Annotated in this window: 46 protein-coding genes (1 of these 46 running past the window's edge); 22 read left to right on the top strand and 24 right to left on the bottom strand. The window is 65.1% G+C overall.

The features are described 5' to 3' along the window. The 4 genes from parE to QM712_RS07080 form a co-directional block, all read left to right on the top strand. A protein-coding gene (parE, locus tag QM712_RS07095; RefSeq protein WP_415022362.1) for a DNA topoisomerase IV subunit B crosses the window boundary here: on the top strand, positions 1-1,982 show its 3' portion. 64 nt of this gene lie to the left of the window's left edge; only the last 1,982 of its 2,046 coding nucleotides appear in the window; its start codon lies off the left edge, out of view; its stop codon occupies positions 1,980-1,982. Positions 1,983-2,577: 595 nt separating this feature from the next. Next, positions 2,578-3,366, top strand: a complete 789-nt coding sequence (locus QM712_RS07090) for an outer membrane protein (protein ID WP_415022361.1) — start codon at positions 2,578-2,580, stop codon at positions 3,364-3,366. Between the two features lie 240 nt (positions 3,367-3,606). Beyond that, positions 3,607-3,792 carry a hypothetical protein gene (locus tag QM712_RS07085; RefSeq protein WP_007609848.1) on the top strand — a complete coding sequence of 62 codons (186 nt, stop codon included), beginning with the start codon at positions 3,607-3,609 and terminating at the stop codon, positions 3,790-3,792. A 31-nt stretch (positions 3,793-3,823) separates the two neighbouring features. Beyond that, positions 3,824-4,594 carry an SDR family NAD(P)-dependent oxidoreductase gene (locus QM712_RS07080; RefSeq protein ID WP_415022360.1) on the top strand — a complete coding sequence of 257 codons (771 nt, stop codon included), beginning with the start codon at positions 3,824-3,826 and terminating at the stop codon, positions 4,592-4,594. Positions 4,595-4,668: 74 nt separating this feature from the next. On the opposite strand, the gene QM712_RS07075 is transcribed toward QM712_RS07080, so the two are convergent. The 4 genes from QM712_RS07075 to QM712_RS07060 form a co-directional block, all read right to left on the bottom strand. Continuing rightward, a complete protein-coding gene (locus QM712_RS07075; protein WP_415022359.1) occupies positions 4,669-5,421 on the bottom strand; it encodes an outer membrane protein in 753 nt (250 codons plus the stop codon). A 366-nt stretch (positions 5,422-5,787) separates the two neighbouring features. Then, a complete protein-coding gene (locus QM712_RS07070; protein ID WP_415022358.1) occupies positions 5,788-6,561 on the bottom strand; it encodes an outer membrane protein in 774 nt (257 codons plus the stop codon). 198 nt (positions 6,562-6,759) lie between these two features. Further along, the gene (locus QM712_RS07065) at positions 6,760-7,968 is read right to left on the bottom strand and encodes an FAD-dependent oxidoreductase (RefSeq protein ID WP_415022357.1); all 1,209 of its coding nucleotides are present in this window, start codon (positions 7,966-7,968) and stop codon (positions 6,760-6,762) included. A gap of 79 nt (positions 7,969-8,047) precedes the next feature. Continuing rightward, a complete protein-coding gene (locus QM712_RS07060; RefSeq protein ID WP_415022356.1) occupies positions 8,048-9,556 on the bottom strand; it encodes a caspase family protein in 1,509 nt (502 codons plus the stop codon). 197 nt (positions 9,557-9,753) lie between these two features. On the opposite strand from QM712_RS07060, the gene QM712_RS07055 reads away from it, so the two are divergent. The 4 genes from QM712_RS07055 to fabA all read left to right on the top strand — a co-directional run bounded on the left by QM712_RS07055 (position 9,754) and on the right by fabA (position 14,301). Beyond that, positions 9,754-10,719, top strand: a complete 966-nt coding sequence (locus QM712_RS07055) for a helix-turn-helix domain-containing protein (protein ID WP_415022355.1) — start codon at positions 9,754-9,756, stop codon at positions 10,717-10,719. A 300-nt stretch (positions 10,720-11,019) separates the two neighbouring features. Next, the gene (locus QM712_RS07050; protein WP_415022354.1) at positions 11,020-12,501 is read left to right on the top strand and encodes a DEAD/DEAH box helicase; all 1,482 of its coding nucleotides are present in this window, start codon (positions 11,020-11,022) and stop codon (positions 12,499-12,501) included. 103 nt (positions 12,502-12,604) lie between these two features. After that, positions 12,605-13,672, top strand: coding sequence for a GGDEF domain-containing protein (locus QM712_RS07045; RefSeq protein ID WP_415022353.1), 1,068 nt, complete (start codon positions 12,605-12,607; stop codon positions 13,670-13,672). 98 nt (positions 13,673-13,770) lie between these two features. After that, positions 13,771-14,301, top strand: coding sequence for a bifunctional 3-hydroxydecanoyl-ACP dehydratase/trans-2-decenoyl-ACP isomerase (gene fabA, locus QM712_RS07040; RefSeq protein ID WP_415022352.1), 531 nt, complete (start codon positions 13,771-13,773; stop codon positions 14,299-14,301). A 3-nt stretch (positions 14,302-14,304) separates the two neighbouring features. Here the strand turns inward: fabA and QM712_RS07035 are convergent, their stop codons facing one another. From QM712_RS07035 to QM712_RS06995, 9 genes are all read right to left on the bottom strand, one after another. After that, the gene (locus tag QM712_RS07035) at positions 14,305-14,748 is read right to left on the bottom strand and encodes a TfoX/Sxy family protein (RefSeq protein ID WP_415022351.1); all 444 of its coding nucleotides are present in this window, start codon (positions 14,746-14,748) and stop codon (positions 14,305-14,307) included. A 175-nt stretch (positions 14,749-14,923) separates the two neighbouring features. Continuing rightward, positions 14,924-15,322: a HesB/IscA family protein gene (locus tag QM712_RS07030; RefSeq protein ID WP_415022350.1), complete on the bottom strand. Its 399-nt coding sequence runs from the start codon at positions 15,320-15,322 to the stop codon at positions 14,924-14,926. 62 nt (positions 15,323-15,384) lie between these two features. Further along, positions 15,385-15,756: an SUF system Fe-S cluster assembly protein gene (locus QM712_RS07025; RefSeq protein WP_415022349.1), complete on the bottom strand. Its 372-nt coding sequence runs from the start codon at positions 15,754-15,756 to the stop codon at positions 15,385-15,387. Beyond that, positions 15,753-17,000, bottom strand: a complete 1,248-nt coding sequence (locus QM712_RS07020; RefSeq protein WP_415022348.1) for a cysteine desulfurase — start codon at positions 16,998-17,000, stop codon at positions 15,753-15,755. The genes QM712_RS07025 and QM712_RS07020 overlap by 4 nt, the downstream gene beginning before the upstream one ends. Then, entirely contained in the window at positions 16,997-18,301 is a 1,305-nt protein-coding gene (gene sufD, locus QM712_RS07015) for a Fe-S cluster assembly protein SufD (protein WP_415022347.1), read from the bottom strand. The genes QM712_RS07020 and sufD overlap by 4 nt, the downstream gene beginning before the upstream one ends. A gap of 12 nt (positions 18,302-18,313) precedes the next feature. Continuing rightward, positions 18,314-19,066 (bottom strand): Fe-S cluster assembly ATPase SufC, encoded by a 753-nt coding sequence (sufC, locus tag QM712_RS07010; RefSeq protein ID WP_415022346.1) that lies wholly within the window; start codon positions 19,064-19,066, stop codon positions 18,314-18,316. Between the two features lie 132 nt (positions 19,067-19,198). Continuing rightward, entirely contained in the window at positions 19,199-20,695 is a 1,497-nt protein-coding gene (gene sufB / locus QM712_RS07005; protein ID WP_415022345.1) for a Fe-S cluster assembly protein SufB, read from the bottom strand. 125 nt (positions 20,696-20,820) lie between these two features. Beyond that, complete coding sequence (locus tag QM712_RS07000) at positions 20,821-21,960, bottom strand: cysteine desulfurase family protein (RefSeq protein ID WP_415022344.1); 1,140 nt, start codon at positions 21,958-21,960, stop codon at positions 20,821-20,823. Between the two features lie 54 nt (positions 21,961-22,014). Next, positions 22,015-23,205: an acyltransferase family protein gene (locus QM712_RS06995; RefSeq protein WP_415022343.1), complete on the bottom strand. Its 1,191-nt coding sequence runs from the start codon at positions 23,203-23,205 to the stop codon at positions 22,015-22,017. A gap of 44 nt (positions 23,206-23,249) precedes the next feature. Here QM712_RS06995 and QM712_RS06990 point away from each other — a divergent pair, with 44 nt between their 5' ends. Both QM712_RS06990 and QM712_RS06985 read left to right on the top strand, forming a co-directional pair. Beyond that, on the top strand, positions 23,250-24,206 hold the full coding sequence (locus QM712_RS06990) for a LytTR family DNA-binding domain-containing protein (protein WP_415022342.1): 957 nt from the start codon (positions 23,250-23,252) through the stop codon (positions 24,204-24,206). Positions 24,207-24,532: 326 nt separating this feature from the next. Beyond that, positions 24,533-25,180 (top strand): alpha/beta hydrolase, encoded by a 648-nt coding sequence (locus tag QM712_RS06985; RefSeq protein WP_008143006.1) that lies wholly within the window; start codon positions 24,533-24,535, stop codon positions 25,178-25,180. 71 nt (positions 25,181-25,251) lie between these two features. Here QM712_RS06985 and QM712_RS06980 read toward each other — a convergent pair whose 3' ends face one another. After that, positions 25,252-25,929, bottom strand: coding sequence for a glutathione S-transferase family protein (locus QM712_RS06980; protein ID WP_415022341.1), 678 nt, complete (start codon positions 25,927-25,929; stop codon positions 25,252-25,254). Between the two features lie 97 nt (positions 25,930-26,026). Then, positions 26,027-27,130: an anhydro-N-acetylmuramic acid kinase gene (locus QM712_RS06975; RefSeq protein WP_415022340.1), complete on the bottom strand. Its 1,104-nt coding sequence runs from the start codon at positions 27,128-27,130 to the stop codon at positions 26,027-26,029. A 160-nt stretch (positions 27,131-27,290) separates the two neighbouring features. Between QM712_RS06975 and tyrS the strand changes: the two genes are divergently transcribed. From tyrS to QM712_RS06955, 4 genes are all read left to right on the top strand, one after another. Then, positions 27,291-28,544, top strand: a complete 1,254-nt coding sequence (gene tyrS / locus QM712_RS06970; RefSeq protein ID WP_415022339.1) for a tyrosine--tRNA ligase — start codon at positions 27,291-27,293, stop codon at positions 28,542-28,544. Between the two features lie 56 nt (positions 28,545-28,600). Next, positions 28,601-29,848: an MFS transporter gene (locus tag QM712_RS06965; RefSeq protein ID WP_415022338.1), complete on the top strand. Its 1,248-nt coding sequence runs from the start codon at positions 28,601-28,603 to the stop codon at positions 29,846-29,848. A 221-nt stretch (positions 29,849-30,069) separates the two neighbouring features. Further along, positions 30,070-30,507, top strand: coding sequence for a DoxX family protein (locus QM712_RS06960; protein WP_415022337.1), 438 nt, complete (start codon positions 30,070-30,072; stop codon positions 30,505-30,507). Between the two features lie 374 nt (positions 30,508-30,881). Continuing rightward, complete coding sequence (locus QM712_RS06955; protein ID WP_415022336.1) at positions 30,882-32,573, top strand: methyl-accepting chemotaxis protein; 1,692 nt, start codon at positions 30,882-30,884, stop codon at positions 32,571-32,573. A gap of 127 nt (positions 32,574-32,700) precedes the next feature. On the opposite strand, the gene QM712_RS06950 is transcribed toward QM712_RS06955, so the two are convergent. Then, a complete protein-coding gene (locus QM712_RS06950) occupies positions 32,701-36,516 on the bottom strand; it encodes a DUF3971 domain-containing protein (protein ID WP_415022335.1) in 3,816 nt (1,271 codons plus the stop codon). 195 nt (positions 36,517-36,711) lie between these two features. On the opposite strand from QM712_RS06950, the gene QM712_RS06945 reads away from it, so the two are divergent. Next, positions 36,712-37,404 carry a peroxiredoxin gene (locus QM712_RS06945; protein ID WP_415022562.1) on the top strand — a complete coding sequence of 231 codons (693 nt, stop codon included), beginning with the start codon at positions 36,712-36,714 and terminating at the stop codon, positions 37,402-37,404. A 112-nt stretch (positions 37,405-37,516) separates the two neighbouring features. Further along, on the top strand, positions 37,517-38,881 hold the full coding sequence (locus QM712_RS06940; protein ID WP_415022334.1) for a peptidoglycan DD-metalloendopeptidase family protein: 1,365 nt from the start codon (positions 37,517-37,519) through the stop codon (positions 38,879-38,881). Between the two features lie 33 nt (positions 38,882-38,914). Here the strand turns inward: QM712_RS06940 and QM712_RS06935 are convergent, their stop codons facing one another. Further along, positions 38,915-40,096 (bottom strand): DUF5666 domain-containing protein, encoded by a 1,182-nt coding sequence (locus tag QM712_RS06935; protein ID WP_415022333.1) that lies wholly within the window; start codon positions 40,094-40,096, stop codon positions 38,915-38,917. Then, a complete protein-coding gene (locus QM712_RS06930) occupies positions 40,093-40,974 on the bottom strand; it encodes a DUF6502 family protein (RefSeq protein WP_415022332.1) in 882 nt (293 codons plus the stop codon). Before QM712_RS06930 ends, QM712_RS06935 begins: the two co-directional genes overlap by 4 nt. 127 nt (positions 40,975-41,101) lie before the next feature. Here QM712_RS06930 and QM712_RS06925 point away from each other — a divergent pair, with 127 nt between their 5' ends. From QM712_RS06925 to QM712_RS06905, 5 genes are read left to right on the top strand one after another with little or no spacing between them, the layout of a single operon-like run. Then, positions 41,102-41,266 carry a hypothetical protein gene (locus tag QM712_RS06925; RefSeq protein WP_415022331.1) on the top strand — a complete coding sequence of 55 codons (165 nt, stop codon included), beginning with the start codon at positions 41,102-41,104 and terminating at the stop codon, positions 41,264-41,266. Between the two features lie 8 nt (positions 41,267-41,274). Beyond that, complete coding sequence (locus QM712_RS06920; RefSeq protein WP_415022330.1) at positions 41,275-43,206, top strand: glycosyltransferase; 1,932 nt, start codon at positions 41,275-41,277, stop codon at positions 43,204-43,206. A gap of 3 nt (positions 43,207-43,209) precedes the next feature. Beyond that, positions 43,210-43,950: an ABC transporter ATP-binding protein gene (locus QM712_RS06915; protein WP_415022329.1), complete on the top strand. Its 741-nt coding sequence runs from the start codon at positions 43,210-43,212 to the stop codon at positions 43,948-43,950. Next, complete coding sequence (locus QM712_RS06910) at positions 43,947-45,326, top strand: glycosyltransferase family 4 protein (protein WP_415022328.1); 1,380 nt, start codon at positions 43,947-43,949, stop codon at positions 45,324-45,326. Before QM712_RS06915 ends, QM712_RS06910 begins: the two co-directional genes overlap by 4 nt. 8 nt (positions 45,327-45,334) lie before the next feature. Next, the gene (locus QM712_RS06905) at positions 45,335-46,627 is read left to right on the top strand and encodes an O-antigen ligase family protein (RefSeq protein ID WP_415022327.1); all 1,293 of its coding nucleotides are present in this window, start codon (positions 45,335-45,337) and stop codon (positions 46,625-46,627) included. On the opposite strand, the gene QM712_RS06900 is transcribed toward QM712_RS06905, so the two are convergent. From QM712_RS06900 to QM712_RS06875, 6 genes are all read right to left on the bottom strand, one after another. Then, positions 46,628-47,863 carry an ABC transporter substrate-binding protein gene (locus tag QM712_RS06900; protein ID WP_415022326.1) on the bottom strand — a complete coding sequence of 412 codons (1,236 nt, stop codon included), beginning with the start codon at positions 47,861-47,863 and terminating at the stop codon, positions 46,628-46,630. 108 nt (positions 47,864-47,971) lie between these two features. Beyond that, entirely contained in the window at positions 47,972-48,880 is a 909-nt protein-coding gene (locus QM712_RS06895; protein WP_415022325.1) for a DMT family transporter, read from the bottom strand. 130 nt (positions 48,881-49,010) lie between these two features. Further along, positions 49,011-49,892 carry an NAD(P)-dependent oxidoreductase gene (locus QM712_RS06890; RefSeq protein ID WP_415022324.1) on the bottom strand — a complete coding sequence of 294 codons (882 nt, stop codon included), beginning with the start codon at positions 49,890-49,892 and terminating at the stop codon, positions 49,011-49,013. 2 nt (positions 49,893-49,894) lie between these two features. Next, a protein-coding gene (gene prfB, locus QM712_RS06885; protein ID WP_415022323.1) for a peptide chain release factor 2 occupies positions 49,895-51,026 on the bottom strand; the annotation gives its coding sequence in 2 pieces (ribosomal slippage) (positions 49,895-50,956 and positions 50,958-51,026; 1,131 coding nt in all). A gap of 109 nt (positions 51,027-51,135) precedes the next feature. Then, a complete protein-coding gene (locus tag QM712_RS06880) occupies positions 51,136-53,631 on the bottom strand; it encodes a penicillin-binding protein 1A (protein WP_415022322.1) in 2,496 nt (831 codons plus the stop codon). Positions 53,632-53,852: 221 nt separating this feature from the next. After that, positions 53,853-55,151, bottom strand: coding sequence for an N-acetylmuramoyl-L-alanine amidase (locus tag QM712_RS06875; protein ID WP_415022321.1), 1,299 nt, complete (start codon positions 55,149-55,151; stop codon positions 53,853-53,855). 708 nt (positions 55,152-55,859) lie between these two features. Between QM712_RS06875 and QM712_RS06870 the strand changes: the two genes are divergently transcribed. Then, positions 55,860-57,671 (top strand): Rne/Rng family ribonuclease (locus QM712_RS06870; RefSeq protein ID WP_415022320.1); only part of this gene is annotated, 1,812 nt, incomplete at its 3' end.

Genomic DNA, 57,671 nt, shown 5'->3' with positions numbered 1-57,671 from the left:
GGGCGCCCGCGAAGGCGGCGGCACGTCCGAGCGGCGCGGAAGCGGACTACACCGCGGCCGACATCGAGGTGCTCGAAGGGCTCGAACCCGTCCGCCGCCGGCCCGGCATGTATATCGGTGGCACCGACGAAAAGGCGCTGCATCACCTCTTCGCCGAAGTCATCGACAACTCGATGGACGAGGCGCTGGCGGGCCACGCGACCTTCATCGGGGTCGAACTCAGCGCTGACGGCTTTCTGACCGTCACTGACAACGGCCGCGGCATCCCGATCGATCCGCATCCGAAATTCCCGAAGAAGAGTGCGCTCGAAGTCATCATGTGCACGCTGCATTCGGGCGGAAAGTTCGACTCCAAGGTCTACGAGACCTCCGGCGGTCTGCACGGCGTCGGCATCTCCGTGGTGAACGCCCTCTCCTCGCTTCTCGAGGTCGAGGTCGCGCGCAGCCAGAAACTCTACCGCATGACATTCGAGCGCGGTCACCCCAAGGGCAAGCTCGAGGATCTCGGCAAGATCAACAATCGCCGCGGCACCCGCGTGCGCTTCAAGCCCGACACCGACATCTTCGGGGCCAAGGCCGCGTTCAAGCCGCAGCGCCTGTTCAAGATGACGCGGTCGAAGGCCTATCTGTTCGGCGGCGTCGAGATCCGCTGGAACTGCGCGCCCGAACTGCTCAAGGGCATCGAGGACGTGCCGCCGGAAGCGACGTTCCACTTCCCCGGCGGCCTGAAGGACTATCTGGCGGCGGCGATCCACGCCGACACGCTGGTGCATCCCGACATCTTCTCAGGCAAGTCGGGCCGCAACGGCGCGCACGGCGCCTGCGAATGGGCCGTGGCCTGGACTGCGGACGCCGACGGTTTCCTGTCGTCTTACACCAACACCGTGCCGACGCCGGACGGCGGTACGCATGAGTCCGGCCTGCGCAGCGCACTGCTGCGCGGCCTGAAGGATCACGCCGAGCGCGTCGGCCAGGGCAAGCGCGCAGCGTCCGTCACCTCGGAAGACGTCATGGTCGGCGCGGCCGTGATGCTCTCGGTGTTCGTGCGCGAACCCGAATTCCAGGGTCAGACCAAGGATCGCCTCGCAACGGCCGAAGCGCAGCGCATCGTCGAACAGGCGATGAAGGATCCGTTCGACCACTGGCTGTCGGGCAATCCGAACATGGCCAACCGGCTGCTCGATTTCGTGATCGATCGCGCCGAGGAACGGCTGCGCCGCCGCCAGGAAAAAGAGACGGCGCGCAAGACCGCCGGCAAGAAACTGAGGCTGCCGGGCAAGCTCGCCGACTGCACCGATGCCGGCACCGAAGGCTCCGAGCTCTTCATCGTCGAGGGCGACTCGGCCGGCGGCAGCGCCAAGCAGGCCCGCGATCGCAAGACCCAGGCGGTGCTGCCGCTGCGCGGCAAGATCCTCAACGTCGCCTCGGCGGGCAAGGACAAGCTGACGGCGAATGCCCAGCTCTCCGATCTCGTGCAGGCGATCGGCTCCGGCACGCTCGCGCAATATCGCGAGGAGGATCTGCGCTATCAGCGCATCATCATCATGACCGACGCCGACGTCGACGGCGCCCATATCGCATCGCTGCTGATCACCTTCTTCTACCGCCAGATGCCGCGGCTGATCGACGAAGGCCACCTCTTCCTCGCGGTGCCGCCGCTCTACAAGCTGACTCATGGCACGAAGTCGGTCTATGCGCGCGACGACAAGCACAAGGAAGAGCTGATCAAGAGCACGTTCAACGCCAACGCCAAGGTCGAGGTGAACCGCTTCAAAGGCCTCGGCGAAATGATGCCGGCGCAGCTCAAGGAAACCACCATGGATCCGAGCAAGCGGACCTTGCTGAAGGTGGTGCTGCTTGCCGACGACCGTGACACGACGGCGGATTCGGTCGAGCGCCTGATGGGCACCAAGGCCGAAGCGCGTTTCGCGTTCATCTCGGACAAGGCCGAGTTCGCCAACGAAGAACTGTTGGACGTCTGAAGAACCGCGCGGCGCATGAGCCGCGCGGTAGCGTCCTGTGCGGCTCACATGCCCCGACTTCAGGACCACCAGCACCGAAGAATGCCGGTTTCTCCCGGATATATCGAGGCGGCGGCCGCCTCGCTTGCTGGAAACCAGGTTCAACCGCCGCAGAGGTTGCAGGATCGCCCATCGAAGCCCCGGCTTACCACCGGGGCTTTCGTTTGCCGGGACCGCTTTTTCCCGACCATCCCTGGCGGACGCCCTGCGACGCCTGGTTGATCAAACGGGACTGGACACCCCGCCCCGCGACTCGGCCAACGACTCACCGGCGCCACGGCTGATGCAGGATTGCCTCGATCTCCGGCAAGGCCGAATTTGCTAACGAGAAGTTACCCAATCCGCAAATCAATAAAATGACGCAAGGCACTGAAATCGCTTAATTTATTTCGCTCTTGCGGAAGGCCTCCGAAATCCTTCCGAGACCGCGTTTTCCCGCGACTGTGCCTGCCCGGCAACAGCATTTCGGTGCGAAACGTCTATAGTCCAGCCATCAGACGAAACGAACTCCAGTGCGCTCGCGCCTGCCACGCAGACCAAGGTTGGGGATTTTAAGATGAAGAAGTTTTTGCTCGCGCTGACCGCTGCGGTGGCGATGACCGGTACGGCCTCGGCTGCTGACCTCGCAGCCCGTCCCTACGTGAAGGCCCCGGCTCCCACGCCGGTTGCCAACTGGACCGGCTTCTACATCTTCGGCGGCGGCGGCGGCGGTCTCTCGAATGCCGACCAGCACGTTCAGGACACGCTCACCGGCACCCCGCTGACGATCGACCAGCGCCAGGGCGGCTCGGGCTGGTTCGGCACCGTCGGCCTCGGCTACGACTGGCAGTTCAACACCACCTGGGTCGCCGGCGTGTTCGCCGACGGTCAGTTCGGCAGCATCCGCGCCACCATTCAGGATCCGATCGCTGCGGGCGGCCTCACCGGCAGCCAGAAGCTCGAAGACTCCTGGGCCGCTGGTATCCGCCTCGGCTGGCTGGTTGCTCCGAACGTTCTCTCCTACGTCAACGGCGGTTACTCGGGCGCTCATTTCGGCAGCACGAACTTCTCGAACCTGGCTGGCGTTCCCGCCGGTATCCACCTCAACGGCTACAACCGCAACGGCTGGTTCGTCGGCGGCGGTGTCGAGAACAGCCTGAACTTCTTCGGCATCACCTCGCCCGGCTGGTTCATGAAGACCGAATATCGTTCGGCCTTCTACAACGCCAAGACCTCGAACGAGCTCTTCGACGGCACCAACGTCGCCGTCGGTCGCGACATCCGTGCCAACAGCTGGAACCAGACGATTTCCACTTCGCTGGTCTACCGCTTCAACTGGACCGGCCCGGTCGTCGCCAAGTACTGATCCGGCCCCTACGGCCAAACGTCAAAGCCCCGGCATCGTCCGGGGCTTTTTCGTTGTGTGCATGACAAAGCGATTCCCGCGGCGTGGTTCGCGTGAACATCGGCTCCTTCTGCCATCCCGCTATCGCAGCCCATTGTATCCGAACCGAAGCTGCGGCTAGTCTGGCACCATGCTCTCGTGTCCCGAGGTGATCGTTCACACCGCGCGACGCGACAGAAGCGGACCAATGGGGAGGAATGCATGCGCAGATTTCTGCTGATCGCAGGCCTGTTTGCTCTCGCCGTCGGTCTGCTTTGGATCGGACAAGGCACGGGCACCGTCGCCTGGCCGCGATCGAGCTTCATGGTCAATCAGTTGCAATGGGCCGGCTACGGCGCAGCGATGGCGGGCTTCGGACTGGTGCTGATCTGGCAGAGCAACCAATAAGAGAATCCAAAGCAGCAAGGGGTACCGAAGCATGACATCCAGCCGGTTCGATCTCCGCGGCAAGGTCGCGGTCGTGACGGGAGGCAATGGCGGCATCGGGCTCGGCATGGCCCATGGTCTTGCCGATGCCGGCGCCGACATCGCGGTGGTCGGGCGCAACGAAGCCAAATCGGCCGCCGCCGTTGCCGACCTGAAGCAGCGCGGTGTGAAGGCGATCGCGGTCACGACAGACGTGACCGACAAGGCAGCGGTCAACGCCATGGTGGAGCGCGTCGTCAAGGATCTCGGCCGCCTCGACATCCTCATCAACAATGCTGGCATGAGCATCCGCAAGCCGCCGCACGAGCTCGAGCTCGACGAATGGAACAAGGTGATCGACACCAACCTCACCAGCGCCTTCGTGTGCTCGAAGGCCGCGTATCCGGCGCTGAAGGCATCGGGCCATGGCAAGGTGATCAACATCGGCTCGATGATGTCGATCTTCGGGGCGAGCTTCGCGACGGCCTATGCGGCGAGCAAGGGCGGCATCGTTCAGTTCACGCGCGCCTGCGCCAATGCCTGGGCGCCGGACAACATCCAGGTCAACGCCATCCTGCCGGGCTGGATCGACACTGATCTGACCCGCGGCGCGCGGCAGCAGGTGTCGGGGTTGCACGAGCGGGTGCTGGCGCGCACGCCGGCTGCACGTTGGGGCGACATCGACGATTTCGCCGGCATCGCGGTGTTCCTCGCCTCACCCGCATCGGACTTCGTCACGGGCACCGCGATTCCCGTCGATGGCGGCTTCTCGGTCATGGCCTGAGCTGAGACGAAAAAAGCCCCGGCTGGAAGCCGGGGCCATTGCTGGTGGTCAGGAAGGATTACGCGATACTGAACTCAGTATTTGGCAACGACCGCCCCGCCGGTCGTGAACTTGTAGTTCACACCGATCCGAACCATGTCGTACTGATGCTGGAAGCGGTAGACGAGGAAGTCGGCCGGGAAGACGACGGTCGTATTCGAGCTGCCGAGATCGACGTGAAGGTATTCACCCTTGAGCGTCCAGTTCGGCGTGAAGGCCCATTCGACGCCGGCGCCGGCGGTCCAGCCCACGCGAGTCGCCCCATTCGATCCGAAGCCTGCCGGCGGAGGCGGAACGGTCGCGCTCGACGCGCTGTCCGACACGCCGCCATACGCTAGGCCGCCCGTGGCGTAGAGAAGGACGGTATTCCAGGCATAGCCGATCCGGCCACGCACGGTGCCGAACCAGTCAAGCTCGCTCGAGCCGGTGCTGAACGTGGGCAACAACCCGACGACCGCAGCGCGCGAGATCCCAACCGATTGCTTGATCCCGGCGCCCTGAATGTCGGCCTCGAGACCGAACACGACCTGATTATATTGCCAGTTGTACCCGATCTGGGCGCCGCCGAGCCAACCCTCCGGGCGAACTCCCAACGCGGTCGGAATGGTGCCACCGGCAATCGCCGCCGGGATCGCGATGCCCCCGGAATTCCCGACGAGATTGCCGGTGCTGCTGCCCCAGCCGTACCCACCGTTCAAGCCACCGTAAAAGCCGGTCCAGTTGTAGACCGTTGCGATCGGAGCCGGCGGCGCCTTGGTGTAGGGACGCGCGGCAAGGTCAGCTGCCATCACCTGTCCCGACGCACCGACAGAAACAATCGACGCAACCAGCCACCCAAAATGCCTGTTCATAGCCACCCCTTGAAATCCAGAAACAATCGATCCGGATTATGGACAGCGGTTCACGCGCGACTAGTCCAAAATGTCGCACCCCTGAGTTCCCTGCCGCTTTCTCCCGTGAATGTTGCGCGACTGCCACGGAAATGTGCGTCCGGCACATATCTTCTGCACAGATATGCACGTTGCCGGTCATATTACGGAGAAGCTTCCTCCGAACGGCCGACTCGTCCGGCAGCCAATGTGCTCTCCCGGCCAATACGAAGAAGCCCCGGGGGGCATCCCGGGGCTTCCGCGCATCACGTCTGGTCGAAAGGCTCAGTAGCGGGCGATGACCGGCGCGTCGAACTTGTAGCTCGCGCGCACGACGGCCCACTGGAGATCGCGCGGCTTGGCATCGAAGGAGTAATTCCCCGACGTGCCGCCGAGCTGGTAGGTCTGGCTGCCGAAGGCCGCGTAATTGTATTCGAGGCCAATGATCCAGTTGCGGGTGATGCCGTATTCCCAGCCCGCGCCGACGGTCCAGCCGTTGGCCCAATGGGTCTGGCCACCGGAGCCCGTGGCCGGGTTCGGGATGGTGTCGCTCACAGACAGGCGGTTGTTCACGCCGGCGTAGCCGCCCTTGATGTAGAACAGGTTGTTCTGAACGGCGAAGCCGGCGCGACCGACGATGGTCGCGAGCACGTTCGCACGCCAGGAGAACACGTCGTCGGCGTTGCCGAACAGCGTGTTGGCAACCGTGCCCTTGTTGTCGAGCCCGGAGATCGTGCCCTCCATGCCGAACACGTAGTTGTTGGCCTGCCAGTTGTAGCCGATCTGCGCGCCGCCCATGATGCCGGAGCCACGCTGACGATATCCCTGCCCCGGCGCCAGATCGCCGAAGGTGCTCGTGTTGGCGCTGTTGACGAACTGCTCGTTGGTCCAGGCGCCACCGATGTGGCCGCCGACATAGAAACCGGTCCAGTTGAACAGCGGCTCGACATAGGCCGGCGCCTTCGTGTAGGGCCGCGCGGCGAGGTCGGCAGCGGAAGCCGCGCCAGTGGAGACCAGAGCCGTCGTGCAGGCGAAGGCAGCAATCAATTTGTTACGCATGGTACACACCCCTTGTCTTTGATGGGCGCACGCTCACAGACAGTTCTTACTAAAATTGGAATCACGCGATCGCGCGCATCGGGATTCGCATTCGCGTGTCTCGAATCCGTTTGGGCTGTTGCAGCGGCGCAACGCGCGGCACCGAATTTAACGCGTCGTTATCCCTACGCTGCCGGGCACGCGCGCGCAGGCCTGCCTCTAGGCGGCTTTCGAATGCACGTGCTCAGGCCGCACGCCGATTGCAAGCAGGCGCGCCGGAATGCCCTGCAGCCACGGCAGCGCGGTGATGAGGCGCAGGACCAGCGGCACCTTCAACGGCTGCCCACTTGCCCTGAGCGCGCCGCTGATGATGTGGTTCTGCACTACCACCTGCATCGCCTGCGTCATCTTCACCGGAAACTCGCGGCGACGTCGGACGGCATCCAGTTCGTGCTCTGACGGGCACCCCTGCCGCAACTTGTCGGCCAGCAGGTTCGCCGTCGCCACGGCATCCTGGACGGCGAGATTGACGCCTACGCCTCCGACCGGCGACATCGCATGCGCGGCATCACCGATGCAGAGCAGCCCCGGCCGTGTCCAGCGCGGCAGGCGATTGATCGCCACGGTCAGAAGCTTGACATCGTCGAAGCTCTTCACGTCGGCAATTCCGGATTTCAGGATCGGCGCCATCCGCACGACGTCGTCGAGGAGCGCCTGCAATCCCCTCTCCTTCACCACCTCGTACTGTCCCTTGGCGATGACATAGGCGCATTGCCAATAGTCGCCCCGGTTGAACGTGACCATCATGCTGCCCGGCTCGACGCGCGCGAACAGATCCTCGGTTTCGTCCGCGCGGCGGCCCACGCGGAACCACAGCACGTCCATGGGCGCGCCGAATTCCTTCACGGCAAGGTCTGCGCGCTCGCGCACCGTCGAGTGGCGGCCGTCGCAGGCGATGGTGAGGTCGGCTTCGATGTCGATGGGGCCGTCGGGAGTCGTCGCGCGCACGCCGGCGACGGTGTCGCCGCGGCGGATCAGGTCGACGCCCTCCGTGTTCATCAGCACCTTGAGCGATGGGAAGCGCCGGCCGGCCTCACGCAGGAAATTCAGGAAGTCCCATTGCGGCATGAACGCGATGAAGGGATATTTCGTGTGCAGGCGGCCGAGATCCGCGATCCGCACCAGCGTTCCGCCGAACAGCCCGTCCATCTTCTGCAAGCGCTGATGCGGCAGCTTCAGGAACCCGTCGATCAGGCCGAGTTCGTCCATGACCTCGAGCGTCGAGGGATGCACGGTGTCACCGCGAAAGTCGCGAAAGAAGTCCGCGTGCTTCTCCAGCACGGCGACGTCGATGCCGGCGCGCCCGAGGAGGTAACCCAGCATCATCCCCGCGGGGCCGCCGCCGACGATGCAGCACCGAACTTTCAAGGCGCGAGCTTCCACGATCCGACCTCCGGGACTTTCGATCCAGGCGACCGATTGTAGCGCAGGGAGAGCCTAGCCGCTGTCAATTGTTGCTGCGGTTCCCCGTGCGGAAGCTCTTGATCTCCGACACGCTGCCGTCGCGATAGGTCAATTCGACCGAGACGACCTGCGTCGATGGTGCGAGCTTCATGTACAGCGGCATGCCGGCGGTGATCGTGCTCGGGTCGCGGATGTCGCAGGGCGGCATCTTCAACACCTGGTTGGGGACGGCAGTGTCGATGCCGATGCGCACCTCGCGGATGGCGCATCGGTAGGACACCAGATGGGTGTAGTAGACGAGCAGCCCGTTGAACTCGCGGAACGACAGCCAACTCGTGGCCGTCATGTCGAGGATCTTGCGCTGATCCCGGATCAGTGCAGCCTCGGGGTCGAACCGGATCGGGAACGGGCCCTGCATGTCGCCGGATTGATCGACGTAGCGGACTTCGATCGTGCCGGCCTGCGCGTCTGCGGGCAACTCGATCGAAGGACTCGGCATTCGCTTGCGCGTGCGCGGATCGAGCGTGTCCATGAAGCCGGTTTCGCGGAAATCGCCGTTGCCGGCCATGCGCCAGGAAATACCGAGAGTCGGATCGGCGAAGGAGAACACCACGGTCCAGCCGCCATTGTGCCGCGAGAAGCTTGCGATCGGGGCGTTGGTGGTCTCCTCCTTCGGCACGCGGGGCACCGACACCGGCGGCAGCGCCGCGACCTTCTGGGGCGGATCGGCCGGACGGGCGGCGGCATCCTTCGCCACGCCGCTGAGGAAGACGTCGTCGACCATCTGGTCGAAATAGACCGGCACCTGCTTGTGCTTGACGCTCTCGGCCATTTCGCTGACCAGCCGCCGGGTCCGCTGCGCCACCTGGACGAGGTTCTCGCCGGGCTGGAGCAACTCCCTGGCGAACGTGCGCGTGAACACCGAATTGGGATTGGCGTCGTCGTTGGACAGGCGGTCGAGCGCGGTCTGGCGCGGGCCCGCCGAGAACACCGAGAACACGCCTTCGGGCAGCTGCGTCATCGGCGCCAGGCCGCCGCCGCCGGCCACCGCGCGCGTGCCGGAGCGCTCGAACGGATTGTTACGGCAGGCGTCGAACACAAGGATGGACGTACGCGCCTTCTTGTTCTGGAGACGCTCGACGACACGGTCGGCCAGGATGGAGGCATCGCGCACCAGTTCCTCCTGCCCCTCGGCCGCCGCCGGCACGTCGGTCGGGAGCAGATAGTTCTGGCCCGCGATCTCGAAGCCATGGCCGGCGTAGAAGAAGAACGCGGTGTCGCCGGGCTCGATCGCCCTGTCGAAGGCCAGCAGCGTCTCGGAGAACTGCTGCCGGTTCTGGTTTTCGGCCACCATGACCGAGAAGCCGAGTTGCTTCAGCGTATCGCCCATGGTGCGGGCGTCGTTGACCGCCTTGAGCAGTTTCGGGACGTTCTTGTAGTCATTGTTGCCGACGACGAGCGCCACGCGCTTTTCGGCATGCGCGGATGTCGCGATGCCGAGGCCTGCCGCGAGGCTGAGTGCCGCCAGAATTCCAAGAAGCCGTCGCGCCATCGAAAGTCCCCGTTACAGGCGTCCCAAGCAGGCGCCCTCGAATAGGTCGGGAACCTCCGCCGTTGATGTCATAGTCGGCCCAGCGATGACAGGGGTTCAACCGGCGCACGCGACGGGTTCCATCGGCATGGCCTAGCAGAATGGGCCGGAATCTGTTCTTTTCCAAAGCGCAATTCTGTCCGAGACGGGGGGCCACCGTGTATCGCTGGTGCACCAACGAAGTCGAGCCAGGCGACCGCTTCGATTATTGGCGCGAGGTACGCGCCAGGGGATTGTTCGGCGTCACGGCGGAACTCGATCGCGAACGACGCAGCGACTTCTTCGGCGAGTTCTCGCTGCGCCAGTTCGGGGGAGCCGGTTTCGTCGAGCTGAGAGCTTCGCACTACACTGTCGAGCGCACCAGGGCCGACATCGCCTACGCGCCGGGTGACAGCATTTGCGTCTATCAGCAACTCGGCGGCGGCGGCAGGTTCGACGCCATGCGCACGGGCGATTTCGCGATCGCCAATGGCAGCTTCGCCACCAGCCACACCGACCAGCCCTATCGCACGGTGCCGCTGGGCGCCGGGGGTTTCCATTTGCGCATCCTGAAGATCCCCGTGAGCGGTCTGCCGACGCAGGACAAGCGCGTGCGTGAGCTTGCCCCCAAGGTATTCGACGATGCCGCCATCGCGCCGCTGCTCGCGACTTGTTTTGCCGATCTCTGCGAGGCTCCCGCGAACGACGGCGGCCCGTCGGATGCGGCGCCGCTTGTCCAGGCCCTGGCCCATCTGGCGCTGATCGAGCGCGGCGTCGTGCAGCCCGGCAGCCGGCGCGGACAAGCCGCGCTGCGGGTCGCCCGCCTCTCGCAGGCGCGGCGGCTGATCGTGCACCATCTGCGTGATCCCGATCTGGCGCCGGCGATGGTGGCGGACCTGCTCGGCATTTCCGTGCGTCATCTGCACATGCTGTTCGAAACGGTGGAGAAGAGCTTCTCGCAGACCGTAACCGATGAGCGCCTGAAGCAGAGCCGCCGCCTGATGCGCGAGGCGCCCGAACGGCTGATCGCCGACATCGCGACCGCCTGCGGATTCGAGAGCCTCGCCACCTACTATCGGGTCTTCAACGCAGCCTACGGCATGGCGCCCGGTGATTTCCGGGCCCAGGCGTCGGAAGCCCATTGATGGCGGCCCAGGCCGCCTCTACCTCGGCCAGAAGTCGGGCGGAAAACCCCAGCCGCGCCCGCTATTTGGACGAAAACCTCAGGTTTTTTAGGGTCTTCCCGCGCCTGCTCCATTGACTTTGGCCGATTCCGCCCTATGTTCCGGGGCGACGCAGCTCAGATCGGGTCACGATTCCTGAGCTTGGCGCTTTGTTCGCGTAAGTCAGCACCCCCAGCTTCTTTGAGAGCGCGCCGTTTCGGGGTGGAACGCGACCAGCCTTTTTACCCTCGATTCCGAACGGCGGTTTCGACCAGAGGCTCAATGTCCTTTTCAAATCTCGGACTGTCCGAAAAAGTCCTCGCCGCAGTGGCGGCCACGGGTTACACCAACCCCACTCCCATTCAGGAACAAGCGATCCCCCACGTCCTCGCACGCAAGGATGTGCTCGGCATCGCCCAGACCGGCACCGGCAAGACCGCGGCTTTCGTGCTGCCGATGCTCACCATCCTCGAAAAGGGTCGCGCCCGGGCGCGCATGCCGCGCACCCTGATCCTGGAACCGACCCGCGAGCTCGCGGCGCAGGTCAAAGAGAATTTCGACCGCTACGGCGCCGGCCAGAAGCTCAACGTCGCCCTGCTGATCGGCGGCGTCTCCTTCGGCGACCAGGACGCCAAGCTGATGCGCGGCGTCGACGTGCTGATCGCAACCCCGGGGCGCCTGCTCGACCACACCGAGCGCGGCGGCCTGCTACTCACCGGCGTGGAGCTGCTCGTCATCGACGAAGCCGACCGCATGCTGGACATGGGCTTCATCCCCGACATCGAGCGCATCTGCAAGCTCGTCCCCTTCACGCGGCAGACCCTGTTCTTCACCGCGACCATGCCGCCGGAAATCCGGCGCATCACCGAGGCCTTCCTCCACAATCCGCAGAAGGTCGAAGTCTCCAAGCCCGCCACCACCGCCGTGACGGTCACGCAATCCCAGGTCCCGGCCGGACGCGAGGCGCACGAGAAGCGCGAGTTGCTTCGCCGCCTGCTCCGCGAAGCCAAGGACCTCAAGAACGCAATCATCTTCTGCAACCGCAAGCGCGAGGTTGCGATCGTTCACAAGTCGCTGCAGAAGCACGGCTTCAGTGTCGGCGCGCTGCACGGCGACATGGACCAGCCGGCCCGCATGGCCGCGCTCGACCAGTTCCGCAAGGGTGAATTGCCGCTGCTCGTCGCCTCCGACGTCGCAGCCCGCGGCCTTGACATTCCCGAGGTCAGTCACGTCTTCAATTTCGACGTTCCCCACCACGCCGACGATTATGTCCATCGCATCGGCCGCACTGGCCGCGCCGGCCGCACCGGCACGGCGATCTCGATCGTCACGCCGCTCGACCAGAAGTCGATGGCCGCGATCGAAAAGCTGATCGGCCAGAACATTCCGCGCGCCGAGGGCGACTTCGAGGTGCACGCCGACAGTGCCGAGCAGAGCGAACGTCCGCGCGAGCAGCGTGGTCGCGAACGCTCACGCGGCGGACGTGGCAAGTCGTCGCGCGGTCAGCAGCGCGGCCACGACCGTGAACGCAATCACGAACCGCGTGGCGAGGCGCGTCACGCATCCGAAGCACGGCATTCCTCCGACACGAAGCCTGCGCAGGAGCCGCGTCACGGCTCGCGCCAGCAAGCTCAGGCGTCGCATGTGCCGTCGATCGGCCGGCCCGAACCGCGCCGTCAGCGCGAGGTCGACACCGAGCCCGGCGATCACTCGCATCTTCCCGCATTTCTGCTGCGGCCGGTGCGCTCGCCCGCGGGTGCGTGACGGGCAACCGTTTACCGCCCGTTCACGATCGTCCGTTAGCCTACGAACATAATTTAAGCATTGCCGCGGTCGATGGCGCGCCGACTGCTGTGGGGTATGTTCTGTGGTCAAGGTGCTCGACGAACACGAACGCACGATGGCGTTCGCCGAGGTGGCTCTCGGTCAGATCCGGTCGCTCAGGCAAACAGCAATCCCCCGCAACTACGAGATCTGGTACGTCTACGCCACCGGCTACAACGCACCGCTCAACAAGATCATCAATGAGACGCTGGCGCGGAACGGCAAGCTGACCGAAGGCGATCTCGAGCAGATCTACGAGACCTATCTCTCCCACATCAAGACCACCGATCGAATCGACAAGGTCGGAGCCCGCGTCATCGGCGAGATCGACGACGTGATGAAGGTGCTGACCGACGCGCTCGGAATGACGAGCTCCTACGATGCCAGCCTGTCCGGAGCGAGCGAGAAGCTGTCGTCGGCGAAGAGCCGCGAGCAGATCAGATCGATCGTCGAGACGCTGGTCCGCTCGACCAGCGAGATGCGCGAGACCAACAAGGCGCTGGAAGACCGGCTGACATCGTCGAAGAACGAGATCAGCAACCTGCAGCAGAGCCTGGAAGCGATCCGGGCCGAGAGCCTGACCGATCCGCTCACCGGCCTCGGCAACCGCAAATATTTCGATCGGATGATCGGCATGGCAGTGCAGAGCGCACTCGCCAGCGGCGAGCCGCTCTCGCTCCTGCTGTTCGACATCGACCACTTCAAGTCGTTCAACGATTCCTACGGCCATCTCACCGGAGATCAGGTGCTGCGCTTGGTCGGCCTGTCGCTGAAGCAGACCATCAAGGGTCAGGACATCACCGCGCGCTATGGCGGCGAAGAGTTCGCGGTCGTGCTGCCCAGCACGGCGCTGCGCCAGGCCCTCACCGTCGCGGATCACATCCGTCGCGCCGTGATGGCCAAGGAATTGAAGAAGAAATCGACCGGCGAGATCCTCGGCCGCGTCACCATCTCCGTCGGCGTCTCCATGCTCAAGCAGGGCGACGATACCGACGCGCTGATCGAACGTGCCGACGCCTGCCTCTACGCCGCCAAGCGCAACGGCCGCAATCGCGTGATCTGCGAGGCCGACCCGGAGTATGTCGCGGAATCCCGCAGCCAGGTGGCGTAGAAAGCCGCTCGCCGCACGATCGCACGTGCTTGACATTCCAGCCTGCCGACCGACATTTTCCCGACGTATGATTGCGAGCGTCGAGAGGACTTGCCGTCTTGCCCAACCCTCATGACTTTCACGCGCCCCAGCCGTCCTACACCAAGGACGAACTGCTGAGATCCAGCGAAGGTGGCTATTTCGGCCACGGCAATGCGCAACTGCCGGCGCCGCCCATGCTGATGATGGATCGCATCACCGAGATCAACCTCGAGGGTGGCGAGTACGGCAAAGGCAGCATCGTCGGTGAATTGGACATCGCGCCAGGACACTGGTTCTTCGACTGCAACTTTCGCGGCGACCCGATGATGCCGGCATCTCTGGGGCTCGACGCGATGTGGCAGATGATCGGCTATTGGCTCGGCTGGTCGGGCTCGCCGGGCAAGGGCCGCGCCATCGGCGTCGGCGAGGTGGAGTCCACGGGGGTCGTCACACCGGCGACACGATGTGTCCGCTATGAGGTCGCCATGCGGCAGGTCCGGCGCGGCAAGCTGGTGCTCGGGATCGCCGACGGCCGCGTGCTCGCCGATGGCACCTGCGTCTTCACGGCCAAGGATATGAGGGTCGGCCTCACAAAAGCCCTCGACTGAACCTCAAGCGGTTCGCCCGGCGCGCTTTCGAGCCTGGCTTTTCTTGCGCGTCGTCTTCGGCCCCTTCACAGGCCTGGCGGCTTTCTTCGCGGGCCTGCTCACCGCCTTCTTTGCCTTGGGTCGCTTCTTGACCTTGGCGCGCTGCGCGGCGGCGAGCGCTGCCCTCGCCCATTGCGCAAGCTCCTCGGAATCGTCGAACAGACGCGCGGGTAATTCCCAATAGGAGTTGACCAGCACGGTCTTCGCACGGGTCTGATACTGGAACGGTTTCGAACCCTCGGCCTCGAAGCTCGGGATGGTGGCCTCGTCGGCACGAAAGAACAGGCCGGCGCGCAGCGCGAGCGCAAAGTTGATGCCGTCGACCGAGATGCCGTAGCCGGAAAACATCTTGCGGATGGTGACGGGGCCAAAACCGGCAAAGAGGTCGATCAGGAATTCGCGGTCCATGGCCAGGCTGCCTCCCCGTCATCCCGGCAAGAACCAGGACCCGTTGCCTCAGGGGGAGTTTAGCGAAGACGGATCGTCGTGCCAGTACGACCCTGACACCGCGCCACCAAAAGATCATGCGCCATGGGTTCGCGGCTTTCGCCGGACGACGCCGGTGGATTCGCGAGAGCCGGTCTTACCCGTCGATGTTCGCCGGACGCAGCTCGACCGACTCGCCGCAGCCGCAGGCCGAAACCTGGTTGGGATTGTTGAAGACGAACTGGGCCTGCATCTTGTCGGCCTTGTAGTCCATCTCGGTCCCGAGCAGGAACAGCACGGCCTTGGGGTCGACTAGGATCTTCACGCCCTTGTCCTCGACGACTTCGTCGGTCGGACGGACTTCGTGGGCGTACTCGACCGTGTAGGACTGGCCGGCGCAGCCACCGTTCTTGACGCCGACGCGCAGGCCGACGATCTCGGAATCGGCACGCTGGGTCAGTTCGGAAATGCGCTGGGCGGCAGCATCCGTCAGCCGCATCACCTGCGGTCGCGGGCGCCGGGGCTTCGGGGTGGATGCTGGTGTTACCTGTGTCATGTCAGTGATGTGGTCCGTTGCGAAGCGAATTCAATCCCGAGGATTCGAAGCAGAGATACGCGTCACCACATGTTGAGCACGAGGCGCGCCTCGTCGCTCATGCGTTCTGGCGACCATGCCGGCTCCCAGACCACCTTGACGTCGACCACGCCGACGCCGGGAACGCTGGCAACCGCATTCTCGACCATGGTCGGCAGTTCGCCGGCGGCCGGACAGTTCGGCGTCGTCAGCGTCATCAGCACGTCGACGGAACGATCGTCCTTGATCTCGACCTTGTAGATCAGACCGAGCTCATAGATGTCGGCCGGAATTTCCGGATCGAACACCGTCTTGAGCCCGGCGATGATCTCGGTGGTCAAGCGCTCGGTTTCCTCCGGCGGCAGCGCCGAATGGGTTTCCATCGGATTGGCTTTGACTTCGGCCGTGTCACTCATGCGAACAAATCCCGCGCTTTCAGCAGCGCCTGAGCCAGATGGTCGACTTCTTCACGCGTATTATACATGCCAAACGAGGCACGGCATGTCGCCGTGACATTGAACCGCTCTAAAAGCGGCATCACGCAATGGGTGCCGGCGCGCACCGCGATGCCCTGGCGGTCGATCACGGTGGCAACGTCATGGGCGTGCGCGCCCTTGAGCTCAAAGGAGATCACCGGTCCCTTGCCCCGAGCGGTGCCGATCAGCCGCAGCGAGTTGATCTCACGCAGCCGCTCCTGGGCATAGGTGAGGAGATCGTGCTCATGCGCGGCGATGCGCTCCTTGCCGATCGAGTTGACGTAGTCGATGGCCGCGCCGAATCCGATCGCCTCGACGATCGCCGGTGTCCCGGCTTCGAACTTGTGCGGGGGATCGCCGTAGGTGACGACGTCGCGGGAGACTTCGCGGATCATCTCGCCGCCGCCATTGTAGGGACGCATCGCCACGAGGTGGTCGTACTTGGCGTAGAGCGCGCCGATGCCGCTCGGCCCGTAGACCTTGTGGCCGGTGAAGACGTAGAAGTCGCAGTCGATGTCCTGAACGTCGATCGGAAGGTGCACCGCACCCTGGCTGCCGTCGACCAGCACGGGAATGCCCCGGGCATGGGCGATCCTGACGACGTCCTTGACCGGGACGATGGTCCCGAGCGCATTCGACATCTGCGTGATCGCGACCAGCTTGGTCTTCGCCGTCAGCAGCTTCTCGAACTCGTCGATCTGGAAATTGCCCTCATCGTCGACCGGCGCCCATTTGATCACCGCACCATGACGCTCCCTGAGGAAATGCCAAGGCACGATGTTGGAGTGGTGCTCCATGATCGAGATGACGATCTCGTCGCCGGCCTTGATGTTCGGCACGCCCCAGGACGAAGCGACGAGGTTGATCGCCTCGGTGGCATTGCGGGTGAAGATGATCTCTTCGGTGCGGCGCGCGTTGAGGAATTGCGCGACCTTGGCACGTCCGCCCTCATAGGCCTCGGTCGCGGCATTGGCGAGGTAATGCAGGCCGCGATGCACGTTGGCGTATTCGCTGACATAGGCCTTGGTCATGCGGTCGAGCACGGACTGCGGCTTCTGCGCGGAGGCCGCGTTGTCGAGATAGACCAGCGGCTTGCCATAAACCTCCATGGCGAGCGCCGGGAAATCCTCGCGCACGCGCGCAACGTCATAGGAGCCGTTCTTGACCGCGGGATGCGTGTTCATCGACGCCGCTCCAGCCATCGCTCGGCGATGCCGATCACGTGCTCGCGCAGGCCGTCATCGGCGATCTGCTCGATCGCTTCGCCCACGAAGGCCTGGATCAGCAGCGCCTGCGCCTGCTTCTCGGGCAGGCCGCGGGCCTTCAGATAGAACAACAGGCTGTCGTCGAGCGCGCCGGCGGTCGCACCGTGGCCGCAGGAGACGTCGTCGGCGAAGATCTCGAGCTCGGGCTTGTTATCGGCCTCGGCTTCGTCCGAGAGCAGCAAGGCGCGCGTCATCATCTTGCCGTCGGTCTTCTGTGCATCCGGGCGGACGATGATGCGGCCCTGGAACACCGAGTGGGCGCGATCGTCGATCACGGCACGGAAGGTCTCGCGGCTGACGCAGTTCGGCACGGCATGGTCGACGACCAGCGTCGTGTCGCCGTGCTCGGTCTTCTTGAGCAGGTTCACGCCGTTGACCGAAAGCTCGCTGCCTTCACCCGCCAACGTGACGAAGCCCTGCAGGCGGCTGACGGCCGCGCCGGTGGTCATGTTGAAGAAGTTGAGCTTCACGTTCGCGCCGACGGTGACGAACTGCGAAGTGATGTTCACCGCGTCGGGCGCATCGTCCATCAGGCGGATATGCGCGACGTCGGCATCGTCGCCGACCGTGACGATCACCGCGTCGTTGACCTGATAGGTCTTGGCACCGGCCGCGACGAAGCTCTCGATGATGGTGGCGCGGGCGCCCTTCCCGACCCGCACCTGCGAGCGCGTGAAAGCGGACGCCGCGGCGGCGGTCGCGACATGGATGATCTGGACGGGAACAGACAGTTGCGTGCCGTCCGCGATCGACAGCACGACACCGTCGGTCGCCATCGCGGCGTTCAGCGCGATCACGGCATCGGTGGAGGCGGTCGTGAGCAGCGCGGCGTCCTTCTCCAGCGTTTCCCGGAGGGACTTGAAGCCGACCTCGGAAGCGAGCGTCTTCACGTCGGACAGTTCGGCGGCGAACACGCCGTCGATCAGAACCAGCTTGCGCGCACCTTCGATCGCATGCGTGTTCACGGCGTCCGCGGCGCGCTTCAACGCGGCCGCATCGGGCGCGGCGGCGATCGGCAGCACCTCGCCGACCAGCGCGCGCAGATCCGTGTACTTCCATTCCTCGATCCGGCGGTGCGGCAGCCCGAGACGCTCATAGGTCTCGAACGCCTTGCGGCGCACCGCGATCACGGCCGGCGAACCTGGCAGGCGGCTTTCTGCGCTGGCGAAGAGATCACTCACCGCGCGGCCGCTCCCGGTCTTTGCCACAGCAACGTTCATCGCAACCAATCCTTACGCAGCATCCTCGAACTGGGCATAGCCGGATGCTTCCAGCTCCAGCGCCAGTTCCTTGCCGCCGCTCTTCACGACCCGGCCCTTCGACATCACGTGCACCACGTCAGGCACGATGTAGTTGAGGAGCCGCTGATAGTGGGTGATGACGACCATCGCGCGCCCGGGCGAGCGCAGCGCATTGACGCCGTCGGCCGCGATCCGCAGCGCGTCGATGTCGAGGCCCGAATCCATCTCGTCGAGAATGCACAGGCTCGGCTCGAACAGGGCCATCTGCAGCACCTCGTTGCGCTTCTTCTCGCCGCCGGAGAAGCCGACATTGACACCACGCTTGAGCATGTCCTGCGGGATGTTCAGCGACTTCGAGACCTCGCGAACCTTCTTCAGGAAGTCCGGCGTCGAATATTCGCTCTCGCCGCGCGCCTTGCGCTGCGCGTTCAGCGCGGTGCGCAGGAAGTTCATGGTGGCGACGCCGGGAATCTCGACCGGATACTGGAACGCCAGGAACACGCCTTTGGCGGCACGCTCCTCGGGAGCCATCTCCAGCAGGTCCTCGCCCTTGAACAGGATCTGGCCGCCGGTGACTTCGTAGCCGGGCTTGCCGGCGATCACGTGGGAGAGCGTCGATTTGCCAGAACCGTTCGGCCCCATGATCGCGTGGATCTCGCCTTCGTTCACGGTCAGCGTCAGCCCATGGAGGATCTCACGTTCCTCGACACGAACCTGCAGGTCTTTCACTTCAAGCAAAGCCATCGTCTTGTTCCATCCATTCCCTCGCCCTGAGGAGCACCGAAAGCGCGTCTCGAAGGGCTGAGGCCAACAATCATTCCAAGGTGCATCCTGCGAGAGGGCCGCCATTGGCGGCCTCCCGGGATGAGGTCCGGATTATCCGACCGATCCTTCGAGCGAGATCGAGATCAGCTTCTGCGCTTCCACAGCGAACTCCATCGGGAGTTGCTGAAGCACGTCCTTGACGAAGCCGTTGACGACGAGGCCGACCGCCTCCTCCTGCGAAAGGCCGCGCTGGATGCAGTAGAACAGCACGTCCTCGGAGATCTTCGACGTCGTCGCCTCGTGCTCGAACGTCGCCGAGGAGTTCTTGGCTTCGATGTACGGCACGGTGTGTGCGCCGCATTTGTCGCCGATCAGCAGAGAATCGCAGGCCGTGAAGTTGCGCGCGCCGGTCGCTTTCCGATGCGCGGTGACGAGGCCGCGATAGGTGTTCTGCGACTTGCCGGCCGCGATGCCCTTCGAGATGATCCGGCTCGACGTGTTCTTGCCGAGATGGATCATCTTGGTGCCGCTATCGACCTGCTGGAAGCCGTTCGAGATCGCGATCGAATAGAACTCGCCGCTCGAATTGTCGCCGCGCAGGATGCAGCTCGGATATTTCCAGGTGATCGCCGAACCGGTCTCGACCTGGGTCCAGGAAATCTTGGAATTGTTGCCGCGGCAGTCACCACGCTTCGTGACGAAGTTGTAGATCCCGCCCTTGCCTTCCGAGTTGCCGGGGTACCAGTTCTGCACCGTCGAATATTTGATCTCGGCGTCGTCGAGCGCGACGAGCTCGACCACGGCGGCGTGAAGCTGGTTCTCGTCGCGCTGCGGCGCGGTGCAGCCCTCAAGATAGGATACGTAGGAGCCCCTGTCGGCAATGATCAGCGTGCGCTCGAACTGGCCCGTGTTGCGCTCGTTGATGCGGAAGTAGGTCGACAACTCCATCGGGCAGCGTACACCCGGCGGCACGTAGACGAACGAACCGTCGGAGAACACCGCCGAGTTCAGCGTCGCGTAGAAATTATCCGAGGTCGGAACCACCGAGCCGAGATATTTCTGAACCAGTTCGGGATGTTCGCGGATCGCCTCCGAGATCGGCATGAAGATCACGCCGGCCTTCTTCAACTCCGCCTTGAAGGTGGTCGCGACCGAAACCGAATCGAAGACCGCGTCGACAGCGATCTTGCGCCGGTTCGGGTCTTCCTCGCCGGGCTTGGGCTCGACGCCTTCGAGCATGGCGACTTCCCGCAAGGGAATGCCGAGCTTCTCGTAGGTCTTCAGAATCTCCGGATCGATCTCATCCAGCGAGGTGACCGTCTTCTTCGGCTTCGGCGCCGCGTAATAATAGAGGTCCTGGAAGTCGATCTTGGGATAGTCGACCCGGGCCCAGGTCGGCTCGGTCATGGTCAGCCAGCGCCGATAGGCTTCCAGCCGCCACTGGAGCATCCAGGCGGGCTCGTTCTTCTTCTGCGAGATGAACTTTACGATGTCTTCCGACAGACCCTTCGGGGCCTTTTCGGAGTCGATCAGGGTCTCAAACCCATAACGATACTGGTCGACGTCGATGCGCTTCACGCGCTCGACCGTCTCTTGTACGGCTGGCATTCCATCCTCCGCTCGCGGTTTCAAGGACCGCGGTGGATCAAACTCGGACGAGTATTACGGTGTGTATTACGATGTTTTTTGGCGGAAAGCACGCGCTTAGAACCGTTCAAGCCGTGTTTCGTCGCTTAGCTCTTAAGTAGGGTATTACCGAGCTTTCGCCAAGCCTCTAACGCCTTATTGATGTCCCCGGGTTCAGTGGACCAGCCCAGACTGAGGCGCACTGCTCCCTGGGCGACCCCAGGATCGAACCCCATGGCGGTTAGGACCTGCGAGGGCTGGACCTTTCCCGAGGAACAGGCCGAACCGGACGATACCGCGATACCTTCGAGGTCAAACCCGATGACCGCGGTCTCGGCCTTCAGGCCCGGCGCCGTAAACAAGGTGGTATTCGGCAACCGCTCGACATCCCCTGAGAACACCGTCGCTCCAGCGATCGACCGAAGGCCGTTTTCCAAATGATTCCTGAGGGTTGCGATCCGGTCCGCATTCTCCGGCAGAGCATGAAGGGCTGTTTTCACCGCCGCGCCGAAGCCGGCTATCCCCGCAACATTCTCGGTTCCCGCCCGTCGGTTGAGCTCCTGACCGCCGCCTCTGAGCACGGGTTCCAATCCCGAAAGTCCTTCGGCGACCACCAGTGCACCGACGCCCTTGGGCCCACCGATCTTGTGTGCAGAAAGAGTCGCAAGGTCGGCTCCCACCGCCTTGATATCGAACGGGATTTTCCCGAGCGCCTGGATCGCGTCGACATGCATGAGACCGCCGGCCTGGTGAACGATGCGGGCTGCCTCGGCAATCGGCTGAAGTGCGCCCGTCTCGTTGTTGGCGGCCATGATCGAGACCAGCGCCGGCGGCCCGCCATCGAGCAGCGCCCCGAGATGGCCGAGATCGACCTGGCCGGAGTGGGTCACCCGGATCTGTCGAATCGCATCCGCAGCGAAACGGCCGCCGGCCAGCACCGAGGCGTGCTCGACCGCCGAGACCAGAAGCCGCTCGACCGGCCCGCCGGATGAACTTCGCAGGCCGGGCGACAGTGCCAGCACATTGGCCTCGGTTCCCGCCGAGGTGAAGACGACATTACGGGGCTGCGCGCCGACCGCCGCGGCAAGCACCGCGCGCGCCTCCTCGACCAGCCGCCGAGCGTCCCGCCCCTCGGCATGGACCGAGGACGGATTGCCGATCAGGTCGTAGGCCGCGAGCATCGCCGACCGCGCCTCGGGGCGCAGCGGCGTGGTCGCATTCCAGTCGAGATAGACGCGGTCGGGCATGCCGCCCTCTTAGCACCTTTTGCCCGCGCGCCAATCGCCACCCGGCCGATGGTGTCAGGCCGGTTGCTGCGCCAAGCCTGCGGGCCGGCGCACCTCCAATCGCAATCCAAACAGCGGCCGCAGCCAGGCGATCCGCCGCACCGCCTCATAGGTGGCAATGCAGGTGAGCACCGTGCCGCCAATCACAATTGCGGCCTCGCCTCCGGCCGACAGGCCGCTTCCCCGCAGCGCATGCGCGATCATGATGATCGCGGTCTGATGCACGATGTAATAGGGAAAGATCGCATCGGTCAGATAGCGCCGCACAGGCCCGTCCGCCGTAAAGTGCCGCCGCGCGAAGCCGAGCACGGCGGCCATGGCGAGCCATTGATAGCAGCCATAGGCCGCGCTCGCGAACCATCTCGGCACAAGCGACGGCGCGAGCAGGCCGGCGCGAACTCCGATGAACAGGGCGAACAGAGTTGCGGCGGCGACCAGCGCGATCCAGCGCTGACGCTCGATGCCGCGCCAGACGCTGTCCTGCTGCGCCAGCAGAAAGCCGATCAGGAACGCCGTCGCGTAGTCCGCGTGGTTGTACCAGTCGCCGAACAGCGCGTGCGTCGACGGGAAGGCCGGGAACAGGAACCGCCGCCAGACCACGAACAGCAGGCAAGGCACGATCAGAACCCAGGGACCGGCGAGCAGCGCGGCAAGCCGCGTTCCCAGCCGATCGGCGAGCGCCGGCCAGGGCCAGAGCAGGCCGACCAGCGCGACGGTGTAGACCCACAAATAGACCACGAACCAGAGATGGTTCCAGGTCGGCAGCACGATGCAGGGATTAGGACAGAACTGCGAACCGAACGCCAGATAGTGCCGGGTGTAGAAATCGGCAAAGCCCGCCGGATAGCCGAGCGCCTCGACGATCTGCAGATAGGACTGCGGCGGTACGATCACGAGCATTCCGAAGACCAGTGGGATCAGAAGCCGTGCCGATCGCGAGCGGATGAAAGCACCGAGATGGTACTTCCGCAGCATGAAGCGGCTGGCAAAGCCGGAAACGAGGAACAACAGTGACAGCCGCCAGGGATTGAGCAGCAGCATCACGGGCTCGAGCCAGGTCAGACGGTGCGCGCTCTTGATGTGAAAATCCCAGGACACGTACAGCATGCCGACGTGGTAGAAGATCAGAAGCCCGAAAGCGCCAATCCTCACCCAATCGAGATCGACGCGCCGTTCCGAAGCCGGGAATTGCTGTGGTGTGGACATGATTTTCTGCTCCTCGACGCGACGCCAGGCACGGTTCTTTGGCCATGGCTGACACCGAAAATGCCTCGCATACGGGGCCTGTCGAGCCGGGTTGGGATCAGGACCGGGAGCGAGGGGACGAGGCGCGGCGCGCCGGGACCAGCGGCGGAGTTTCCGGGAGCAGCGGCAGCGACTGGAAAGTGACTTACAGCGCGATCGCAGTTGTCGCGCTCGCGATCGGAACCGTGAACGCGCTTTCGGGCGCCCAGGATGCGGCCTGGCGCGGCGATCGTTCCGAGTTCGGCCTGCGGCTGTTCTGGGAAATGTCGAGCATCACGGTCATTCTGTTGCTGCTGCCGGTCCTGGTCGCCGCCGTCCGGCACATGCGCCGGGCTTCCGGCCTCGCCCCGCGCGTCGGCATCGGCGCGGCCGCCCTGCTCGGCTTCTCGGCCCTCCACATCACCGGCATGGTGTGGATCCGAAAGATCGTGCTCTGGCTCGCCGGGGACGCCTACGACTTCCACTTCTCGCTCGCGACCGTGCTCTACGAGTTTCGCAAGGACAGCGTGGCCGTTCTTCTGATCGGCAGCACGATCTGGCTGCTGCAGAGCCGGCGCGAGCTGAAGACGGCGGCAATGGCCTCCTCTCCCGGCGCGGCCGCCCCGCTGCAGCCCCCGTCTCCGGATCCGCTGTGGCTGCGCGACGGCACCAGCCGCATTCGCGTTACCGCACGCGACATCCTGTGGGTCACCTCCGCCGGGAATTACATCGAGTACAGCCTTGCCGACGGAGCCCAGCACCTGATCCGGGGGACGCTGGCGGCGGCCGAAGCCGATCTCGCGCGCTTCAATATCGTTCGCGTTCACCGCACCAGGCTTGCCAATCTGGATCGCGTGACCGGCGTCGATCTCAACCCGTCAGGCGATTTCGAACTGACATTCGACACCGGACGGACGCTCGGAGGAAGCCGCCGCTACCGCACGGCGGTTGCCGCGCTCGGCCAGTCCATGCCCCGGCCGTGAATCAGTCGAGCTCAGACGAAATGGTCATGATTCCAAGCGCTTGCCTTGGCAAGCGCCGGCTCTCCCGATCCGCTCCATGACCTCGGCCGCACTCTCGATCGCGCGCTAACGCCTTGAGTTCATTGCCGGATGTTCAAGATGCTTGCTTTTTGACCCTCGGCTCATGTTAGAACGCGCGCGTCAGTTCACCGTGCGCCGCTCGCGCATCATCCGAGGGCGCCGCTCCACCCTTCCATTCGCGGCTTGGTCGGCACGGCTGCCGGCGAAGTCCGCACAGTCGATTGATTGCCGAGAGCCGTCGTCGAAGGATCAATCAAGAGATCATCATGCCTGAAGTTATTTTCGCCGGCCCCGCTGGCCGTCTCGAAGGCCGCTATCACCCGGCCAAGCAGAAGAATGCGCCGATCGCGATGATCCTGCATCCGCATCCGCAATTCCACGGCACGATGAACCATCAGATCGTGTACCAGTGCTACTACGCCTTCGCGCATCGCGGATTTTCCGTGCTCCGCTTCAACTTCCGCGGCGTCGGCCGCAGCCAGGGCTCGTTCGATCACGGCACCGGTGAATTGTCCGATGCCGCAGCCGCGCTCGATTGGGCGCAGACCATCAACCCCGAGGCGCGTGCCTGCTGGGTCGCCGGCTTTTCCTTCGGCGCCTGGATCGGCATGCAGCTCCTGATGCGCCGCCCGGAGGTCGAGGGCTTCATCTCGATCGCACCGCCCGCCAATCTCTACGACTTCTCCTTCCTTGCGCCCTGCCCGTCCTCCGGCCTGATCGTGCACGGCGAGAAGGACGCGGTGGTGCCGCCCAAGGACGTCAACACGCTGGTCGAGAAGCTGAAGACGCAGAAGGGCATCGTGATCGACCAGCAGGTCATCCCCGGCGCCAACCACTTCTTCGACGCCAAGCTCGAGCCGCTGATGGAGACCATCACGGCCTATCTGGACATGCGTCTCGCCAACGTGCGCTGAGCGTCACGTTTCAGAACGGTCTTCCGCAGACGCAGTCCGCGTCTGCCGCGAAGCGGGCCGTCGGCGCGGGCTCAGGCCGCGAGCTTGAGCAGATGCGCGTCGTGGCGCACCAGGAAGGCACGCAGCAATTGCGGATAGTCGGCGCCGACCGCGGTGCGGACGCTCGGGCGATTTGCGAGTTGCGTCCGCCACGCGCGGACCTTCGCGAGGTCACGGAAAATGCCGAGCTCGGTCAATTCATCGAACAGATCGAAATAGCGGAAGACCGGTGCGAACACGGCATCGACCAGGCTGAATTGGTCGCCGGCGAAGTAAGGACCCGAGCCAAGCGCGGCCTCGACACGCGCGAACTTCGCTGAGAGCGCCTGCCGCTTGCTCTCGAACGTCGCCGGATCCGTCGTCGTCTCCAGCCCCCAGAGGTCGCCGAGGACCGCCGAGCCGAACTCCATCCAGGCACGGTGCTCGGCGCGCTCGAGCGCGTCCGCCGGATGCAGCTTGGCACCCGGCTGCGTCTCCTCGATGTATTCGCAGATCACGTTGCTCTCGAACAGCGCGACGTCGCCCTTGTCGGTCGCGACCACCAGCACCGGCACCTTCCCCAGCGGAGACAGCTTGAGGAACCAGTCCGGCTTGTTCGCGAGATCGATGTCGATCCGCTCGAACGGTACTCCCTTCTCCTTGAGCGCGATCACGGCGCGCTGCACGTAGGGACAAAGGGTGTGGCTGATCAGCTTGAGCGAGGCGGTCATGTCGGCGATTCCGGCAATTGGATGCAACTGCATCCAACATAGATGCGCCGGCAAGCACCCGTCAAGATAGATGCAATTGCATTGAGCCGCGATGACCTCAGGGCCGCGCGACCACGCCGCCGGTCATCGGCATCGGCACCCCCGTGGTCGCGGGATAAGACAGCGGGAGGCCCTTCAACCCCCGCGCGGCCAGGAAGCCGAAGGCCTGTGCCTCGATGGCATCGGAAGCCCAGCCGACCGTCTCGGCGGCCTCGACGGTCGCCGATCCCACACGCTCGCGCAGCATCCGCATCATGGTCAGGTTGCGGGCGCCGCCGCCGCAGACGATCCAGCTGCGCGGGCGCCGCGGCAGGAGAGAGATGACGCGGGAAATGGCGGCGGCGGTAAAAGCGGTCAACGTCGCAGCACCGTCGGCCGGAGCCATCTCGCCAAGCTTCAGCGCCGCGAAATCGTTGCGGTCCAGCGATTTCGGCGGCGGGGCTGCGAAGAAGGGCAGCTCCAGCGCCCGGGCGATCCAGGCTTCGTCGGCCTTGCCGAGCGCCGCGAACTTGCCTTCCGCGTCGAACGCCTGGTTCATTCTGCGGTACATGAAATCGTCGAGCAGCGCATTCCCGGGCCCGGTGTCGCAGGCGATCAGCGTATCGGTACCGTCGATATAGGTGATGTTGGAGACGCCGCCGATATTGACCACGACGATCGGCCCCTCGCGCTCCAGCGAATTGGCGAGCGCCCGGTGGTAGACGGGAACGAAAGGCGCTCCCTGCCCGCCGGCCTCGACGTCGGCGGCGCGGAAATCATGCATCACGGGAATATGGATGGCCCTGGCCAGCGCCGGCGCATCGCCGATCTGCACCGTCAGCCGTCTCTCGGGGCGGTGCAGCACGGTCTGGCCGTGGAAGCCCACGATATCGATGTCCTCGGCCTTCATCCGGTGCTGGGCGACGAAGGCAGCCACCGCCTCGGCATGGGCCAGCGTCACCACGCGCTCGGCCTCGGCCAGGATCCCGGGCCGGGCATCGCGTTTCGGGAGGTGGACGGCCTCGCTCAGCGCCCGGCGCAACAGGTCCCGCTCTGCCGGGCTATAGGCCCGGTAGCCGGATGGTCCGAACGCTCGCACCTGCTTTCCGTCGGTTTCGATCAGCGCAACATCCACCCCGTCAAGCGAGGTACCGCTCATCAAACCGAGTGCCGTCAACATCATCTTCGGTCAGCCTCGACGCCCCCTGCCCGGACGCCTGACTTGTATCAATCAAGTACATCTTATAATGCCACAGCGCGCTGTGCTGGGGCAGTCCGGTTGGGGCGGGTTCCGCAACTTGTCGCAATTACCGTAAAATAAGAATGATCAGGCCCGCCGACAGATGACTGCATTTAAATCGGATTTCCTCAACACCCTGCAGGAACGCGGTTTCATCCACCAGTGCTCCGATTTCGAGGGGTTGGACGCGCTCGCCGCCAAGGGCGAGGCGACCGCCTATGTCGGCTACGACTGTACCGCTCCCTCGCTGCACATCGGCAACTACCTCACCATGATGATGCTGCACTGGCTGCAGCAATCCGGAAACAAACCGATCACGCTGATGGGCGGCGGCACCACCATGGTCGGCGATCCCTCCGGCAAGGACGAGACGCGCGCCATGCGCACCGTCGACGAAATCGAGGCCAACAAGGCCTCGATCCGCGGCGTATTCGCCAAGGTGCTGCGCTACGGCGACGGCAACAGCGACGCCATCATGCTCGACAATGCCGCCTGGCTCACCAAGCTCAACTGGATCGAGATGCTGCGCGACGTCGGCAGGCATTTCTCGGTCAACCGCATGCTGACGATGGACTCCGTGCGCCTGCGCCTCGAGCGCGAGCAGGAGATGAGCTTCATCGAGTTCAACTACATGGTCTGCCAGGCCTACGACTTCGTCGAGCTCGCAAAGCGCACCGGCTGCCGGCTGCAGATGGGCGGCTCGGACCAGTGGGGCAACATCATCATGGGCGTCGACCTCGGCCGCCGCATGGGCGCGCACCAATTGTTCGCGCTGACGACGCCGCTCCTGACCACGGCCTCCGGCGCCAAGATGGGCAAGACGGCGCAAGGCGCGGTGTGGCTCAACGCCGACCGGTTCTCGCCCTATGACTTCTGGCAGTATTGGCGCAACACCGAGGACGCCGACGTCGGCAAATTCCTGAAGCTGTTCACGACGATGCCGATGAGCGAGATCAGGAAGCTCGAGGCGCTCGGAGGCTCCGAGATCAACGAGGCCAAGAAGGTGCTCGCCACCGAGGCGACCGCGCTACTGCACGGCCGCGACGCTGCCAACGAGGCAGCCGAGACCGCGCGGCGCACATTCGAGGAAGGCGCGCTGGCGGAGAGCCTGCCCACCGTGGAAGTTCCGCGCGGTGAACTCGAGGCCGGCCTCGGCGTGCTCAACGCCTTCGTCAAGGCGGGTCTCGTCGCCTCCAACGGCGAAGCCCGGCGCCAGATCAAGGGCGGCGGCCTGCGCGTGAACGACGAATCCGTCACCGACGAGAAGATGATGCTGACGGCGGCCCAGTTGACGCCGGAGGGCGTGGTCAAGCTCTCCTTCGGCAAGAAGAAGCACGTCCTCATCAAGCCTGCATAGGCGTATGAGCTTTTGATGCTTGTCAGGACGCGCCGAAGCGCGCTCCCTGACCGGCGATGGATCAAAGCACGCCCAAGGAACAAATTGCGGCCACGCAGCGCGACGCGGTGCGGACGGCACTCGTCGTGCTGGCGCTGTGCTTCATGCTCGCGGTGCTCGGCCGCGGTCTGAGTGAGAGCTTCACGGTCTTCCTCAAGCCGATTTCCGAGAACTTCGGTTGGGACCGCGCCCAGGTCGTCTCAATCTATTCGCTGACCTGGCTCGTGAGCGGGCTGACCGCACCTCTGGTCGGACGCCTGTTCGACCATTCCGGCCCGCGCATCGTCTACTCGCTCGGGCTGCTGCTGCTCGGCTCTGCATTCCTGATCGCGGGCCACGCGCAGCATCTGTGGCAATTCCAGTTGTCGATCGGACTGTGCGTCGGCATCGGCGTCGCCTTCATCGGCAACGTCCCGAACTCGATCCTGCTCGGCCGCTGGTTCGGGCCGCGCCTGCCGACCGCGATGGCGGTGGTGTATTCGGCGATGGGTGGCGGTGTGCTGGCATTGCTGCCGGCATCGCAGCTCCTGATCGACCATCTCGGCTGGCGCGAGACCTACCAGCTGTTCGGATTCATCGCGCTCGGCCTGCTGGTGCCCCTGACGCTCTTGCCATGGCGCCTGTTCGGCTCGGGCTCGCCTCACGTCGTGAAGCGGACCGATCCGGCTTTCGTCGACAACGGCTGGACGCTCCTGAGCGCGATGCGCCACCACGCCTTCTGGGCGCTGTTCTCGACCTTCTTCTTCACCGCCGTCGGCATGTACTGCATCGCGGCGCAGATCGTGGCCTATCTGATCGACGCAGGCTTTCCGCCGCTGCAGGCCGCGACCGCCTGGGGCTTTTCCGGCGTCGTCCTTGTGTTCGGCATGCTCGGCGTCTCCGCGCTCGACGGCCTGATCGGGCGCAGGCCGTCCGTGCTGCTGAGCTACGCGATCTCGATCCTCGGCATCTTCCTGCTCTGGCTGCTTCAGTATTATCCGAACATCATCCTGCTCACGGGCTTCGTCGTCTGCTTCGGCAGCATGATGGGCTCGCGCGGCCCGCTGATCACCGCAACCGCGATGAAGATCTTCCGCGGCGAGCGCGTCGGCACGATCTTCGGCACCATCTCGATCGGCAGCGGCCTCGGCTCGGCGTTCGGATCATGGAGCGGAGGCCTCATCCACGACCTCACACATGGCTATAATCTGCTGCTCCTTTTTGCGCTTGCGAGCGTGATCCTCGGGATGATCCCCTTCCTCATCGTGCCCGCCTTGCGCGAGTAGGTGTTGCCGAAGTAACCTGCACTCCTCGGCGTCACCGGGAAATTACGGACGGCGAGTCTCGATACTTCGTTTGAAATTTTTGCCACACGTGCGGACGCTGGGACGAGCTGCGGTGTTTTGTCCTACATGACGAAAATGTCAGCATGAATTGATCCTGGGCAGCTTGCGGGGTGGAACCGAATACGGTCCAAGTCGCGACATTGGATGGAGGGCGCAAACCAATGAACTTTCCCTATCTCACTCGTTTTCAGCCGGTTCTCTTGAGCCTGTTTCGTTTCATCACCGGTCTCCTGCTGTTCCAGTACGGCATAGCCAAGCTGTTCAAGTTTCCGGTGCTTCCCTACTTCGCCGATATCCCGCCGATCATCTATGTGGCCGGCACGCTCGAATTGGTGCTCGGCGCGACGCTGATGCTGGGCCTGTTCACGCGGCTGTCCGCCTTCATCCTGTCCGGTGAAATGGCGTTCGCCTACTTCATGGGCCACATGCTCAAGACCGGCACGCCAGTGTTCCTGCCGCTGCTCAATGGCGGCACGGCCGCGATCCTGTTCTGCTTCGCCTGCCTCTACATCTCGGCGGCCGGCGGCGGCTCGGTCAGCGTCGATGCGCTGCTGGGCAAGGAAAGCGGCGCGCCCGGCGACGCCTACGCGAGGCGCTGACGCGCAAGGCTCGATCGCAAGATTTCGATCGCAAGCAAAAAAGGCACCGGCTTCCGCCGGTGCCTTTTCAACGCGAGCCGAGCACGTTCCAGATGAGAACGAGGGCTGCGACGAGCAGCACGGACATGATGATGCGGTGAACGAATCGCTTCATTGCCGATCCGTCCAGCCTCGGTGACCGCCAAAGCCCGCAAGCATTTTTCCCGGGACTGCTGACCGCCGAAAGCCGGCGCATGACACTCCGGCTGCACGATTGTGCATGAAGCTGCGGAGCGCGGGCCGCACGGCCTGGGGGCGCTCGCCCACATTCATGATTGGTAAGAACTTCATGTTACCGAGGCCGGGCAATGATCCACATGTCGTAGGGGGCTGCGATGAACATGCTGAGCCATCTGAAAATCCGCACCAAACTCGCCAGCATGGTCTGCCTTGCGGCTCTCACGGTCGCGGCCATCATCGCCGTATCGTCCTTCCTCAGCAAGAGCCGCATGATGGAAGATCGCGTCCAGCAGATGCGGACCGCGGTCGACATGCTCTACAGCCTCGCCCAATCGCTTCAGGACGACGTCGCCGCCGGTAAGCTGACGCAGGCCGACGCCAAGACCCAATTCCATCTGCGCGGCCGGCGCATGAGCTTCAACAACGGCCAGGGCTATCCGGTCGTCTACAACGCCGATACCTCTCTGCTCGTCAACGGCGCCAACCAGCAGCTCGAAGGCAAGATCACCGGCGCGGTCGATTCCAATGGTGTCGTCATCGCCGATGCGATCATCAAGGCCGGCGATCAGAATGGCGGCGGCGTGGCCTCCTATCTCTATCCCCGCCCCGGCCAGACCGAAGCCGTCCGCAAGACCGTCTTCGCGCGCAAGTTCGCCCCGTGGAACGCGACGATGAGCTACGGCCTCTATGTCGACGACATCGACGCCGACGTCCGGGCGCTCACCTTCGAACTCGCCGCAATCGGGGTCGGCCTGATGCTGCTGATGGCCGCACTGTCCTGGCTGATCGCCCGCGACGTGCTCGGTGCACTCGACCGCCAGAAGAACCGGATGCAGGCCATCGCCGATGGCGCCATCGACAAGCCGGTTGAGGAGACCAACCGCGGCGACGAGATCGGCCGCATGGCCGAGACGCTCGAAGTGCTCCGGCAGACCGCTGTGACGGCCCGCACGCTTGAGGCCGAACAGGGCGCGGCGAAGACCCGCAGCGAACAGGAGAAGCGCGACGCGCTGATCGCACTCGCCGACCATTTCGACGCCTCCGTCGGTCAGCTCGTCGGCCTGATGGCCTCGGGCTCGGGCGAGCTGGAGACCACTGCCAAGTCGATGTCGTCGACCGCCGAGGGCACCAACCGCCGCGCCGCCGTGGTCGGTTCGGCCGCGACCGAAGCCAGCCAGCGGGTTCAGACCGTCGCTGCCGCTGCCGAGGAGCTCTCCTCCTCGATCACCGAGATCAGCCGTCAGGTCGCGCAATCAGCCGAAGTCACCGGCCGTGCGGTCGAGAGCGCCCATCGCACCGACACCATCGTCCGCGCGCTGTCCGACGGCGCACAGCAGATCGAGCACGTCGCCGAGCTCATCTCCAGCATCGCCGCCCAGACCAATCTGCTGGCCCTGAATGCAACGATCGAGGCAGCGCGCGCCGGCGAGGCGGGCCGTGGCTTTGCCGTCGTCGCATCCGAAGTAAAATCCCTTGCCGGTCAGACCGCTGAAGCCACCCGCGAGATCGGCGACAAGATCGCCCAGATCCAGGGCGCGACCAAGGAAGCGGTGGACGCGATCGGCGGCATCACCGCCACCATCGAGGAAGTCAGCCGGATCGCGACATCGATCGGTGCTGCGATCGAGGAGCAAGGCGCCGCCACCGCCGAGATCGCTCGCAGCGTTTCGCAGACGGCGGAAGCGACCCAGGAGGTCACCACCAATATCGGCGGCGTCAGCACCGCGGCGAACGAGACCGGCAACGCAGCCAGCATGGTGCTTGCGGCCGCGTCAAACCTGTCCAAGCAGGCCGAGCAGCTTTCCGGCGAGGTCGGCACCTTCCTGGCGGGTGTGCGCGCGGCCTAAGCCGGCGCCACCGCGCCGAGACCTTTGGCGCGAGAGTTTCTGACGATCGTCATGGCCGGGCTCGTCCCGGCCATTTTCGTTTTAGACCGGATGCACGAAACCGCGGATCACCGCTTCGGGGGCGCGACTATCGCCGCGCGAGCGTGCAACCGCTCGACAGCTGACGCGGTGATCCGCTGGGGCTGTTGTCGCCCGGCTGCTGCGACGGCAGCTCGTCGATCGGCGAGTTCTGCTTGCCGGTATTGAACTCGAAGATCTTGCGGAACAGGCCCGGCGCCATCGCCGAGATCGGATTGACGCGCATCACCGGCGCGGCCGGCGTGCCAACGACCTCGTAGGTGACACCGATCAATCCCTCGTTGTTGCCGCCGCCGAGGAAGATGCCGAACAACGGGATCTGGCCGAAAATGTTGTTCACGCCATACATCGGCACGAAGGTGCCGCTCATGCACACCTGATTGCCGGGATAGTCGATCGAGCCCTCGATCGTGGCGCCGATCATCGGCCCCTTGACCACGCCGTCGCGGATCGTGAGCGCGCCGTTCTGCCGGGTGAACTCCGCGCGCAACGCGTTGAAGGTGACGCCGCTCTGGGGGCCGTTGGGAGCGCCCGCGGCGACGCGTTCGAGCTGCGCCTCGCCCTTGACCGTGAAGTCGCGAACGTTGATCAGGCCCTCCCTGGCCGTCGAAGGCTCCGAGGTCGGCGGCTCCATCGCCACCACCATCTGGCCGCCGACGGCCTTGGTGTAGGTGTCGGTGAAGCGCAGAAATGCGCCGGCGTCGTTGGTCTGGAGGTAGATCACCTCGCGGCCGCCTTGCGCGCGGCCGCCGCGCAGGTCCGCCGCCACCGGCGTGTCGCGGCCGATCTTGCCGCTCAGCGTGAAGGCTTTGACCGCACCGCTGCGACGCGACATCTTGGCATCGACACTGCGCATCGCCTCGCCGTTGAATCCGGCGACCGCGCCGAGCTTCACGTCGATGTCGAAGTCGACATTCTTCATTTTGCTCTTGGCATCATCCTTGGCATTGCCGGAGATCGCCGATTTCAGGAAAGCCCGGCCGTCGAACACGTCGCCGCGCATGGTGCCTCTGACCACGCCGTCCTGTCCGCGCTCCACCTTCAGCGACGCCTTGTCGCCGTCGGACGGCGCATAGGTCGGGAAGTTCGCGTTCATGAGGTCGCCGTTCGGATCGACTTCGACCGAACCCTTGATCGAGGCGCCGCCGCCTTCGATGACGATGTCCTCCAGCCGCGTCGACTGCGGTGTCGGCACCACCTTGAAGCTGGCCTTGCCCGACTTGCCCGGCAGCTTGACCCAGCCGGGCAGGATGTTGTCGAGCCTGACCGACGTCAGATCGGCCTCCACGCCGAGCTTGGTGGTCTGATCGGGACCGCTGGCGATCTTGCCGGAGAGCTTGATCGGCAGCGAGCCGCTGACGGCGGGGCTGAGGTCGAAGCCGAGCCGAGCGCGGCTCGCGTCGTCGAGCGTCGCCTGCAGTTTGACATCCGCGTCGCCTTCAGCCGGCTTGCGATAGTCGAGCGAGGCCGGCTGCCCGTTGATCTTCACGTCGCCCTTGACCTGGTAGCCTTGATTGCTTGCGACGATCTTGAGATTATTGGCCTCGAGCTTCTGGTTCATCACCAGCTTGTCCGCGGCAAAACCATTGAGATCAGCGGTGACGTTGTAGGTGGTGTCGGACTTGGTCAGCTCTCCCTTGACCGGCATGCCGAGCTGGATGTTCGCCGTGAACGTCCCCTTGCTTGTGTTGGGATCGACGACGGTCGACGACAGATCGCTCAACCGATCGTTGGACAGCATCTCGGCCGCGGCGGGCACGGGCCCGTCGACGCGAAACCTGGTTCGCGACGGCGACGGCTTCGGCGCCATGTCCGGCACCTCGAAGGTGAAATCGGAGATCGTGATCTTGCGACCGGCGGGCGTGTCGGCAATGCCCTGTCCGATCGTCACGGTCGCGGTACGCCCGGTCACATGCGCCTTCAGGTCGGCATCGTGCACCACCGGCATGCCGTCCACGGGACGAACGGCGACCCCGCTCGCCACGATGTTGACCGAGAGGCCGTCATCGGGGATCGGCGGGCCCTTGCGCGGAAGGTTGCGCACCGGCGAGTTGACGCCGACCTCGATGCGCTGGAGCGTGCCGCGCTCGATACGCTCGAGCACCCATTGACGCAGCTCCGGAACGATCAGCGTCGGCCACATCCGCTTCAGCGCGGAGGCCGACATCGGCGTTCCCGCGAAGCCCAGCGTCAGGCGTGGCTCGCCGGAATAGTCGATGGCGCCGGTACCGGCGACGCCGATCTCGCCGTTGGAGACATCGGCCTGCGTCAGCAGCATCCGCTTGTGGTCGGTGTCGAAGCGAAACCCGATCGCGATCCGGTTGAAGACGAGCGGCGGCTCGTTGTCGATGCCGCCGAGAAGGATCGAACCACCGCTGAAGCCGAGCTGCCAGTCGTTGCTGGTGCCGTTCGGCGGCTCGAGATGGGCCAGCAGTGTGAGGCGATTGGCGCCGGAAAGGATCTTGAACGGCGCGACCAGCACTCGCCGCCCCGCGTCCCACTCGACATTGATCTCGGCCGAGTCGATCGCCATCGGATAGTCCGGCGTATCGGTGTCGATGATGTTGCCCGCGCCGATCATGATCTTGCCGCGGAAAAACGTCGGCACGCCATCACGGCCGAGCTCGCCTTTGAGTTCGCCGGTCAACGGAAGATCGGCGTTGTAGGTGAGGTCCTTGACCCGAAGGGCCAGGAGAATGTTGGAGGTCGAGACCTTGTCGGCGCGGATGTCGACCGAGCGCACGCCGTTCTCGGCCGGTCCGATCGTGGCACGCAGCGACCATGGGCGCGCGCCCTCCTCGCCGAGGCTGAGGGCGACACCGCCATGGGTGGGCCGGCGCAGGCTGAGGCTGATGTTCTCGAACGTCCATTTGCCGCCGCGCTGCTGGTCGTCGACGATCAGATTGCCATTCTTCAGACCGATCTCGTTGAGGTTCTGACCGTCGAGCCCGGTCATACTCAGGCTGTCGAGCCAGTCGAGGCCTTGAAGAATTCCGCTCTGCGCGGTGGGCTGCGGCGCAGGCGCGGCGGTTTCGGCGCTCGGAGGCGTGGTCGCGAAGGGCGGCGGCGGAACCCCGTTGCGCGGGAACGTCGGCGGCAAGCCCGCATCCTTCTTGGATGCGACGCCGGTTGCGAGCGGCTTTGCGGTGTCGCCGGCCGACACGGTGACGGTCCCGTCCGGCGCAATCCGGATCGCGAGCTCAGCATCGACGAGATTGAGGCTTTCAGCGCGCAGGTGCCCGATCAGCAGCGCCGCCCCCGACAGCCGCACTTCCGCCTTGGGCGCACTGGCGACGATGGCGTGGTCGCGATCGCGGACGATGATGTCACGGATGCGCACGGCGATACGGACGCGCCCCGCACGCTCGATCTGGGTGCCGCCGACCTCCACCGTGTTGCCGTGGCCGATATTGTCCTCGATCGCGGCGGCGAGCCAGGGCGTTGCGATGTCGAGATTGATCGGACCGGCACCGAGACGCCACCACAGCGCGCCGAAACAGCCGACGAACATGAGCACGAGGGCACCGACGACGACCGCAAGCCGCTTCAGCCAGCGATCCGCCGCGAGCCAGCGCCGGAGTGCTCCGAAGCCGTCACCGAAACGGTGGAAACCTGAATTGGAACGAGACAGCAGCCGGCGCGCGCGATGGCCCGCCGCTGCTTCCTGATCCGGATCCCAATCGGCGTCGTCCCATTCCTGCGGTGCCTCGCGGCCGCCGCGCCGATCGAAATCCCGATTGTAGTCCTGGGGCGACGTATTCCTTGCCATTGCCTCTCGATACAGGCGCCCATCATAGGATTGAGCGCCGCCCGGACCGCAGCCGTCGACAGGGATCGAATCTCCCCGCCCCGGCAGTGCCGCCATACCTCGAATATTCCTGCTGTTCGTCATTTCGCCCCGGGAGCGCGTTCAACGAGCAGTGGGGTGGTGCGTGGAATTCCTTGTAACCATACTCCGGGGTCGTCAGACTTGCCCAGCCGAGGGCACGATTCCGGCACACCGGACGAGAGCTGCAATACCGCTTTTGTTGACCCGCCGAAAGCGACGAAAGGAAGGCGTATGTCCAAGAAATCCCAAAAGAAATCGTCCAAAACGCCCTCCGGCAGCGCGACCGCTGGAAAGAAGGTCTCTAAAACGAAGGCATTGGCGCGGGCAAAACCCGCGAAAGCTCAACGGGCGACAACAGGCAAATCAGGCAAGACCGTAACGAAGCCAGCATCGCACAAGCCGGCGTCGAAACGGTTAAAATCCTCCGAATCGGTTGCCGCCCCCAAGCAAGCCGCGAGCGCGGCGCTGACGGAGGGCCAGAAGGCACCCGCGTTCGGGTTGCCGCGCGACGGCGGGGGTCTGGCCACATTGTCGGACTATGCCGGCCGCAAACTCGTCCTGTTCTTCTACCCCCGCGCCGACACGCCGGGCTGCACGCGGGAGGCGATCGACTTCACGCGACTGGCGAACGCCTTCAGCGCGGCCGGCACCGCTGTGCTCGGCATCTCCGCCGATCCGTTGAAGGCCCAGGAGAAGTTCCGCGACAAGCACAAGCTCGGCGTTCCCCTCATCTCGGATGAGAAGCACGAGATGCTCGAGGCGTACGGCGCCTGGGGCGAAAAATCCATGTACGGCAAGAGCTTCCTCGGGATTCTTCGAACCACGGTGCTGATCGGGGCCGATGGCAAGGTGGCGAAGGTCTGGCGCAACGTGCGGGTCGATGGCCACGCCGACGAAGTGCTCGCAGCCGCAAGAAGTCTTTAACCAGGACGTTAAATTCGAGCGTTCCCGTTTCCTGAAAATTAACCATGACCGGCCCAGATTGCATCGGCAATTAAGGCCGCAAGGAACGTTTCCGACCGGCGCGGGAGTGCCGATGTCGAAAAGTTCTGCCCAATATTCGCAGTACCCCCTACATCATCCTCATGACCACGGACGGCCTTTCCAGCGCCGTCCCGCAGCGGCCGTGGCGGCAGCGTCTTCCCTTCCCGCGACGGATGACGCCTACACCATCGTTCACGCCGGCAAGCAGGTTCGCTTCGGACCCGTCGTGTTCTGGATCGTTGTGGGCACGGTCGTGCTGCTCGGGCTATGGTCGGCCGCCACCGCCACCTATTTCGCGTTCCGAGACGATGTCCTGACCCGCCTGATCGCCCGCCAGGCCGACATGCAATACGCCTACGAGGACCGCATCGCCGAGCTGCGCGCCAAGGTCGACCGCACCACCAGCCGGCAATTGCTCGACCAGGAACAGTTCGACCAGAAGCTCGACCAGATCATGAAGCGCCAGACGGCGCTGGAGTCCCGGGCGACGGCGCTTGGCGCCATGCCCGACGTGACCGGATCGATTCCCCGCTCGGCTCCGCAGCGCGGCGATGCCGCTCAGGGCGCAACGCAGGGTACGCCGAAACCCTCGCCGATCAGCGACACCGTGATCTTCGTGGCGCCGCCGGATCGCGAAGCGCGACTCGAATCGCGCGTCCCGGCCGTCGTGGCCGCACCGGTCAACCAATTCGCCAAGAACCAGGGCTTCGACAGCGTCGTGGTCCGCCTCACGAATTCGCTCGATCAGGTCGAGCGCCGCCAGATGGCGGCCCTCAGCGCCGTCGAGGAAGGCATGGATTCGCGCATGCGCCGGATGCGCGGCGTCGTCAGCGATCTCGGCCTGAACCTCGCCAATCTCGAAGCCGCCGTGCCGCGCTCGGCGATGGGCGGCCCCTTCGTGCCGGTCAAGCTGACCGCCAATGCCGGGCCGTTCGAGAAGCAGCTCTATCGCATCAACACCACGCGCGCCGAGATGGACCGGCTGAGCCGCACGCTTGCGCTCGTGCCCTATCGCAAGCCCGTCGTCGGCGAAGTCGAATTCACCTCGGGCTTCGGCGTCCGCAGCGATCCGTTCCTCGGCCGTCCCGCGATGCATACCGGGCTCGACTTCCGCGCCTCGACCGGCGATCCCGTGCGCGTCACCGCCAACGGCAAGGTGGTTTCGGCCGGCTGGTCCGGCGGTTACGGCCGCATGATCGAGGTCGACCACGGCAACGGCCTTGCCACCCGCTACGGCCACCTCTCGGAGATCAACGTCAAAGTCGGCGAGATCGTGAAGATCGGCCAGGTGATCGGCCTCGTCGGCTCGACCGGCCGTTCCACCGGCCCGCACCTGCATTACGAAACCCGCATCGAGGGCGAGGCCGTCGATCCGCAGAAATTCCTGCGTGCCGGCGTCCGCCTGAGCGCGGGCTAACTCCGCGCGCAAATTCCGGCGCTCCGGCTAGGCCTAGCGCCGCCCGCCTCCGGGACCTCCAAAGCCACCACCACCCATTCCGCCGCCGGGTCCCATCGGACCGCCGGGCGAACCGAGACCGCCGGGTCCCGACGGGCCGCCTTGGCCCGAGGGCGCAGAGCCGGGGCCGGTGTTCGGGCTCGATCCGGGCACAGGCGCACCCGGCGCTCCGGGTTGGCTGCCGGGATTGGGCGGATTCTGATTCGGATGCAGGATCGAGCCGCCCGGCGACCGCCCGGGATTGCCGCCACCGGGAGCCTGCCCCGGCGATCCCGGCACATGGGCGACCGCCTGAGCCGAATCGACCTGAAGGCCCCGCGCCCGATCGAACGCGCCGTTGAGCACCACCCGCGCCTCGCCTGCGGCCGGACCGAAGCGCGAGCTGTCACGGGCCACAAGCCCCGACCCGAGCTGCAGGTTCGCCCCCGCACGTTGCACATAGGCCTCGATCGACAGGCGGCTCGCGCCGACGAGATCCGAAAAATCGTCGATCCGCGTGCGCGCCGCCTGCATCGTCCCCTGGATCGCGCTGCCCTCGACCTGGACCCGCTGGCCCACCAGCAACGGATCGACGTTGTTCAGCTTCAGCGCGCCGATGTGCAGGCCGTCCGCGCCCCGCTCGACGACACCGGTGACGCGTTCGGTTGCCTCGCGCCGCGGCTCGACCAGACTTGCCACGATCACGCCGTCGGTGCGGCGCAGGCCGAACACGGCGACCTGCGTGCCAGCGGCGAGCTTGGCCTCCTTGGCGCTCGCGACGATCTTCTGGCCGAGCACCGTCAGCTCGTTGCCCTTCACCGATTCGATCGGCCCCGAAACCTCGCTCGCGATCGTGATGTTGCGGGTGACGAGCGTGCCGTCGGCCTGACGGGTCGCGACCACGCGCGCGAGCTGGCCGATCCGCAGCGCCTTCGGGCTGGCCGCCTCGCCATCGATCCTGACGGGGACGTCGCTCGCATAGGTGACGCGTTCGCCGTTGACGTAGATGCTGCCGAAACGCTGGATCACGCCGACGATGCCGGTGCCGCCGATGCCGTGATCATCGCCGCGCGTGATGCCGGTGCCGCCGATTCCCTGATCGGTGCCGCGCCTGACCTGCGCGCGTGCGATCGCCGTGCCGGCGAGCCAGAATCCGGCCAGCAGCAGGCGTCGCGAGACGAGCGGCGGCCGGCTCATGGCGACCCGCCTTCCTTTCCGCCGCCATCCTCGTCATCGGCATCCTCGGCGTAGATGTAGATGCCGAAGTTCCAGCGCGCGTTGCCGCCCTTGTCCTTGGCGAGCGCGCGGTTGGCCTCGCGATTCGCCGTCTTCAGCGCGTCCATCGCCAGCTCGCGCGAGCGCGCTTCGAGGCGCCGCGCGAGTTTCGGCGAGATGTTGTTGTAGTGCACCGCGCGTTCGAGGAATCGCGGCGCCGGCCCCGAGACGTTCTGCGCGGCGGCCGCGATATGGTCGTGCAGGTTGCGGCCGAGATAGTGCCACTTGCTGTCGTCCTCGCCGCTCGGAACGAAGGCGGCCTCGACCAGCTCGATCTCGTCATCGCCGTTGATGGTGACGAGCCCGCGGTCGATCCATTCGTCCAGCACCGCGCGCGGGCGCACGTCCTTGGTGACGGAGGCGACGAGCTGCTCGAATGACGGCGCATCGCCCTCGGCCGTGCGCGGCAAGGCGAGCGGCTCGCCCTTCGCATCGGTGAATTCCGGTGCGGCGAGCCAGCGCGCGATCACCGCGCTCGTCAGCGACACCGCCGCCGGCGTTTCGTTCACGGGCGCACCGGCGCCGCGCAGCCGCGCCACTTCCTTGCGATGGATTCCGGTGAGCAGGCTGACGCGGCTGTCGGTCTGCTCCTTTCCCTCCAGCGCGAAGTCGTGCTCGGCAACGTTGACGAAGAGCTCGCGGAGCAATTGCGCCAGCGCCGGGAAAGTCATGCCGCTGCGGATGCAGAGCCGGACCAGCGGGCGCAGCAGACGCGCGAGCGGCGCGTGCAGCTTCCCAGCAGCATTCGGCTGTGGCGACGTCGACTTGTCAGCCACCTTGGACCCGGACTTGGCATTCATGTCTGAATTGTATCGACGCCTCGCGTGGGACACAATCCCACTTTTTCCCTTTCTGTGATTGACGTGGTAAATTTTCCCACATATACGGGAGGCCACTGAGGGGCGCGACGTAAAGGGACAGATACCCATGGCTGACCGCTTGGTCCGCAATTCCAGTTCACTGCGTGCCGTGCCGGCCCCCGAACGGGCCTACGGTGGCGCGCTCCAGCCGATACTGCCGGCGCTGCTGCGCGGCGTGATCTTCATCTCGGTCCTGGCTGCGCCGTTCGTCGCCGGCCTCTTCGCAGGTTGATCGCCGCCATGACCCCCGTCAGCCAATCCACGCGCCGCCCGTCGGTGCTGCACATTTTCAAGATCTACTATCCCGATCTGTTCGGCGGCACGCTCACGGTGATCCGCGACATCTGCGCGAGCCTGAAGGAGAGCTTCACTTCGGCCATCCTGGTCTGCTCGCAATCGACCGAGCGCCGCGAGACCATCGACGAGGTCGAGGTCGAGCGCGTGCACTCGTTCGGCAATCTGCTGTCGCTGCCGGCCGCTCCCACTTATCCCTGGCGGCTGTGGCGCCGGATCGCCGAACATGACCTGCTCGCGCTCCATGCTCCCTTCCCGCTCGCCGATCTCGTCTTCGCCTTCGGGCTCGGTCGCAAGCGGCCGCTGGTCGTGCACTGGCACGCCGACATCGTCACGCACGCCGGCCTGCGCTGGTTCGTGGAGCCGTTGATGCGGCGGACGCTGCGGCAAGCCAGGGCGATCATCGTCTCCGATCGCGTGCTGGTCGACAACACGCCGCTGCTGCGCGAATTCGAAGACAAATGCCACGTCGTGCCGTTCGGCATCGACACCACGACCTATGACTGGCCGAAGATCGAACCCCATCACGTCAACGATCGCGGACGGCTGGTGCTCGCCTGCGGACGGCTCGTCCCCTACAAGGGATTCGACGTTCTGATCCGAGCCGCCGTCAATCGCCAGTTCGAGGTCTGGATCATCGGCGAAGGCACCGAGCGGCCGAGACTCGAGCAATTGATCCGCGAGCTCGGCGTCGGTGACCGCGTAAATCTGCTCGGTTCGGTCAACGATTGCGAGCGCATCAAGTTGATGTGCATTTCCGACGTCTTCGTGATGCCGTCGGTGACCAATGCCGAAACCTTCGGCCTGGTCCAGTTGGAGGCCATGGCCGCGGGCCGCCCGGTCGTGAACACGGCGCTCGACACCGCCGTGCCCCGCGTCGCCCGCCACGGCATGGAAGCGATCACGGTGCAGCCCGGCGATGCCGAACAGCTCGGCGAGGCCATCGACACGCTGATCCGCGACCCCGAGCGCCGCCGCCGCATGGGCTTGTCAGCACGGACGCGGGCCGTCACCCGCTATTCCGCCGCGGCCTTCAGGCAGGGCATGGAGACCGTCTATCGCGACGCCGTCGCGGCGACGTCGAGCCAGAGCCCGACGATCGCGGAGCCGCCCCAGGAACCGGCGACCGGCTGGCTGGATACCGTCCGGATCGCGGCGGCGCTGGCCTGGTCCGACATGCGCCACCGCTATGTCCGCTCGCTGCTCGGTCCATTCTGGATGTCGCTGCAGATGGCGATCGTGGTCGCCGTGCTCGGGTCGGTCATCGGCCAGATCTCGAACGGCGACATGCTGGCGCGCCTGCCGATGCTCGCGCTGTCGATGACGGCCTGGACCTTCCTCAACAGCGTCGTGCTCGATGCCACCACCGCGCTCCAGAACTCCGCGAGCCTGATCCGCGACCGCGCGCTGTCGCCGGTAATCTTCCTGCTCCAATGCACGTTCCGCCAGGCGCTGTTCGCGCTTCATAACGCCTGCGTGCCACTGGTGCTGTGGCTCATCCTCTCGCCGCACGATCTCTCCCACGCGCTGGCGGCACTCCCGGGGCTCCTGCTGTTCGTCGCCTGCACGATTGCCCTCAGCCTCGTGCTCGGCGCGATGGCGACCCGGTATCGCGATCTCAAGCCGATCATCGAGTCCACCCTGATGCTCGCCTTCCTCGCCTCGCCCGTGATCTGGTCGGCAGAGATGATCAACCACAGCTCCACGGTGATGCGGCTCAATCCGCTGACGCATCTGTTCGCAGTCTGGCGTGAACCGCTCGCAGGCGCCCATGTCGACGCGACCAGCATCATCTATGTCCTGATCGCGCTGGCGCTGCTGATCGTTGCGAGTGTGCTGACGCTGGTGCACCTGCGCAAGGCCGCATTCTGGATCTGACCCATGGCCACGATCAGCCTGCGCAACGTCTGTCTCGATTATCCGCTCTACGGCGCGTACGACTTCTCGCTGAAGCGGCGACTGCTCGGTCACCTCATCCGCGAGCAGGGCGGAATGCGGGTCATCCGCGCCGTCGACAATGTCACGATCGAAGCCGAGGCCGGCGCACGCATAGGGCTTGCCGGCCCCAACGGCTCCGGCAAATCGACCCTGCTGCGGCTCATCGCCGGCGTCTATCCGCCGAGCGGCGGCAGCGTCAGAGTCAGGGGCAACATCGTGCCCCTGCTCGGCCTGAACGCCGGCGTCAATCTCGACTTCGTGGCGGAGGACAACATCGCCCTGCTGCTGCGGATCGGTGGGCGCAAGCCGACGCGGGCCGTGATCGACGACATCTGGGCCTTCACCGAACTCGAGGAGCGCATGCAGCGGCTGCCGCTGCGGATGTTCTCGTCCGGCATGCTGATGCGCGTGCTGTTCGCCACGGCCACCGCCTTCCCGGCCGACATCCTCTTGCTCGACGAATGGCTCAGTGTGGTCGACGAGCATTTCGCGGAGAAGGCCGAGGCCCGGTTGCAGAACCTCGTCTCCCAGGCTGCGATCGTGATCATCGCCTCGCACGACCAGCCACTGCTGCGCCGGACCTGCACCAGCATCGTCAACCTCGATCGCGGCCGTATCGCCTCGACCGTCCCCGTCGATTTGCCGACCACCCACGCCTTCGAGTTTCGCGAGAAACGCGCATGAAACAGAACATCCTGGTCGTATCCGAAGCGCTCGGTGAACCCAACCACAAGCGCGGCATTTTTCATTTCACCCGCGAGCTGATGCGTTCGCTTGCGGCCGAGGGGCACGAGCTGACCCTTCTGGTCGAAACCACGCGGCGCTACCGCAAGCTCAGGCGGCGCGAACGGCGCACGAAGCTGTTCCCGACGCAATCACGCAACATCGAGCTGCTCGCGCTGTACCGGTTCCTCGACGAGATCAACATGGCCGAGCCGCCGGCCCGCAACGGGCTGCGCCGCACGCTCGATTGGGTGCGCCACAAGGCGACCATGTCGGTGTCATGGGACTACGTGGTCTGCTTCCTGCGCGCGATCGGCCTGCGCGGCCTGCACGCCCGCCTGATCGAGAACAAGACCGCGGCGCTGGAATACATCCCGCCGGATCTGCGCCATCTCGAGCTGTTCCGCGATTTCCAGCTCGAACCGGGATTCTACAGCTACCAGGATTCCTCCGCCTTCTTCCTGCTGCCGCCGCCGCAGATCGACGCGCGCGACTACGACGTCATCGTCGTGGATACGCCCACGCGCGTGGCGATCAAGCGGAGGCCCGACGCCAAGGTGATCTGCGTCGTTCACGACCTGCTGCCGCTCACGGACCTGAAGCTCAGCGACGTCGCGACACGGCTTTTCCTCTCGCGACTCTTCACCAGCCTGCGCCAGGCCGACGAGCTCGCCTTCGTTTCAAACTATAGCATGATGCGGTTCAGGGACCTGTTACCGCAATTTGCGCACCTACCGGCGCGGGTCGTGTATCCCCGCACCCGGTTCGACGCCCCGGATGTCCTGTCACTGCCAGCCCCGTCGGGGCGTCCGGGGCGGCCGAGCTTCGTGGTCATCGTCTCGAACGAGCCGCGCAAGAACGTCGCCACCGTCATTCGCGCCTTCAGCAACCTGCCACAGGCGGATCTCATCGTGATCGGTTATGCCGGACAGATCGGCCGCATGCGCAATTTTCCGCCGAACGTCCGCTTCGCCGGCTATGTCGACGAGCACGAGAAGGCCGCCCTGATCGCGGAGTCACATGGCCTGATCATGCCGAGTTTCGCCGAAGGTTTCGGCGTGCCGATCATCGAGGCGCTGGCCGCGACCACGCCGGTGCTGTGCTCCGACATTGCCGTATTCCGCGAGGTCGCGGGCGAACTCGCCGATTATTTCGATCCGTTCTCGACCGAGTCGATCGCCGCCTCCGTGACCCGCGTGCTCACACGGCAGGAAGAATGGCGCGGCAGGATCAAGGCGCGGCGCGGCGAGCTCGCCGAGCGTTTCGGCTACCAGACCCAGGCACGCGACTTCCTCGGGCGCGAGATGCCCGCGGAACGCCTGATCGCCGCGCAATAGGCAGCCCCATGACTGCCACACCCTCAGCGTGGTCCGGCGTCGCCGAGCCACGGCCAGTGGATGCGCGATGGCAAGCCTGGCGCAGCTCCGGCGCGCTGCTCTCGGCCGCCGACGTGCTTGCCGCCCTGATGGCGGCCTCGCTTCCCTGGTCTACCACGGCGCCGTCGATCCTCGTCGGCCTCTGGCTGCTCGCGGTGACACCGACCATCGACTGGCGCGACTACGCGCGCAGTCTGGCCCGTCCCGCCTTTGCCCTGCCCTTCGCGTTCCTCCTTCTCGCCCTCGTCGGCACACTCTGGTCGGATGGCGCATGGCCGGACCGGCTGCACGCGATCAAGCCCATCGCCAAGCTCGTGCTGATCCCGCCGCTGCTCTACCATTTCAGCCGTTCGCAACGCGGCTTCTGGGTCTGTCTCGCGTTTCTCGCCTCATGCGCATTGCTTGCCGTGCTGTCGTGGATCGTGCTGCTCGACCCCGCCTGGAAGATCACCGCGACGGTGTCGGCCGGCGTGCCGGTCAAGAACTACATCGACCAGAGTCAGGAATTCACGCTGTGCGCCTTCGCGCTCGCGCTACCCGCGCTGATTTTCTGGCGCGGCGGAAGCAGGATCGCGACGGTCGCCTGCCTGGCGCTGATCCTGCTGTTCGCAACCAACATGGTCTTCGTCGCCTCGGCCCGCACGGCGCTGCTGTGTATCCCGGTTCTTCTCTTGCTGTTCGCCTGGCGGCACTTGAGCCGGCGTGCGGCGCTCGTGCTGCTCGCCGGCGCCGTCGCGGCAAGCGCGCTCGCCTGGACGACATCATCCTATCTGCGCCAGCGCATCACCGACATCGCCGTCGAATACCGGCACGGCCATGAGGACATCAGCCATGCCTCGACGGCACAGCGGCTGACCTATTGGCGCAAATCGGCGTCAGCCTTCCTCGAAGCGCCATGGATCGGTCACGGCACCGGATCGATCAAGCGGCAGTTCGAACGCGCCGCGACCGGCACGAGCAGCCTCGACACCGAGATCGTCAACAATCCGCACAACCAGACCCTCAATTTTGCCGTCCAGTGGGGCCTGCTCGGCGTCGTGCTGCTCTACGCGATGTGGATCGCCCATCTCCGCCTGTTCAGCGGCGCAGGCCTCGCGGCCTGGATCGGCCTCGTCGTGGTCGTTCAGAACATCACGAGTTCGCTTCTGAACTCGCACCTGTCCGATTTCCACGAAGGCTGGATGTACGTGCTCGGTGTCGGCGTCGCCGGCGGCATGGCGCTGCGGGCCGGTGCCGCACGCGGGATTTCCCGCCAGCCCTGACTATTGGCTGCGCGCGTGGCCGACCTCGCCGGTGATGACATCGCCGAACAGCTCCCACGCCTCTCCGTTGAAGCGGATGAGCTGCATCTGCTCGATCGGGAAATAGTCGTCCGCCGAGGTGTTGACCATGATGCCCGGCAGCATCAGGTCGCTATGGAAGTCCTTCAGGCTCGCCGCCTGCTTCATGACGTTCTCGCGGGTCAGCGTGTCGCCGCACTGCTTCAGGACCTGCACCATCGCTTCGGCCTGGACATAGCCGTAGATGTTGTTGGCGTTGGCCTTGTCGCCGTCCGGATAATACTTGTCCATGAATGCACGCCATTTCACCACAGCCGGATCCTTGTCCCAGGTCGGATCGGTCGGGTCCTTCAGATAGGCGGTCGAGATGATGTCCTTGGAATATTCGAGCCCGGCGGGCTTCAGCACCGAGGCGACGGAGGTCGCGGTGTTGGCCAGGAAGAATTTCGGTTTCCAGCCGAGTTCGCCGACCTTCCTGATCGCCTGCGCCGAACCCTTCGGTGCGGCCCAGGAGAAGAAGATATCGGCGCCGGAATCATGCAAGGCGACGATCTGCGAGTCGATCGAGGGATCGCTGACCTCGTAGGACTTGTCGGCGATGATCATGTTCGCCTTGTCGCCCAGACCATCCTTCAAGCCCTTGAACTGGTCCTTGCCGGCATCGTCGTTCTGCCAGAACACCGCGATCTTGCCGTTCGGGAAATGATCGCGGATGTACTTGGCGTAGATGCGCCCCTCGCTCTGGTAGTTGGGCTGGAAGCCCATGGTCCAGGGGAAGTTCCTGGGATCGCCGAACTTGGTTCCACCGGAGGCGACGAAGAGTTGCGGCACCTTCTTGGCGTTCATGTATTTCATGATCGCCGAATTCGAGGGCGTGCCGAGCGGCTGGAAGATCAGCAGCACCTCGTCGCTCTCGACGAGCTTGCGTGCCTGCTCGATCGCCTTCGGCGGCGAATAGGCATCGTCATAGCTGATGAAGTTGATCTTGCGGCCGTTGATCCCTCCTTGGTCATTGATCATCCTGAAATAGGCCGCCTCGGTCTTGCCGATCACGCCGTAGGACGACGCCGGCCCGCTGTAGGGCATGATGTTGCCGATCTTGATGTCGGTGTCGCTGGCGCCGGGATCGTATTTCTTCTGCGCCGGGGCCGGTGTCGCTGCGAGCGCTCCGGCGGCAAGAATGGCGAGGGCAACAAGGCTTATCCGACGACCCGGCATCGTTCTCTCCCCAATTTTGTAGTCTTGTTTTGAGGAGAGTGTCGCAAGGAGACTCGCTGCTGGCAAGCACCCCGATTTTCCGTGAGATGAAACGGAGGTTCGGAAACCTCAGGTGCGACGCCGCATGCCGGGCACGCGTCCGTCGATCACCAGCAGCGCGCTGCCGATGACGATGGCGCCTCCGATCTCGCGCAGCGCGATCGGCTCGCCGAGCACGAGCCAGCCGAGCAGGATCGCGGTGACGGGAATGAGCAGCGTCACCAGCATGACATTGGTTGCGCCCGAGCGCCGCAGGATCTGGAAGAACACGATATAGGCGAGCGCGGTGGACAGGCCGGCGAGGCCGAGCACGGCGAGCCAGGTCGCGATCCCCGGCATCGGCAAGTGCCAGGGCTGCTCGATCGCGCCGGCGACGATCGCCATCATCACCGTCGAAGCCATCAGCTGGAAAGTCGCCGTACCGAGCGGCGGCGAGTCCTTCAAAAGGCGCCGCGCCGCAAGGGCCGCAAGGCCATAGCTGAAGGCGCCGCCGAGGCACAGAAGAATGCCGAGCCCCTGCCCTGACCGCGTCTCGGCGCTCCACCCTCTCAGGATGATCACACCGAGGAGCCCCAGCGCCACGCCGGCGACGCGGCGCATCTGCAGGTTCTCTTCGCCGGCCGCCGCCATCACGACCACGGCGAAGAGCGGCGTCGTCGCATTGAGGATCGACGCCAGTCCGCTCGGGATCAGGGTCTGCCCGGCCACGATCAGCGAAAAGGGAATAACGTTGTTGAGCAGCCCGATGACGACGAACGGCCGCCAGCCGGCGATACTCGTGGGAAGACCGATCCCCTGCACGCGCAGCAGCGGCAGCAGGATGGCGGCGCCGATCGCGACGCGCAGGAACACCAGCGTGAATGGCGGCAACTCCCGCAGAGCGGCGCCGTTGAAGAAGAACGAGCCACCCCACAGGATCGAGAGCACCGCGAGCAGCGACCAGTCCCGCGCGTCGATCCTGCTGTCGTTCGGGGACATCCAACTCACCCTTGCGGCCGAGCCCGCCGCTTAATCCGGGGTGGGCACATCCGGCCACCCGATTTCCGATGCGGTCTGGATGTCCGCGCAGAAGCAGCGGGCGCGGATGGACCGGTGCCGATATGCGCGGCTAGCTCGAATGCTTCGGCCGCGAGACCAATTCGATCATCCTGCCTTCATCGTCGTCGGGCATCGCGGCCTTGGCCTGCGCGTAGGATTCGACGGCGGCGCGCGAGACCAGCGGCTTGTCGGCGAGCAGGTCTTCGGCGAGCTTCACGGCATAGGCGGCATCCTTGTGCCGCAGCGCCGCAGTGAAGGTTGCGCCGCTGAAGTCGCGGGCGACCATGCGCCGGGAGTGACGCTGCACCTGCGGGCTCGCGGCGACGCCCGACAGGATCGACTCCAGCACCAGATCCATGTCGAGGCCGGCCTGCTCGGCGATCGCCAGCCCCTCGGCAAGGCCGGCAATCTGGATCGCGCCCATGAGGTTGTTGACGAGCTTGTAGACCGTGCCGGAGCCGACGGCGCCGAAATGACGGATGGTCGAGCCGATCGGATCGAGATAGGGCCGCGCGCGTTCGAGATCGGCCGCGTCGGCGCCCACCAGCAGCGTCAGCTTTCCGGCAGCCGCGGCGTCCGGCAATCCCGTCACCGGGCAGTCGATGTAGATCAGCCCCAGCGCGTTCAGCTCGCGCGCCATCTCGCGGGCATGGTCATGGGACACCGTGGAGCATTCGATCGCGATGGTGCCGGCCTTCGCGGTCTTGGCTGCGCCGTTCGGCCCGAGCCAGACCGAGCGCGAGGCTTCGTCGTCGGCGACCATGGTCACGACGGCATCGGCATCGATCGCGGCATCCTCGGGAGACGTCGCCCAGCGCGCTCCGCGCGCGATCAGGTCTTCGGCCTTGGCCCTGCTGCGATTCCACAGCGTCACCGTGAATCCGGCATCGAGATAGCGGCCGGCCATGCCGTGCCCCATCCGCCCCAATCCGATGAAGGCGACGCGGGCCATGGCTAGTCGACGTCCTCGACGTCGCCGGCAGTGGTGCCGAAGGCACGTTGCGCGAGCGTCGCGGCCATGAAGTCGTCGAGATCGCCGCCGAGCACGCCTGAGGTGTCGGAGGTCTGCACGCCGGTGCGCAGGTCCTTCACCATCTGGTAGGGCTGCAGCACGTAGGAGCGGATCTGGTGACCCCAGCCGATGTCGGTCTTGGCGGCCTGGTCGGCCGCGGCCTTCTCCTCGCGCTTCTTCAGCTCGATCTCGTAGAGGCGCGCGCGCAGCATGTCCCAGGCCTGGGCCCGGTTCTTGTGCTGGGAGCGGCCGGCCTGGCAGACCACCGCGACGCCGGTCGGGATGTGCGTGAGGCGCACCGCGGATTCGGTCTTGTTGACGTGCTGGCCGCCGGCGCCGCCCGATCGCATGGTGTCGACGCGGACGTCGGACTCCTTGATGTCGATCTTGATGCTGTCGTCGATGACCGGGAATACCTGCACGCTCGAGAACGAGGTGTGCCGCCGCGCATTGGAGTCGAACGGCGAGATGCGGACGAGGCGGTGCACGCCGGCTTCCGTCTTCAGCCAGCCATAGGCGTTGTGGCCGGAGACCTGGATGGTCGCGGACTTGATCCCGGCCTCTTCGCCCTCGGACTCTTCCAGCACCTCGACCTTGAAGCCGTGGGTGTCGGCCCAGCGCGTGTACATGCGCAAGAGCATCTGCGCCCAGTCCTGGCTCTCGGTGCCACCGGCGCCGGCGTGAACCTCGAGATAGGAATCGAAGCGATCGGCCTCGCCCGACAGCAGCGCCTCGAGTTCGCGCCGTGCGACCTCCTTCTTGAGGTTCTTCAGCGCGGCCTCGGCTTCAGCGACGACGCCCGCATCGCCCTCGGCCTCGCCGAGTTCGATCATGCCGATGTCATCTTCGAGTTCCTGCTCGACCTTGCCGATGCCACTGAGCGAATCCTCCAGCGAGGTCCGCTCCTGCATCAGCTTCTGGGCCTTCTGGGGGTCGTTCCAGAGATTGGGATCTTCTGCGAGCTTGTTCAGCTCAGCGAGGCGTGCCGTCGATTTCTCGACGTCAAAGATGCCTCCTCAGCAGCCCGACCGACTGCTTGATCTCTTCTACCAACCGTTCGATTTCGGCGCGCATGTCGTTCTCTGGTCTCGCGGAATTGTTTCCGCCTCTGATTGCAACGGGGATGTAGCGGCGGCGGCGCCAAAGCGCAACCGCCCGCTCGTCCGTTCGCCGTCGTTATCCGCTAGTACAGCCCGCCGGTGCCCGGACGCATGAAGAATCCGGAGTCGGGCGGGGCCTGCTGCGGCAAGCGGCCATCCGCATCGGCGACGCCGATGACGGAGTAGTTGTCCGGCGGCGCGGTGCCGGGCTTGAAGGCTTCGAGGATGGTTCCGCCGGTCTCGCCCGGCCCGGCGCGCATGCCGGTCTTGGCGACGACGCGGACCAGCTTGATGCCGGCCGGCACCTTGAAGGGGACCGCCGGCTTGTCCGCGAGCGCGAGCTTCAGGAAGTCACGCGCGATCGGCGCGGCCAGATGGCCGCCGGTCGCGGCGTTGCCTTTGCCGAGCGGACGCGGCTTGTCGTAGCCCATGTAGATGGCGACCGCGACGTCGGGCGAGAAGCCGACGAACCAGGCGTCCTTGGCCTCGTTGGTGGTGCCGGTCTTGCCGGCGATCGGCTTGCCGACCTCCTTGACCGCGGTCGCGGTACCGGCCTGGACCACGCCTTCCATCAGCTCGGTGATCTGATAGGCCGTCATGGAGTCCAGCACCTGCTCGCGGCGGTCGATGAGCTGCGGCTCGGCCTGGTTCTTCCAGCCGCCCGGCGCATCGCAGCCGCGGCATTCGCGCTGGTCGTGCTTGAAGATGGTGTGGCCGTAGCGATCCTGGATCCGGTCGATCAGGGTCGGCTTCACGCGGCGTCCGCCATTGGCGATCATCGAATAGGCCGTCACCATGCGCATCGCCGTGGTCTCGCCGGCGCCCAGCGCGTAGGAGAGATAGTTCGGCAGCTCGTCATAGACGCCGAAGCGGCGGGCATATTCGCCGATCAGCGGCATGCCGATGTCCTGCGCGAGGCGCACCGTCACCGTGTTGAGCGATTGCCTCAGCGCGTTGCGCAGCGTCACCGGTCCCTGGAACTTGCCCGAGGAGAAGTTCTCCGGCCGCCACACGCCGGCGCCCTGGCCCTGGTCGATTTCGATCGGCGCGTCGAGCACGACGGTCGAGGGCGTGTAGCCGTTGTCGAGCGCGGCCGAATAGACGATCGGCTTGAACGACGAACCCGGCTGCCGGTAGGCCTGGGTGGCGCGGTTGAACTGGCTCTGGTCGAAGGAGAAGCCGCCGACCATCGCGAGCACGCGGCCGGTCCAGGGGTCCATCACCACCATCGCGCCCGACACTTCGGGGATCTGGCGCAGCCGGTACTGGCCCTCGACGGGCTGGCCGTCCTTGTAGAGCGGATCGGCATAGATGACGTCGCCGGGCTGCAGCACCTGCGACACCGCCGAGGGCGCCTTGCCGCGCGAGGCACCCTGCGCCGCCCTCGCCCACCGCACGCCGTCGAGCGTGACGATACCGGTCTCGCGCTGCTTGCTGACGGCGCCGCCGAGCTCGCGGCTCGGCTGGAAGCCGATGCGCGCCGACTGGTCGCTGGTTTCCAGCACCACGGCCATGCGCCATGGCGAAATGTCGGAGAGCGACTTGATCTCGGCGAGCTTCACGCCCCAGTCGCCCGACGTATCGAGCTTGCTGATGGCGCCGCGATAGCCCTGCTGCTCGTCGTAATTGACGAGACCCGAGACCATGGTCTTGCGCGCCATGACCTGGATCTTCGGATCCAGCGTGGTGCGGACCGACAGGCCGCCTTCATACAGCTTCTTCTCGCCGTAGCGTTCGAAGATGTCGCGGCGGACTTCCTCGGCGAAATATTCGCCGGCGAAGGTGTGGGCACCGTTCGAGCGGTTGGTGACGACCAGCGGCTCCTTGCGCGCCTTCTCGGCGTCGGCCTGCTTGATCCAGCCGTTCTCCTGCAGACGATCGATCACGTAGTTGCGGCGCTCGATGGCGCGATCGCGGTTGCGCACCGGATGCAGGGTCGCCGGCATCTTCGGCAGCGCCGCGAGGTAGGCGGCTTCCGCGACGGTGAGCTCGTTCACCGACTTGTCGAAATAGACCAGCGAGGCGGCTGCGATGCCGTAGGCGCCGAGGCCCAGATAGATTTCGTTCAGATACAATTCGAGGATCTTGTCCTTCGAATAGGTCTTCTCGATCCGCATCGCCAGCAAGGCTTCCTTGATCTTGCGGGCGAACGAGACCTCGTTGGTCAAGAGGAAGTTCTTGGCCACCTGCTGCGTGATGGTGGAGGCGCCCTGCGGACGGCGGTTGGATCCGTAGTTCTGGACATATACGAGGCCGGCGCGCGCCATGCCGGTGTAGTCGATGCCGCCGTGCTCGTAGAAATTCTTGTCCTCGGCCGCGAGGAAGGCGTTGATCACGAGCTTCGGCACGGCCTGGATCGGCAGATACAGCCGCCGCTCCTTGGCGTATTCGCCGAGCAGCGAGCCGTCGACCGCATGCACGCGGGTCATCACCGGCGGTTCGTAATCCTGAAGCTGAGAGTAATCCGGCAAGTCCTTGGAGAAATGCCAGATCAGGCCTGCCACGGCACCGACACCGACAAGGAACACCACCGTTCCCGCGGCGAACAGGAAACCCATGAACCGCACCAGCAAGCGCATTATCTGTTTATCCGTTCAAATCCTGGATCAGCCCAAGGCGCCGACAACAGGCGCCATCCTTACGTCGCGAATTCACCGGCCTACTCAATCACTTCGGCGCCGGACCTGAAGACGCTTGCCGAGCGGGATTCTCGTCGATTCCGGAACCCCCTGCGGCGTTTTTTATAGAGCGCCCGCTGTGGCCAAACTAGGGCTTAACAGCGGGTTACAAAATTCCCTTCTCAATTGGCGGGCCCTGCCGTGGCCATCTGCTTGGCGAGGAACGCATCGATGCCCTGGGCCATGGAGCCCACGGCGCGGGACCGCCAGCCTTCGGAAACGAGGTGCTCAAGATCGCCCTTGTTGGAGACATAGCCGATTTCGACCAGAACCGAGGGCACGTCGGGCGCCTTCAGCACCCGGAAGCCGGCGGACTTCAGCGGATGCTTGTGCATCCGGACGGTCGACTTCATTTCGCCCATCAACAGGCGGGCAAAACGGTTTGAAAAGGTGCGCGTTTCCCGCTGCGTGAGGTCGATCAGGATGTCGGCGACATCGGTCGGCTCCTCCGCGAGATTGAAGCCGGCGATGGCATCGGCCCGGTTTTCCGCGTCCGCCAGCCGTTCGGCCTCGGCGTCGGAGGCCTTGTCGGAGAGCGTGTAGATCGTGGCGCCCTGCGCATCGCCCTCGGCGCGCGGCAGCGCGTCGGCATGGATCGAGACGAACAAGGCGGCCTTCAGGTTGCGCGCGACTTTGACCCGATCGTTGAGGGGAATGAAGGTGTCGTCGTCCCGCGTCATCACCACGCGGTACTTGCCGGTCTTTTCCAGCCGGTCGCGCAGCGCAAGGCCGAACGCCAGCACCAGGTTCTTCTCGCTTTCGCCGCTCGACTGCGTGCCATTGTCGATGCCGCCATGGCCGGGATCGATCACGACCACCGGCCGCCCGTCGGCCGGAACCGCCGGCTTCGAAGGCGCCGCGACCGGAGCCACGGGAATCGTGGCGGGCGGTGCGTCGGCGATCGCCGGCCGCAACTCGGGCCGGTTTTCCGGAGCCAGCGCCTGCAGGAAAGCGGCCCGGTCGATCTCCTCCAGCTCGAGCACGAGCCGCGCCGGCTGGCCGTTGGCAGCCTCCAGCACATAGGAATTGGCGATCTTGGCCGGCCCCGTCAGGTCGAACACGATTCGCGAGCCGCCGGGCATCACGAGCCCGTAGCGGAAGGCCTTAACCAGGCCTCGCCCGCTGCCGGTGCCTGCAGGAAGCTGGAAATTGACCTGCGGCACGTCGATGACCACCCGGTAAGGGTCGGCCAGGGTGACGGCACGGAACGTCACGGTCCGGTCGAGATCGAGAATGAAGCGAGTCTGATTGGCATCACCAGCCAGCCGGGCGGCCGAGGCGACGGGAAAATTCGCTACCGCAACAGAGGGTTGCGGCTGGCCTTCCGCCGCACTGAGACGGGCGGAATCGACCCATGGCAATGCGGCGACGCACAACAATGCGCATCCCACCAAAGCCCATTGATTTGTGCGGCTCGCCACCAATTCCGTGCCTCCGAGCAGCTTTTTTAACGCAATAGAACCACAGGGTTAATCGATCCTTAATGACATCCACGCGAAACTCGGCGACTGTGACCGGCGTGCGACGCTCCCTTGCACGGATGGCCTATTCCTCGTATGTACGGAATGCTGACGGCCAATATTTTCGGTTGTGTCGCATTCAGCCTCCCGGTGCAGCGCCGGAACTCTCAAGGTTTTGGGGATTCCAGCGTTTTCCGTTCCCTTCTAAGGCCAGCGCAGTGCGCGGCCGCGAGGTGGAGCGGGCCAAGCCCCGGCGGCAGACGGTTCCTGGTTACCACTCGCGTTTCCGGGACAGTTCGGACAGCGACGTAGCCCGTTACCCGATCCCTTAATCCCAAGGGACCGGTTGTGATCTTCATCAGGACGAGCGCTTCCGCGCCATGCCTGGCCAACAGCAACTGATTGAGGGGCGGCCCCGCCGCCCAATGTTTCATACGGGCCGACGCTTGATGCGCCAGACTGTGCCGACCAATTCTGAAGGACCGTTCGCGACGCTGCGGAGTGAAACTCCCGCGCGCCGCTTCGGGTCTTCGGCTTCCGGTTCGGCAAGGCGACAGAGCGGGCGTTTCGGCCTTCCCCTCACCCCCGAATCAGGTGGACCGTCGCGTCACCCGGCAGCGCTCTTCGCGCCCACGGTGAATCGCGCCCGCCGCCGCCAAGAGTTAAGACATGCCCAACAAGATGTTGATCGATGCCACCCACCCGGAAGAGACCCGGGTCGTCGTGGTCCGCGGCAATCGCGTCGAAGAGTTTGATTTCGAGACCGCGCAACGCAAGCAACTGCGCGGAAACATCTACCTCGCCAAGGTCACGCGGGTCGAACCCTCGCTTCAGGCCGCCTTCGTCGAATACGGCGGCAACCGCCACGGCTTCCTCGCCTTCAGCGAAATCCATCCCGACTACTATCAGATCCCGGTTGCCGACCGGCAGGCGCTGATCGAGGCCGAAGAGCAGGCCCATCGCGAGGCCGAGGAAGAGAGCGAGAATCGTTCGCACGGCCGCCGCCGTTCGCGCCATCGCAATGCCCGCCGCCGCGGTCACGGCGAGCGCGTCCGCAGCGACGTCGTCGAAGGTCTCGAAGCCGGTGCAGATCCCGCGGCGCAGCCGGTCGACGGCGAGTCGCACCACGAACACGCCGAGGGTGTAGCGCACGAGGGCGAGCACCTGCACGCGGATGCCGAGCATCACGGCGAGCACGACCACCACGATCACGACCACCACCATCATGACGATCATGGTCATGACGATCATCATCATGCCCATGATGATGACCACCATCACGCGCACGATCACGACCACCATCATGATCACGACGACCACGGTCATGACGGCGAGCACGATCATCACGACCATGCCGGCGAGACACCTGCGCCGGTCGCAGCGGTAGGCGCAGAGCCCGTCGTCGCGACCTATGCCGTCGCCGAGACGCATGAGGCTGAAAGCTTCGACGCTCACGGCTCCGAAGCGCACGCCGAGACGCTAGCCGAGGCCGTGACGTCGGAAGCGGAACCGGCCGATGCGGTCTACGCTGCCGAAGCGCCCCATGCCGACGCCGCGGAAGCAACTGGAGAGGATGACGACGACGAGGACGGCGAGGAAGCCGAAGAGGAAGTCGTCGAATCCGTCGGCGGTGACGACGTGCTCGAGGAAGTGCCTGAGCGCACCTTCCGGCCGCGCCGCCAGTACAAGATCCAGGAAGTCATCAAGCGCCGCCAGGTCATGCTGGTGCAGGTCGTCAAGGAAGAGCGCGGCAACAAGGGCGCGGCGCTGACCACTTATCTGTCGCTCGCCGGCCGTTACGCCGTCCTGATGCCCAACACCGCCCGCGGCGGTGGCATCAGCCGCAAGATCACGAGCGCGCAGGACCGCTCCCGCCTCAAGGAAGTGGTGCAGGATCTCGACGTGCCCGAGGGCATGGGCATCATCCTGCGCACGGCCGGCGCCTCCCGCACCAAGCCGGAGATCAAGCGCGACTTCGAATACCTGATCCGGATGTGGGAGACGGTGCGCGATCTGACGCTGAAGTCGCAGGCCCCGACCCTCGTCTACGAGGAAGGCTCGCTGATCAAGCGCTCGCTGCGCGACCTCTACAACAAGGAGATCGACGAAATTCAGGTTGCCGGTGAATCCGGCTACCGCGAAGCACGCGACTTCATGAAGATGCTGATGCCCGCCAATGTGAGCGCGGTGAAGCAGTATCGCGACGGCCAGCCGCTGTTCTCGCGGATGGGTGTCGAGAGCCAGTTGGACGCGATGTTCTCCCCGACCGTGCAGCTTCGCTCCGGCGGCTACATCGTGATCAACCAGACCGAGGCGCTGGTCTCGATCGACGTCAACTCCGGACGCTCGACGCGCGAGCACCATATCGAGGACACCGCGCTCAAGACCAATCTGGAGGCGGCCGAAGAGGTCGCGCGCCAGCTTCGTCTGCGCGACCTCGCCGGCCTGATCGTCATCGACTTCATCGACATGGACGAGAAG

Origin of the sequence: Bradyrhizobium sp., assembly GCF_047605465.1 — a bacterium.
Taxonomy (GTDB): domain Bacteria; phylum Pseudomonadota; class Alphaproteobacteria; order Rhizobiales; family Xanthobacteraceae; genus Bradyrhizobium.
The sequence above is the reverse complement of the archived record's forward strand: the minus strand, read 5'-3'. Positions and strand labels throughout refer to the sequence as shown.

Excerpts from the sequence above, each read along its gene's own strand:
- QM712_RS07090 (WP_415022361.1), top strand. The coding sequence starts at position 2,578 with ATGAAGAAGTTTTTGCTCGCGCTGACCGCTGCGGTGGCGATGACCGGT.
- QM712_RS07085 (WP_007609848.1), top strand. The coding sequence starts at position 3,607 with ATGCGCAGATTTCTGCTGATCGCAGGCCTGTTTGCTCTCGCCGTCGGT.
- QM712_RS07080 (WP_415022360.1), top strand. The coding sequence starts at position 3,824 with ATGACATCCAGCCGGTTCGATCTCCGCGGCAAGGTCGCGGTCGTGACG.
- QM712_RS07075 (WP_415022359.1), bottom strand. The coding sequence starts at position 5,421 with ATGGCAGCTGACCTTGCCGCGCGTCCCTACACCAAGGCGCCGCCGGCT.
- QM712_RS07070 (WP_415022358.1), bottom strand. The coding sequence starts at position 6,561 with ATGCGTAACAAATTGATTGCTGCCTTCGCCTGCACGACGGCTCTGGTC.
- QM712_RS07060 (WP_415022356.1), bottom strand. The coding sequence starts at position 9,556 with ATGGCGCGACGGCTTCTTGGAATTCTGGCGGCACTCAGCCTCGCGGCA.
- QM712_RS07050 (WP_415022354.1), top strand. The coding sequence starts at position 11,020 with ATGTCCTTTTCAAATCTCGGACTGTCCGAAAAAGTCCTCGCCGCAGTG.
- QM712_RS07035 (WP_415022351.1), bottom strand. The coding sequence starts at position 14,748 with ATGGACCGCGAATTCCTGATCGACCTCTTTGCCGGTTTTGGCCCCGTC.
- QM712_RS07030 (WP_415022350.1), bottom strand. The coding sequence starts at position 15,322 with ATGACACAGGTAACACCAGCATCCACCCCGAAGCCCCGGCGCCCGCGA.
- QM712_RS07025 (WP_415022349.1), bottom strand. The coding sequence starts at position 15,756 with ATGAGTGACACGGCCGAAGTCAAAGCCAATCCGATGGAAACCCATTCG.
- QM712_RS07020 (WP_415022348.1), bottom strand. The coding sequence starts at position 17,000 with ATGAACACGCATCCCGCGGTCAAGAACGGCTCCTATGACGTTGCGCGC.
- sufD (WP_415022347.1), bottom strand. The coding sequence starts at position 18,301 with ATGAACGTTGCTGTGGCAAAGACCGGGAGCGGCCGCGCGGTGAGTGAT.
- sufC (WP_415022346.1), bottom strand. The coding sequence starts at position 19,066 with ATGGCTTTGCTTGAAGTGAAAGACCTGCAGGTTCGTGTCGAGGAACGT.
- sufB (WP_415022345.1), bottom strand. The coding sequence starts at position 20,695 with ATGCCAGCCGTACAAGAGACGGTCGAGCGCGTGAAGCGCATCGACGTC.
- QM712_RS07000 (WP_415022344.1), bottom strand. The coding sequence starts at position 21,960 with ATGCCCGACCGCGTCTATCTCGACTGGAATGCGACCACGCCGCTGCGC.
- QM712_RS06995 (WP_415022343.1), bottom strand. The coding sequence starts at position 23,205 with ATGTCCACACCACAGCAATTCCCGGCTTCGGAACGGCGCGTCGATCTC.
- QM712_RS06990 (WP_415022342.1), top strand. The coding sequence starts at position 23,250 with ATGGCTGACACCGAAAATGCCTCGCATACGGGGCCTGTCGAGCCGGGT.
- QM712_RS06985 (WP_008143006.1), top strand. The coding sequence starts at position 24,533 with ATGCCTGAAGTTATTTTCGCCGGCCCCGCTGGCCGTCTCGAAGGCCGC.
- QM712_RS06980 (WP_415022341.1), bottom strand. The coding sequence starts at position 25,929 with ATGACCGCCTCGCTCAAGCTGATCAGCCACACCCTTTGTCCCTACGTG.
- QM712_RS06975 (WP_415022340.1), bottom strand. The coding sequence starts at position 27,130 with ATGATGTTGACGGCACTCGGTTTGATGAGCGGTACCTCGCTTGACGGG.
- tyrS (WP_415022339.1), top strand. The coding sequence starts at position 27,291 with ATGACTGCATTTAAATCGGATTTCCTCAACACCCTGCAGGAACGCGGT.
- QM712_RS06965 (WP_415022338.1), top strand. The coding sequence starts at position 28,601 with ATGGATCAAAGCACGCCCAAGGAACAAATTGCGGCCACGCAGCGCGAC.
- QM712_RS06960 (WP_415022337.1), top strand. The coding sequence starts at position 30,070 with ATGAACTTTCCCTATCTCACTCGTTTTCAGCCGGTTCTCTTGAGCCTG.
- QM712_RS06955 (WP_415022336.1), top strand. The coding sequence starts at position 30,882 with ATGAACATGCTGAGCCATCTGAAAATCCGCACCAAACTCGCCAGCATG.
- QM712_RS06950 (WP_415022335.1), bottom strand. The coding sequence starts at position 36,516 with ATGGCGGCACTGCCGGGGCGGGGAGATTCGATCCCTGTCGACGGCTGC.
- QM712_RS06945 (WP_415022562.1), top strand. The coding sequence starts at position 36,712 with ATGTCCAAGAAATCCCAAAAGAAATCGTCCAAAACGCCCTCCGGCAGC.
- QM712_RS06940 (WP_415022334.1), top strand. The coding sequence starts at position 37,517 with ATGTCGAAAAGTTCTGCCCAATATTCGCAGTACCCCCTACATCATCCT.
- QM712_RS06935 (WP_415022333.1), bottom strand. The coding sequence starts at position 40,096 with ATGAGCCGGCCGCCGCTCGTCTCGCGACGCCTGCTGCTGGCCGGATTC.
- QM712_RS06930 (WP_415022332.1), bottom strand. The coding sequence starts at position 40,974 with ATGAATGCCAAGTCCGGGTCCAAGGTGGCTGACAAGTCGACGTCGCCA.
- QM712_RS06925 (WP_415022331.1), top strand. The coding sequence starts at position 41,102 with ATGGCTGACCGCTTGGTCCGCAATTCCAGTTCACTGCGTGCCGTGCCG.
- QM712_RS06920 (WP_415022330.1), top strand. The coding sequence starts at position 41,275 with ATGACCCCCGTCAGCCAATCCACGCGCCGCCCGTCGGTGCTGCACATT.
- QM712_RS06915 (WP_415022329.1), top strand. The coding sequence starts at position 43,210 with ATGGCCACGATCAGCCTGCGCAACGTCTGTCTCGATTATCCGCTCTAC.
- QM712_RS06910 (WP_415022328.1), top strand. The coding sequence starts at position 43,947 with ATGAAACAGAACATCCTGGTCGTATCCGAAGCGCTCGGTGAACCCAAC.
- QM712_RS06905 (WP_415022327.1), top strand. The coding sequence starts at position 45,335 with ATGACTGCCACACCCTCAGCGTGGTCCGGCGTCGCCGAGCCACGGCCA.
- QM712_RS06900 (WP_415022326.1), bottom strand. The coding sequence starts at position 47,863 with ATGCCGGGTCGTCGGATAAGCCTTGTTGCCCTCGCCATTCTTGCCGCC.
- QM712_RS06895 (WP_415022325.1), bottom strand. The coding sequence starts at position 48,880 with ATGTCCCCGAACGACAGCAGGATCGACGCGCGGGACTGGTCGCTGCTC.
- QM712_RS06890 (WP_415022324.1), bottom strand. The coding sequence starts at position 49,892 with ATGGCCCGCGTCGCCTTCATCGGATTGGGGCGGATGGGGCACGGCATG.
- QM712_RS06880 (WP_415022322.1), bottom strand. The coding sequence starts at position 53,631 with ATGCGCTTGCTGGTGCGGTTCATGGGTTTCCTGTTCGCCGCGGGAACG.